The following is a 57,671-nucleotide window of genomic DNA, read 5'->3' as shown; positions in this document are numbered from 1 at the left end:
TTTATTTTGCTCTAGTTCAATATCATCTGCAATTGGATTGGATGGCTGGCGAAATTTTACCGGGTAACGTTTTGCGTACTTTAAATATTTATTATATTGTTGATTAAATCTTTCGTGCAATTCAGCAGTACCGTTAGAATATTCTTTTCCGCCAAGGCTTCTAATGCCATCAGTTATATCATTGTGAAGACCATGCTTATCTATAGCAATTTGTAATGGTGTTTGAAAATTTCTATCCGTTGCATTGATATCACATCGACATTGGGTAGTTAAAGGTTCTACTAAATATGATTTGTTTTGATTAAGGGCGACATGTAAGAGAGAAAAGCCTGTACCTTTTTCTTTTGCCCGGAAATCAGCGTTAGCTAAATATAATACTTTTAAAGTTTCTTCAAGTTCTGAGCCATCTAATTCTCTTACAGCTAAGTGAATAGGATTAAAGCCTGTGCTTTCACAAGGCTCATCAAGCTTTGGTTTTTTTACTAAAATTTGTTCAAGGATAATTACTGAGCCTGACTCAACTGCACAATCTATGGGTCTTCTTTTTGCTGTTAAACCTGTACCATCATATTCGTTGATACTCTCTTCATTAAATTCTTCCAATAAAAGTCCAACTTGCTCAAGATTCTTGGCAAGAATTGCTTTGTTTAAATCATAAACTTTTTGATTAATCATATTTACCTTTATTATTATTTTTAGATATGAAATTTTTTTATAACCAATTGGTTACGGGTTGCGTTATAGCAGATTTTGCTAGTTTGTCTATAAAATTGGCACAAAAGAGCAAAAAAATACTTTGAATTAAATTAGCAGGTAATAATTATTTTTGATTTAAGACTAATTAAAAACTTAATATTGCTGAAATGAACCTATTGATCACTACAAATTATTCTCAATATTAAGATCTAAGGCAGGACTTTACGCTCAGCGTACAATAAGGAAGCAACCTCTATGCTTTGGTTAAAAACAAAGGCTAGACGTTACTTCTAAAGATCTAAGTTTATTTCTACATCTTTATGATTTTGAATCATACTATAGATAATATTACTTTACGTACTCTAACTTAGAATTAGAGCTAACAGAAAAAGGAAAGTAACGAAGGCTGAAGAAAACCATCTGCTCATTAGTTTTTCCACCAATGAGTTTACCTCTAATAACTGGACCTACGTGGGCTCCTGTACCACTAAATAAGATCTTTTCGGTATAAGAATATTGTAAACCTACTTTTAACTGGCCATAAGCGCCATCATAGGCTTTGTCCCAAAATCCACCGCTAATTTGCCATAACTCTCTGATATGTCCATTACAAATTCCTGTCTCAAAATTACAACCGATATTATTGGCATTTGGAATACCTAGACCAAAGAAATTATTTGGAATGGCTGCATAAAAGAATTTCGCTTGCTGCACTTCTTTGCCGCCAAATATATAAAGGTCTAGAGCAGGCGTTATATGGAGAGTTCCCCCTACCATAAAACCTGTTTCCTGTATTGGCGCAAGCCCGCCATCACTTCGAAAAGTTACGTCAGGCAATAATCCGGCTAAATAACTGCCAATACCTTTGCCAGAAAGGAAATTACCTTGAATATCAAACAACTGAGGGAATACCTCGATGACACCACCAAAACCGCCACCATAACTATTTGTGGTAATATTGTGTCGTATAGTATTATGATTTAAATATACTCTATCATAAAACTGACGATAGAGCCCAAAACTCTCGAGATGAAGTTTAATTCCCCCTAATTGAGAATCAAAAGCAAGCTTACCAATGACATCGGGTACTTGATTAAAGGAGAAATTATTAACAGAAGGCAGCGTAGCTATACCGGGGGCACTACAGAATATATTGCTAATTGCACCGAAAACTGCGCCTGTGCCAAGAGGCGTACAAATAGGAGTTCCGCCAAAAGTCGTTTGAGGGTTTTCAGCAGAAATAGCTAACCAAATTTTTTCACCAAAATTTTTAGTTAGACGTAATTGGGGCTGTCGCTTCCAGGCAAAGCCAACCACGTATTGGGCATCGATAGTCGGTGGCGTAGCCTCACTGCGTGCTTTAATACCTTGAGTAAAGGTTGTAATTAATGACCAAGCTTGACCACCTAAAATATGCCAGCCTGAAGTTTTCCAATCAATATTGGCATAAAATTGTCTAATACGTAAATCGAAAGAGTTACTCTCATTTGAATTGCCCGAGCCATTACCTAAAAAGTCTGTTTCCACATAACCTGACAGGAGTGTTTCCGAATTGACGCTGCCCTCAGCGAGCAAAGATAGCCGACTTTGTCGTGCTGATAGGCGAAATTCATGAAGATAGGCTTGTGGAAGATTTAACGTAGGAATTGCAGCAAAATTTGAACCAATATCACTTGTAATATTACGAGAGCGCCAGACACCCTCTAACGCAAAAAACCCACCAGGCGTGAGTGTTATACCACCTAGATAAATTTTTTTGTTAGTAAGGACTGTAGGCTTAGATGTTAGAGTCTGTTTTGGATGATAAAATTTAGTATCTAGATTTGGAGATACCTCGCCATAGGTTAACGAAGATAGGCCTATTGATACTACTACGAATTTAATTTTGCAAAACCGGTTTTTTTTATCAATAAGAGCAGAACCACAAATACGACTAACATCCGTAAACATACAAATATCCTTCTAAACTACTAGGTTTCCAAAGCTAAAAGTTCTGTATGGTAGCTATTGAATAACCTTAAAACAATACATTATTAAATTTGTCACTTGATTAAAAATAATGATCGACTTATATATTTTTTAATGCGAGAAAATCACAAAGCATTAGGTAGGCTAATTAACGCAGTCTGCAAGGTTATGCCAGCGTTCGTACTCTACCTAATTACAGTAGAATGCTGCCAATTCTACGTTTAAGCAAAGTCATTGGTATGATTGGTTTTATGGTTAAAACAGGAACCTGGAACACAAGCCATAAAAAATTATATCAATATAATTACCAGCTTCTTAGAGAAATAATCGCTTTTAATAAGAAGGGTTAACATTTCTATTTCTATCTAACAAAGCTTAAATACTTATAGGCTAATTAACATTAAGAATCATTATCACTAAATAATTTCAACATTGGCGTTATCTAATAATACCATTAATAAAAAATGATAGTAGGAACAGTATTACTTTTCATTAGTGGAACTAATTATTAGGAGATGAAATATAATTTCATAAAACCTTCTTCATATAGTAACGCTTATGACCCTTTGGACAGTCATCTAGAGTGCCAAACACTTCGTATCCATGTTTGAGATAAAAATATCTTGCCTGAAAATCAAAGGTATCGAGATGAGCTAAAGTTACGCCTAATTGCTTTGCTTTTTCTTCAACTTTGTTAATTAACATTGTACCAAGACCCTGATTACGGTAGCTTTCTTCAACAAAAAAGACACTGATATAAAGGATCTTCCATATATAAACTTCCGAACAAATACCTGCTATAGTCTTATCACCATTTTTGATCGTAAAATTTATATCAATGACTTCTGGCTTTTGTGTGGCAGGGGTACACGATTTATTAAACTCAAACAGTTTTTGATCCACAATCTTAAATGAATCTTTGGCATTAAGTTCTAATTTATAGTTTGTATTTGGTACATACACCTCGCAGTTAGCTGTTTCTTTGCTCTTTATCCAATCTACTAATTTCCAAGCAACTTCTTTTAAAGCGAGATCAGTTGTATCAAGAATCAAAATATTAGCTAAATCATTATAATTTGTTAGCTGGTCAAATCGCCTAAAATCCATAATACTTGCTGCAGATTCTTGAATAACATGTATAGCCCATTTTGGATCTTGATGATGCATACGAAGCCACGCAGACCAGTTAAGCATATTCTGATCTGTGCCATAGGTATTGCGCTGCTTAAGACGTTGGATACGCTCAAAATCATTAACATCTAAAAGACAAAAGTTAATTTTATCAATCTGGCTGGCAGAAGGGCTACTTAGGATTTCACCTAAAACAATTTGTCCCAACAAACAAGCATCTTTGCCGTCGCTTAGTAATTTTTTGATCCATTTTTCAGTTGATTCCTGACGCCATTTTTTATCAGCGTCCTCAGGAACACCAATATCATCAAAATCATAAACGGCAATATTATCGCCTAAAAGTTCCTTTAAATCTGGTATTACGGCTGTTTTACCACTGCCACTAGCCCCACCTATAAAATATAATTGTGTCATGGGTCAATCCTGTTTGATTGAAAAAAGGTATGCTTATTAGGTTGATAAGATTTATAAGGAACCTTGTATATATTTTCAAGTAAACACTTTGATTAAATCTTCTGTGATTGTTTGACACATGACTTGAGCCACTTCACCCTTTATTTTTTCAATTTGAATCATAATATCTTCCCTACCGCAATATCTCGAGCATCTCCTTCATAGCCATCCGGATCACCAAACGGCATTTTGATATAACCCTTATTTCTATAAAATTTTAACGCAGCTGGTGAGGACTCAACATGCAAGCTATGATAGCTCTGGTTCTTAAGCCACTTTGGCTATAAATTTGCTACTAACTTAGAGCTTCTCTTAACAAAAAGCCCATGTAAAAATAATACAAATTAAATTTTTAATCTCAATTACTAAAGAGCGAAGCTTTGGTTTCTTTGTTACCTATTAAACCAGCCGTGTTAACGATTACATCAGACAATGGTTGTAAGTTTACTCAACATGAATTTATAACTAAAAGTTTGGAGGCGAACATGTATTTTGCTCATCTATATCATTCATGGGAACATGGCCTAAATCAAAATACTAACGGTTTAATTCGCCAGTATATTCCAAAGGGTAGCTCATTTTCTAATTTGACTCAGAGAAAATCCAAAAAATAACTACTCGATTAAATTCACACCCTTGGAAGTCATTGGGTTTTGTTACGCCAGATGAAAAACTCAATACACTAATGAATGTTCGAAGATGTAGCCAATTTTTATAAGTTCATTTGCATTTCTTGATTTAGAGCACTATCAAATTGTTGCATCGCGACAGCAGCCATCAAATGCCAAGCAACATGCAACCAAGGCCCTACTAATTCAGGGTATCTTCGCGTAACGTTAGTGTCTACAAGGTTTACAGCCATTGCAAAAGCACCTACTAGGAGTAATTGGGGATTATTTAAGATAAGTCTGCTATTTCCAATTGCCTTAATACCAATTAGGGCAACACCCATCATATCAAGATCATGTAATCCCTGGTTAAGAATAGCATGGCTTAGAGCTGAAGCAGTTGCTGCAAACATCAGTGTAGGGTCATTATAATAAAAAGCTACTGCAAGCATGGGTATATTTGAAATAGTGCATGCAGGTTCCGCGATTGGCCCTAAAGATGTAAATTCCCGTCTACTGGTTAAACTAGTAGGAGCACTAATTCGCTTAAAAAAATTTGATAGAAATTGCATTTTTAACTATTCCTTTATAGAAAGTGACTGGCAACATGCTGAAAAATAACATAATATAGTAAATGAAGAAACGATATTTTTACTTTATGCTTATTTAAACAACATTGCTCGATTGAAAAATTAAAGAGATATTAATTATATAAAATTTAAATTAATATCAGAGTGATTTGTTGAAAGCTAACAATTGCACTTACAAATTGAATCTGCGTAGTTTTAATATGTCAGCTGTATTAATAGCCATCGCTGCCTCCCATTCTTTAATCTAATTATATGAGCCGCAGATTTTAGCTTAATTTTGCCTCATTATAATAGCGCAATAATTTAGTTATATTTAATATCTTAAAAAATTTTGCGATTGAGTAATGTAATACGAAAGCTTGGAAAAATGCTTTAAAGCGAGCTGGTATAGATAATTTTCGCTGGCATGATTTAAGGCATACTTGGGCAAGTTGGCATGTTCAAAATGGAATAAGCTTACAAGAGTTACAGCAGCTAGGCGGATGGTCAAATTTTGAAATGGTGTTGCGATATGCACATCTTTCAAGTGCTCATTTACAAATAGCTGCAAATAGAATTAGTTCATTAGCATGTGGTAAAAATGGTTACTTGTAACCAGTGTAGAAAAGGAAGTGTTACAATTTTGCTACACCACTATTTTGATGAGCATATCTGTAATTTGCAACTCATGTCTTTGGAATAGACCAGCCAAAAATGGCGCGCCCGGAAGGATTCGAACCTCCGACCCCCTGGTTCGTAGCCAGATACTCTATCCAACTGAGCTACGGGCGCGTATGACTGGCGGAGAGAGAGGGATTCGAACCCTCGATGGGATTTCTCCCATACTCCCTTAGCAGGGGAGCGCCTTCGACCACTCGGCCATCTCTCCAAGTAATGCGGCGAAGTATAACAGTTATTTTCGTCACGTCAATCTCATGCATGAAATTCGTATTAAAAAATATTGATTTAAGTTATCTAATATAATTTACGAAATGGTTCATTAACTGCTATCTTTTATATAAATGGTGATAAATTTATAAGGCTTATTCAGAATTCACGTTAGTAATTATCTTTGCTGTCCATTTCATTCTGATTTATACAAATTTAGTGTAAACTTCTGATATTTAAATAGTTCAGGGTAGACCCTTATAGCGCCATCCACTAAGTTTTAGATTAGGCGCAAGTGAGTGAGGCTAAGGTATGTAATGGCGTTGGCTGAGCTTTGCAATCTTGTAGCAGTATAAAACTTAGTGGATAGCGCTATATAATTGCAGTGACTACTAAGCGCATGATGAATGATAGGAGGAGTAATGAAACACAAGTCGAATCTAGGTGGTAGGGATGTGTATGTAGTAGATGGCAATCGTACCCCTTTTCTTAAAGCTAAAAATGTAGGACCTTTTAGTGGTTCTGATTTAGCAGTAGCTGCGGGCATGTCTTTATTAAGTCGTCAACCTTTTTCACCTACTGATCTAGATGAGGTTATTATTGGTGCAGCTATGCCTGGCCCTGATGAAGCAAATATTGCGCGTGTAATATCATTACGATTAGGGTGTGGTCACCGGATGCCGGCTTTTACGGTTATGCGTAATTGTGCTTCAGGTCTACAAGCCTTAGATAATGCTGCCTTACAAATTTCTTCTGGTCGAAGCGACTTAATTCTAGCGGGTGGCACTGAGGCAATGAGCCATGCTCCTTTACTGTTTAATCAAAAAATGGCTTCATGGTTAGGAAGTTGGATGGCTGCGAAAAGTGTAGGCCAGCGGGCACGTCTAGCTATGCAATTTAAGCCAGGCTATTTAGCACCTGTTATTGCCTTATTACGTGGTTTGACTGACCCTATTGTGGGTTTAAACATGGGGCAGACTGCTGAAAAAGTTGCTTATCGCTTTAATATTACTCGTGAACAAATGGATACTTTTGCGTATGAGAGTCATCAACGTTTAGCACGAGCTTATGCTGAAGGACGTATGACAGAAGTAACGCCTATTATTGATAATAAAGGGCAAGTTTATACCCGAGATACAGGCTTAAGAGAAGATACTACAATTGAAAAATTAGGTACGCTTAAACCGTTCTTTGATAAGAAATATGGGATGGTTACTGCAGGGAATAGCTCCCAAGTTACCGATGGGGCTTGTTTGTTACTTTTAGCCAGTGCTGATGCTGTTAAAAAATATAATTTGCCCGTATTAGGTCGAATTGTAGATGTTCAATGGGCAGCACTAGATCCAGCTCATATGGGTCTTGGACCCGTACATGCAGCTACGCCTATTTTAGAACGCCATCATTTAAAGCCAAGCGATTTAGATTGCTGGGAAATTAATGAAGCGTTTGCTGCCCAAGTTTTAGGTTGTTTAGCTGCCTGGGATGATACAGAGTATTGTCGTGAGCAATTAGGATTAAAACAGGCGCTTGGAGCACCTTCTTTGGATAAAGTAAATAAAGATGGCGGAGCAGTTGCAGTTGGACATCCAATTGGAGCAAGTGGCGCAAGAATTGTTCTCCATACCTTACAATCATTAAAACAAACAAATGGTACTCATGGTATGGCTGCAATTTGTATTGGTGGTGGCCAAGGTGGGGCAATGTATTTAGAAAGAGTGACTGAGGTAAAAGGATAATGAACAACTATAAACACTGGAAAATTGAAACAGATGCTCAAAACATTATTTGGTTAGCTATAGATCGTGCAGGTAGTGTATTAAATTCTATTAATGCAGAAGTGTTAGATGAATTAAATAGTATTTTACAAGAAATTGCTAAACAATCCTCAGTACAAGGTTTAGTGATTTACTCTGCTAAAAATAAAGGCTTTATTGCAGGTGCTGATGTTAATGCTTTTTCAAAATTTCAAACGCCCGATGAAGCGGTAGAATTTTTAAGGAAAGGGCAAACAGTTTTTTCTCGATTAGAAGCTCTAACTATACCTACAGTTGCTATGATTGATGGTTTTTGTATGGGCGGCGGCTTAGAGTTAGCTTTAGCTTGTGATTATCGTGTTGCTTCAGATGAGCCAGATACACGTTTAGGCTTACCAGAAATTATGTTAGGTATTCATCCAGGTTGGGGTGGAACAGTTCGATTAGTACAATTAATTGGTGGCTTTAACGCTTTAACTAAAGTCATTTTAACAGGTGCACCGATTGCGGCTTATAAAGCAAAGGCGATGGGATTTGTTGATGATGTTGTGCCAGTACGGCAATTAAAGCGAGCTGCTGTTTATTTTATTAAAAATAAACCTAAAAAACATCAACCAACTTTTATGGAATCTTTAACTAATTATGCTTGGGTACGACCTATATTGGCACCAATCATTCGTTATAACGTCGCAAAACGAGTACGAAAGCAACATTATCCTGCGCCTTTTGCCGCCATTGATTTATGGGAAAAGGAAGGGGGTAAAGGGGAACGTGCTTATTTAAAAGAGATAGATTCAGTTGAGCAGTTAGTTACACGCGGTGAAACTGCTAAAAATCTTATTCGAGCATTCTTACTACGTGAGCGAATGAAAGGATTTGCTAAAGCAAGTGATTTTAAGGCAGAACATGTTCACGTTATTGGTGCTGGAGTGATGGGTGGTGATATTGCTGCATGGTGTGCATTGCGTGGACTAAGAGTTACTTTACAAGATAAATCTTATGCGCAAATTGGACCCGCTATCGCACGTGCATATACTTTATTTAAAAAGAAACTAAAAAAACCTCGCTTAATTCAAGCAGCCATGGATAGGTTAATTGCTGACCCAAATGGTTTTGGTATCGCAAATGCTGATGTAATTATTGAGGCGGTATTTGAAAATTTAGAAGTTAAACAAGCCATTATGAAAGAGGTAGAAGAAAAAGCAAAAGCTGATGCAATTATTGCAACTAACACCTCCAGTATTCCATTAGATGAAATAAGTGCGGTAATGGCTAATCCAAGTCGACTAGTTGGTATCCACTATTTTAATCCAGTGGCAAAAATGGAGTTAGTAGAAGTTGTCAGCAGTAATAAAACAACAACTGAAGTTAAAGATAAGGCTTGTGCGTTTGTAAATCAAATTAGTCGTTTGCCTCTACCTGTAAAATCAAGCCCAGGTTTCTTAGTTAATCGTGTATTAATGCCTTATTTAATGGAATGCGTGCAATTACTTGAGGAAGGTTATACTGGTGAAACGATTGATGAAGCTGCGAAAGAGTTTGGGATGTTTATGGGGCCTGTAGAATTGGCAGATACAGTTGGTATGGATGTTTGTTTAGCTGTGGCTGAAAATTTAACTAAACATTATGGTGGTACTGTTCCGCAGAAATTACGCGATATGGTTAAAGCCGGTAAGCTTGGCCGTAAAACTGGTGAAGGTTTTTATCGCTATAAAAACGGCAAACCTATTAAGAAAAAACCCCAAACGGATAAGCCTTATCAAGAGATTGCAGATAGGTTAATTTTAAGAATGGTTAATGAATCTGCTGCTTGCTTACGAGAAGGGGTTGTCGCAGATAGTGATCTTTTAGATGGTGCAATGATTTTTGCAGCAGGTTTTGCTCCATTTCGGGGTGGACCAATGAATTATGCTAAACATTTTGGTCATGATAAGTTAAATGCGTTATTTGCTAAGCTAGAAAACCAATACGGTCAACGTTTTAAGCTTGACGAACAATTTAGTAAAAGTGTTAATTAATAAAAACAGCTTAAGTTTAGCATTAGCTTAAGCTGTTCTTGAAACTAAGGTAAGATGCATTGTTACCGTCAAGTTTTAAGAAAACATATATAAATTTACTGTATATATGATAAAAAATCTTTCATGCCCGCGCAGTCGGGCAAATTATTTCTGCCTTGGCACTAAAGTAAGATAATATAACCTGCAAAACACACAACACGAAATACAACATTCATCGCTAAGATTATTATGAAATTCATGCGGACGTCTATGAAGCAATTACTAGAGAGAAACGCATAAAAAATAGAATAGGTAATGAAAATAAATCTTATAGAACAAAAAATCCTCAGTAGCTTGATTTAATCATTGGATAATTTTTGATAGATAGATACCCGCCTACGCGGGTATGACAGCACTGTTTTTAAGTTAGTATAGCTGATGTGTTTAAACGTTTTTTGCATAAGCCATACCACTCTTGCTCAAAGATTTTGTCATTTCCGCGCAGGCGGAAATCCATCCTCAGACTGGCACTGAACCTTCATAGAAATAGATACCCGCCTGCGCGGGTATGACAGGGTTTTTCTTAAGTCAGTTTACTTAATTGTTCACATAAACTACTATAAGACAGCTTAAACATGCTGTCATTTCCGCGCAGGCGGAAACCCATCTTCGTACTTAAATTGGATCTACATAAAAATAGATATCTTGCTTGCAAGGATATGAATGGTAATGGTTATCTAACAAGAGAATTTATGTAATTTGTTTACTCTGCATTCTTAAAATAAATCTAATAAATAAGAAATAAAGTATATCTAGTATAAAAGGCTACTTTTATTGTTAATCATCAGTTAAATTATATTTAACAAATTAAAAAAGCTTAACTATGAAAATTAACTACTTAATACTGCCAAGTTGTTATTTTATTAGTTGTTTATTTTTCTTCTTCATCTTCTTTACATTAACTTCTCATGCAACAACATGGGTTATTTCAGAACACAGTGATTTAATTGGTAAAATACAGTATGCAACAGTAAAAACGGGAGAAACACTAAGCGATGTAGGAATACGTTATGATATTGGTTATCATGAAATGGTGCAAGCCAATCCGAAGTTAGATCCCTTGCGGCCATTATATCCGCAAACTAAAGTTCTAATTCCTTCACAACATATTTTGCCGCCTGGGCCACGCCAAGGGTTAGTTATTAATTTAGCAGAATTTAGACTTTACTATTATGTGCCCGGTGATAACGTTGTAGTCACGATGCCTGTTGGTATTGGTCGAGAAGGGTGGAAAACACCTATTGGAGTAACAAAAGTTGTAACTAAGGAGCGCGATCCCATTTGGCGTCCAACGGCCAATGTTAGAGCGGAAGCTGCACGTCATGGTACACCAATTCCAGAAGCATTTCCGCCAGGCGAGGGAAATCCCTTAGGTAGACATGTATTAAGGTTAGGTTGGCCAACTTACTTAATTCATGGTACAAACCGGCGCGATATTGTAGGCTCACGAGTAAGTGCCGGTTGTATTCGTATGATGCCAGAAGATATTGAAGTATTATTTGATTATGTCAAGGTGGGTACTACAGTAAGAGTTATTAATGAGCCTGTTAAATTAGGTTATGACTATGGCGCTATCTTTCTCGAGGCACATCCACTTTTAGCTGAATATCAGGGTATGAATTTAAAAAAGCTAGTAACAAATTTATTAGAAAAATATAAAAACTTACAAGCTAAAAATGATAAATTAATTCAGGGAGAAATTAATTATCCTTCAGGTATTCCTGTTAAAATTGGCTAAACAATTTTGTAAGCATTCACTCAAATGCAATCAAGCAAGGCGTATGCGGTTAAAAAACTTTTTTTTCTTAAGGGTATAATAAATAAAATAGGTAACTAACAATATTATTGCGCTACCAACTATATCAAGTAAATAATGCCAGCCTAGTAAGACACAAGCTAACGTTAGAAAAAATGTAACAGGGGTTAATAATATAAACAGAGGCTTTATACTCCGAACTAAATAAAGACATAACCAAGCCCAGATGGCATGATAAGAAGGGAGAGCAATTAAGCCGCCTTCTAATGAGCTTGGTATTTGATGATTATGGATTTGAAAAAATTTTATACCAGTAATGTATTGATCAGGTAAAAAGTAAGGGCTTTTTAAAATACTTGCCGGCGCGGTCGTCGGAAAAAAATAGTAAAAAGTAAAGCCAATTAAAGCAGAAATTAATAACAAGCAAAAATATTCCCAAACTTTAGGAAATTGCGCAAGTAAAGTGACTAATAAAGGTAAAAAACCCATTTGCCAAGCCAGGCTATCATAAGACAGCCCAAGTATTAATTTAAAATTAGGATAGTTAGCTGTCCAGGCCATCATTGCTGGTAAATCAATTCCCAATTTTGATTCTAAAGCAAGGATATAGTTATCAATAGGTGGGAAAGGACTATATTGAATTGCATTAGTCGCCAGAGCAATAAAGAACATAGTAAAGTAAATACCAGCAAATGCCTGTGTAAGTTCAATAAAATAATTATTATTGGCAAATTGTAAACGCAGACCAATTAAAATAAGGCATAAGCAAAAACCAGCTTCTAAAGCAAAAGGTGGGAAATAATTATTGCCCATATAGTGATAATAGTGAGCGTTAATATATAAAACTATACTTGAAAGTATACATATTAATAATCCCGTTATTACAGAGCAGAACAGTGCTGGTCGTTCTACAGAGTTAAAGCTAAGTAACTTCACCCAACTTCTCTTTTAATTGAATAGCTTGATAAATTTCTTCTCGGTGAACCTTTACAGAACGGGGAGCTTCAATACCAAATTTAATATTGCCATACTCTAGAGTTTTAAAAGCTACAAGTAAAACACTTTTATTATCTATTGTTATTTTTAAAGTTTCTTCAAAGTTAACATTAATGATATCCATATAAACTCTCATATTAAAAAAGCTTTATAGCTTATAGAATGTTTAAAAGCAATATTTTTGCAAGAACCAAAGAGTTATAGCAAAGGGCTTGAGATAAACCTAGGAAATTAGCATATTAAGTACATTAATCTAGCTTTATAATTGATAACAATTACGGAGACAAAGCAGATCGCGGACTATTATCAAGATATTTCATTATTATTTCGGAAATTTCATTATCATTCTTATCTAAAGCAATATCTAATGCATCATCTTTTGTTTCTGGTAGAAAGAGGTTATGGTCTTCCGATTCATCTAGTTCTAACAAAAACTCTATAACCTCTTTACCACCTAACTCAGCTGCTTTAACTAATGCATCTTCTGGAAAAGAAAATCGCTTATCTTCGTAGAAAAGTTTTATACCTTCAATCGACCCTGAAAGTAGACAGCGATAGAATGCATCTTTATTGTTTGCATTGGGATTAAAACGGCCATCTTTAAGCAGTAATTTTAAAACAGCAGGATGTGGCACAGCTTCATAAAGTAAGCTATGAACCACCGTTGGATTGTAACCATCGGCATCAGGGTAACCTATGTCCTCCAGTACGTCACTTAATGGACAATCTGGTTGAGCTAAATAAAAGGCTACAAAAGAAGCATTGCCAGACTGCACTGCCGCTTTTAATTGAGAAAAATTAAGGTGTTTATTGAAGTCTATATTTGTTAGAGGAATCTCATTACTCATTTATAATTCCTAACATGGTTAAAACTATTAATATAGGGTTTCTTTAATATAGTAACCTGGCCATTTAAAGAAACACAATCCATTCTAGCAGAAAAAAATGCTTTATTAACATATTCTTTGGAAAAAAATTTAACTTCAAGTTGTTTTCCTAAAAGCATGGTGAATTTCTTATATTATTTTCTTGTATTAAAATTTCTGTGGCAGTAATACTACATGAAGAAATAATCTTTAGTCTCTTTGAGAGCTTAGCATCATAAAGATATTGCTGAAGTCTCTGACGGGAAATGCCTGCTCCGCTCATATCCGCAATACGCTGCTTCAATAAAAATTCTATAAATTTGTCTGCCTCGTTTTTATTAAGCCCTGCAGCTTCTAAAAATTGCTGAAACTCGGTTGGCTGCTCCCTTAAATCACCACGAGTAAGAAAGCAAGTGTTAACATTGAAACTTACTCGACGAGGATGATTATTACGAGCAGAGAAGAATGAAAATAGCTTTCCTAAAACGCAAGGCATAATATTTTGATCATTGCCATTACGAGGAAGGTTGCTTTTACGTAAGCTATCTGCTAAATCTTCAGTAAATTTTCGACTTATATTGCCTGCCATAGCACCATGGAAGCGAACACTTTCACAGTTAGTGGCTAAGCAGACAAAATGACCATCGTAACCGCGTTCAATCTTTAATTCATCTTCAGTTATTTCATTAAGAATTAACGATCTGATTTTACTAGCATCTTGGCCCATGCCCGAAATAAGCTGATCACAGCGTTCTTCATGTAAGTTTAAATAATAAAATTCACCATTATCTTCTACTATTTCAGTTTCATATTGTTTTCCCTGCTCTTTAATATTTAATGCTACCTGTCTGTCTATGGCTACGGCACCAACTCGCTTATGAAAACGCAATACAATTTCATCTTGCTCAACTCGAATACCTATAAGAAAATATCCTTCATATAATGCGCTTTTTGCTTTGGCATATTCAAAAGATTCGGTTGCTTGTTTAGCTAAATTGCGGTAACTAACTGTACCTCGAGCAAAGATTTTTACATGATGATTAAGTGATATTCCTTTTCCATCTTCTAAAAATTCACCGCGATCATTTTGTAATCTATAACCACTTTTGTCTGTACCAAGTACCGAGATTCGATAAGCTGTTGCAGCGCCCCCAGCGCCGCCTATAATAACTACTCGTTTAGTTTTACTCTCAGCAGTCGTTTGTCTTTCCCGATCACTTAAATCAAAATTGTTACCATGAATGATTGGGGTAAATCCTTTCCTGCTATTATAAGTAGAATGTTGGGCTAGTAAGCTTTTTCCTGTAGTTTGCGGTACATGACTTGTAGAAGTAGTATGATTAATCCGTTTTCTTTCATACTCAAGTGCATCTTCAAAAGAGATATTTTGTCCTTCGCCCATCCCAAGCGCAAATTCCATGAGTTGTGCATAAATATAGACAGTATTACTACCTTTAAGAGAGAAAATAGTAGCTTTAACACGAACATTATAACTAGAAGCCTCTTTACTCCAGTCATCCTGGTGATTGGCTTTCTTTTCCACTGTTTCAACTCTTACGCCAAATAAGGGGGGTGGCGTATCTTTTAAAGCCATATTAACAGTATTGTTATAAAATAGGTGGCGAGTATTAGTTCGTTTATTACGCTCTATACTTTGTTCTTTGGGAATAAAATCACCTGCATTAGCGTTACCTGCTATTTCAAGTAGAGGATGTTCTTGCTCAGCTCTATGGTCTGCACTTGTCCAATGACCTGTTTCATATTCAGAAATAAGTAATGTATCAAGAAAAAGTGGCTTATGATTAGTTAGGCCTTCATAATCTTTCAGCTTTTGGAAGGAAGCTCGAGCTTTTTCTGGAACGGTAGGGTCTGTGCTCATTAAAGTCATTCCAGCGAAGCCGCAGCCGATAAACAATCTACCTACAAAAATGCTAGGAATGGTATCATGCGCCAAATTTATTGATACCTCTAGATATTTAGTAATAGCATTTTTAGTAAATGTTTTTTTATCATAATTTACATGGATAGCTTTATTAAGTACATCAAAAGAATCTGTAATTCGGTCTAGATCATCAGAAGGCACTCGTTTTAAGGGCTTCATTAGTTTGGTAGCTGATGTATCAGCAGTACTAGTAGCGCCTTCACTAGTTTTTAAAACTTCAGAATTATTTTTATTCAGTGAGGTCTTAAACATAATTAAATGTAATTGCTCAAGTTTCTTACCGCTTAAATCAAGACTCTCAAAAGAAAATCCCTCGATTTCCGCATATTTTTTTATCGCTTTTTTAAGAAGAGGCCAATAAAAATCATAATAAGAACTTTCACGAGTATACTTGGAGTTTTTATTTAATCCGGGTGGAAAAGGAAGGTTAGCTACCTGCCAGATTTTGCGAATATCTTTAAGAATATCATCTATTTTAATATAGTCACTTTTATTGTTATGTTCAGCAACGTGCTTAATTGCAATAACAAGACGATTTAATTGATTAGTATGTCCATCATCCTGCCATTTTATAAGCTGGGTAGTTTCAAATAAAGGTACTTCATGTAGTGCAATCTCAGAATTCCCGCCTTCTAGATTATCATCATTCTGCTTAGTCTGCTCTGTTAAACTAATCTCATCAGCATTTAAACAGCTTTTTAACATTGTTAACGTCTTAAGATACCCTTTAGGCATAGCCCCTTTATATAAAAGTTTTGCGGGTAAACAATCAACTAATGGAATTATGACGCGAGCTGAGTAATGCAGATCAGCTTCTAAAATATTAATAGCGTTGTAGAGTCCTTCTTTTGTATCCAGATTAAAAGCCGATAAATTCTTTAGACGATTTTGTAAGGTAATTCTGATGAATCTAATTTTATCATTTAATATTTTTTTTTGACGACTTTTTTTAGACATAACTGATTAATCAATTAAAGAATAAACTTGTCGCCATTCTAAGTTAAATAACTTAATAAAATATTAACAAAGTGATCTTTTTTTATTATGAATGAATTAATAGTTAAATTTATAATCATATTGAATAAAATTTATCTATTTTTGCTTATAATTTATTTACAAAAAAAAGGTAAATTACATAAGAGCTAGAAAACTAATATATAAAATTTGCTAGAATTAACTAAAGATAATCTAAATAAAAGTTAATTAAGTTGGTTAGCCAATCAGGAAGTTTGCTCCCTGCACAAAAATAATATAAAATCGCCCCTTTTAATCCCTTGCCTTACTTGCCCGCAAGAAGGCTTTAATCCATAAGGAGAATACATGAGACATTATGAAGTTGTCTTTCTAGTACACCCTGATCAAAGTGAACAGGTACCTGGTATGATTGAGCGTTATGAAGGTATCATCACAAAGCATGACGGTATAATTCATCGCCGTGAAGATTGGGGTCGACGTCAATTGGCTTATTCAATTAAAGATGTTCATAAAGCACACTATATTCTTATGAATATTGAGTGTAATCAAGCTGCTCTTGATGAACTTAAGAATGCCTTTAAATTTAATGATGCCATCCTCCGTAATTTAATCATCCTTAAGAAGCATGCTATAACTGGTGAATCTGCATTGATGAAAAAAGATAAAGATAAAGAAAAAGATTCTAGAGCAGCTTAAGAGGAGGAGAACCAAAGATGTCAACTTATTTTCGTCGTAAAAAAATGTGTCGATTCGGGGCTGAAGGCGCTAGTGAAATCGATTATAAAGATATTAATTTATTGAAAAATTATATTACTGAAACTGGTAAAATTGTACCTAGTAGAATTACGGGTGTGCCTACTCGCTTCCAACGACAATTAGCGCTAGCCATCAAGCAAGCTCGTTTTCTAGGGTTATTACCTTATTGTGATAGTCATCGATAAATAAATTTATGAATACCTTTTTGCGTAATCAAGGCCAACATCTACTAAAAAATGAATACTATGCTTTTTTTGTAGCTACAATACTAGCCTTGACGTCACTAACTACTTGGCTAGCTTTAACAGTAATCACTTTAATTACTTTAAGAAATGGCGGAGTTAAGAGCTTTAAGGTATTCATGGGTGGCATTATTGCAACCTACATTTCTTACCAATTTAACATTGCTTTAGAACATACACTGTCTATAACATTAATAACATTTGTACTTGGTTATAGCGCGGCTGTATTATTAAGAGCAACGGCAAATTGGAAAATAGTGGTATTTTGTATACTCATTGCTGCAATATTAGGTATAAGTTTAATACATCAGTTTTTACCAAATTATGCCGAGGAGCAATATACTTTATTACTTGGTGCAGTAAAAGAAGTAGACTCAAATCATACTATGGCACAAATACTTGAAAATCAGTATCGTGCCAATCCTAGTTTGATTATTAATTCTTTATTGGGTATTAAAGTATTAAGTTTGGTTTTTTCTGCATTAACCTCGCTCATGCTAGCAAGAGAAATTCAGTCGCTGCTATTTTACCCAGGTGGGTTTAGAAAAGAAATGCTTGCCTTTCGGGCAAATCGTATTGGCGTTTTACTATTAATCATTGCGGCTTTCGGGGTATATCAAAATAATCCAGTTGCCATTAGTTGTTTACCGCTTTTAGTTGTTTATCTAATGTTAGCTGGGATTAGTTTGTTTTTTAATATAATGGCCAGAAAAAGAGATCTAGTTACTATTTTTCTTTTATTTGTACCACTTATAATCGTACCCTATATTATGTTGCCAGTATATGTATTTTTCGGTTCATTAGATAGCTTAATTGATCTAAGGTTACGCTTATCTTTAGATCAAAAATTCAAGAATTAAGGGGTAAATGATGGAAGTTATTTTATTAGAAAAAGTAAGAAATTTAGGAAATTTAGGTGATAAAGTTGAAGTCAAAGCAGGTTATGGTCGGAATTATTTAATTCCCCAGAACAAGGCTGTTTTTGCGACAGAGAAAAATATTGAATATTTTGAGAAACGTCGTGCAGAATTAGAAAAGAAAGCTCAGCAAGATCAAGCACGAGCTGAACAACGTGCAGCTAAGTTAAATGATACTTCAGTAGTCATTTCTGCGCTAGCTAGTGATGAAGGTAAGCTTTATGGCTCAATTGGTGCAAATGAAATTAAAGATGCTTTAGTTGCTAAATCAATTGAAGTAAGTAAACGTGAAATTTCTTTGCCTAATGGACCAATTCACTCAGTAGGCGATTACGTTGTGGATATTCAGGTGCACAGTGATATTGTTGCTCAAGTTCAAGTGCAAATTGTTTCTGCAAAATAAGTAAGCTGGGCTTTGACTTGATGGTAATTACTTAAGAATAGTTTTGTCATTCCCGCGTAGTAGGCGGGAATCTATTTATTTCTATACAGGCACGCTGCAAGTATTAAGTTAGATTTCCGCAAATGACAGAGCCATTTAAGTAGGACCATTAAGTCTGGCCCAAGTTTTATCATTTTACTCAAAAAATCAAATAATCTTTAGCTAATCTTTCCATTTTATATTACATCCTAAACTTGGTTTTTGAATTTCAGGAATAGGCTTATCATTTAAAATACAATCAATTACTTGACGTAAAGAATCACCCGTAACAGGAATTTGATTGCCAGGGCGAGAATCATCAAATTGACCTCGATAAACTAAATTTAAATTAGTGTCGTAGACGAAGAAATCAGGTGTACAGGCTGCTTGATAAACTTTTGCAATTTCTTGTGTTTCATCAAAAAGATAAGGAAAAGAATAACCTTCTTTTAAAGCAGTTGCCTTCATATGTTCTGGTGAATCATCAGGATAACTTTCAATATCGTTAGAGTTAATTGCAATAAAGCGTACATTATCTCGATAGCTGTTTGTTAACTGCACTAACCCCTGATTAATATGCTTAACATAAGGGCAATGATTGCAAATAAACATAATTACCGTACATTTAACTGCCTCTTCTTTCTTTAAACTAATAGTCTTTCCACTAATAACATCAGGTAAGCAAAACGCTGGTGCTTGACTACCTAGTGGTACCATTTTAGAAGCTGTTTTAGCCATTTATTCACCCTAATTAACTATAAAAAATAATTTTAAAAAGTGCCGTTAATGCAAAAATTGTATTCATAACTGCCCATATTAATACGGGCGGTTTTTTATAAAAATAAGAATAAGCAAAAATGGCTATTGCTAAACTACCGAAAAAAAATATCCATTGATCCTCATAAGAGAGACCAATAGATAAAGCTGCAATACCTGCAATCCCTATAATTAAGAAAATATTATATAATTTACCACTTAAAAGATAAAAAACTAATAATTGTACGCAAAGTAATATAGGAATAGCCATTTGTAAAACTGGGCCTATATTCAATAATTTTGCACCATGGCCTGCCATTAAAATAATTTCAAGCGCTATAAAAAAAATTAATTTAAAATGACTTGCTGTAATAAATAATAATGATGAACCCACGACATAGAATAAAGGAGCTCTCGCTTGTGTTAAGCCAATGATAGAAATTGATGCACCTAAAATACCTATTATCAGAAAAACAATGTCCTTTTTTAGCATTGTATCCCTTTGTACTTAGTTTCTGGCAATAAATAAGCTACACTAAATAATTTAGTTAGTATTGATAGTGTAGCTTAACTGCAGCTTACCAACGAAGGTAAATACCTTTAGCAGTTGCTTCGTTAATAACAGTACGTTGTGAGTTGTTAACAGCAACCCAGTAATTTCCCATATTACTTAATGCAAATTTTACACGAGGATACTGACAGACATCTAAAACATCGCGACAATCAACAGGACTAGTAGCATTATCTTTTACAGAAAAACATTGAAAATTCAAATTTTGTACATCAGACGCAAAAGCGGCCCAATACTTAGCATCAATTTTAGCCGTTAGCGACGGGCTCATAAAAACGTCTTCTGTTTCAACTCGCCTTAATTCAATAGCATGATCACTGCGATTTTGTATTAAATAAAATGTTTGCCCGCCTTTATCATTGACTACAAGATTAGTACCGTAATAACCAAAGCCTGTCACTTCACAACCACGCGGAAAACTAGCGTAAGTTATAGTATGTACTGTAAGCAACGCAACCCATAAAATTGATTTATTTATTAGCATGAGACTCTTTCACTTTTAGTAATAATGTTATTTTAATGGGATTGTAAGTATTTTCAATGGCTATTTGCAGGGTAGGTAGTTTTAGTGATTAAAATTATTAATTTTAGATAATTTAATCTTTATAAGCCGCAATCTTAGAAAGTAGCATAGGCGAATAAGTTCTATAAATACTTAAAGCTAAATACATTATAATATACCCTAAGGATAGAACTAGACAAAGTCTATTAATCGTAGGATATGACCACAACACCACGGCTGAGCATATGCCATATAATAGTGAAAAACAGTGCATCAATATTTTTAATACTTTTGATTCAGTAAGATAATCTAGGCGAGAAGGATAGACATATTTTATGGGGACAAAGATTAAAATACAAAGAATTAGTAAAATTAAGGCATTAGTATTCATGGTTGTATTTAAAATGAACATATAGAAAACAGCAATATTCCAATAGCAAGGAAACCCTTTAAAAAAGTGATCTGGTGTCTTTGCATCAGATTGGCAGAACTGGTAAGAAGAAGTAATAATAATTGCGATAATAATTAAAATTGCTAAATCATGGGGTAGCATATCTGCTTTAGCGAAAAGAAAAAAACAAGGTGTAATTACATAATTTAAATAATCAACTAAATTATCAAGTAGCGCACCATCGATATTTGGTAATACTTTCTTAACACCCACTAGTCTAGCTAGTGTTCCATCAACTGCGTCAATAACAACAGCAATGGCCATAAACCAAAGAGCATGTACATATTCGTGTTGGTAAATTTTGACAAGGGTAAAAAGGCCAGCGCAGGCAGCGCTTGCTGTAAAGGCATGCACCGCCCAAGCAAATAGGTAATGGGCAGGATGATAGGCTAGCGTTTTATTCGTCATTATTTATCTTAAGCCTTTTTAAATAATTCTAATAACCTAATAGTTAGGCAAAATTTTATAATTTCTCAATAAGCCTGAGCGTACACGTTCATACCCCATGCACCGAAAAGCTGTATTTGGCGCTTTTTGAACAGAAATAATGCTTCAAAATACTCATGTAGAAAACTACACTGCGTTTTTTTTAGCAAGATTTTAGTTCAAACTGCCCTCAAATCCAACCTTCCACCAAGAATCAAGCATACGCTGTGAACACTACGCCTGAATGCCTCACTGTTTTCTGAAGCTTACGGCTTGCTTACCAGATTCAGTAAAGCAAAAACAGCTTAAAAATTCTTGATTCTTAAGGCAAGCTAAAGAATATAAATTACCGTTTTTGTCAGGTGAAATAAAGTCATAAAAATTTTTATTTATCAACTTCTTATTAAAAATTTATTATTAAACAAACTGCTTAAATTAATTTCTCTATATATAAAATAAGTTTAGTTTTTCTAAATTTAAAACTAAATAAAGATCAAATAATTCAGCACGCAAAATAGTAACAACAATTAAATCGAATACGCAAGAATTTACAGAAACTTGAGCTAGTTTATTACTCAAATTAATTAATTTAAGTTACTTAGTACTAGAATTTTTGAATTTATTTATATTGTTGACTGCTTTATTACCTTTTATTTGCTTCAGCTAGGCATTAGTCTAAACTGTAAAATAATTCATTAAGGATCAATTATGGCTATTCAAACTATTAATCCTGTCACCGAAGAGGTGTTAAAAAGTTATGCTGAACATGATGAAGCAGCAATGAATCAATTAATTGAACAAGGTTATATGGCTTTTAAAGAATGGCGACGTGTGCCATTTGCTGAGCGGCGCTTATTAATGTCTAATCTTGTTAATCTGCTTCAGGCAAAGAAAGAGGCATTAAGTAAAATTATTACCCAGGAAATGGGTAAGCCTATAAGGCAAAGTGAAGCTGAAATCGAAAAATGTACTTGGGTTTGCCAATATTATGCTGAGCATGCAGAAGAATTCCTTAAGCCAAGAACCGTACAGACTGAAATGTCGAAAACATTTGTGGCGCATGAACCTATTGGTGTTATTTTAGCTATAATGCCTTGGAATTTCCCATTTTGGCAAGTTTTTCGCTTTGCTGCGCCAACCATAATGGCAGGTAATGCAGCTATCTTAAAGCATGCGCCTAATTCGATTGGCGCAGGAGATGCGATTGCTCAGTTATTTAGTGAGGCCGGGTTTTTACCGCATTTATTCCAGCACGCCATTTTAGATAATGAAACGACAGCTAAGGCAATTGCTCATCCTAAAATTGCTGCTTTAAGTTTTACAGGCAGTGAAAAAACAGGTCGATTGGTTGCAGGACTTGCTGCTAGTAATTTAAAAAAATCAGTTCTTGAACTAGGTGGTAATGACCCATACCTTATTCTTGCTGATGCTGATATTGAACTTGCTGCTCAAAATATTCTTGCCTCACGACTTAATAATTGTGGACAGGTTTGTATTGCGGCTAAGAGAATCATCGTTGAAGAAGCTATTGAAGATGAATTAGTGGCAAAAATTTTAGAGTTATTACCTAATTACATAACAGGCGATCCAGCTAATCCTGCTACTAAACTCGGGCCTATGGCTCGCAAAGACTTACGCGATACGTTACATAAGCAAGTAATAGAAAGTATCAATAAAGGAGCTGTATTAATTACAGGAGGCAAAATTCCTTCTGGAAAGGGTTATTATTATCCACCTACAGTTCTTACAAATGTAACACCAGGCATGCCTGCTTTTGATGAGGAGTTATTTGGGCCTGTTATTGCTATTATTCGCTGTAAGGGTCAAGAAGAAGGTATTGCCTTAGCTAATAATAGTCGTTATGGCTTAGCGGCTGCAGTTTTTACCAGTGATTTAGAACAGGGCGAAAAAATTGCTAAAAATGATATTAATACAGGTGTTTGTTTTGTAAATGCTTTTGTTGCCTCTGATCCAAGGGTACCATTTGGAGGAGTGAAATTTTCTGGTTATGGCAGAGAATTATCAAGAGAGGGAATTCTTGAATTTGTTAATACAAAAACAATTTCAATCAAATAGGCTCTCTTCCTCGTACTAACCTATTTGAGCTTATGAGTAAAGCAAATAAGCTTAATTATTAAACAGATAAATCGTTGGACGTCACTCTGAATAAATATTAATTATATGGGGCAGGTAAATGACTCAGCAGTTTGTTTTCATTTCAGTGAAAAAACAACAATTATATTGTTATGATAATGATAAACTGGTAATGCGTTATCCTGTTTCGACAGCAAAAAATGGTTTAGGTGAGTTAGAGGGTAGCGAATGCACCCCTAGAGGCTGGCATCGTGTGTACTCACACATTGGTATGGATGCAGATATAAATAGTATATTTATCGGTCGAAAGTGGACAGGGGAAATTTATTCACCCGAGCTTTATATCAATTCTACTCGAGATTGGATTTTAACACGTATTGTTCAGTTAGAAGGATTAGAAGAGGGGCGTAATAAGGGCGGTAGTGTTGATACTTTGAAACGTTATATCTATATTCATGGAATACCAGATGAAATTGATATGACTACACCAAGCTCTCATGGCTGTATACGAATGCTTAGTAAAGATGTGATAAGTTTTGCTCAATGGGTAAAGTATCATGCACCTGTTTGTATTGAATAATTGCTATACCTGTTGGCAAAGTAATAGCATAGCTTTACTATAGAAGAAGCTTGTTAATAAGAAATCATAATAAGCTACAATAATTAAATAGTTACTTTTAATAGTTTGCTTGAAAGTAGAAAATCATCTGTTTAAAAATTAATAATTTATAAGAGCTTTATATATACCACTTTGCAGCGACGATATATAATTCGCACAATTTATTTTCATGCCTAATGAGGTGAATGAATGTCTTACAAATTTGAAGAAGGTAAAGTTTTAATTATTGAGGCAGTACTAGCTAAAATAAAGCAAAAAATGAATGCAGAGCAAGCTGAGCTATGCGCTGCTTTTGTTCAGCAATTTTTAGGTACCGTAGCATTAGACGACCTTCAAGAGTGGGATATTGATGACTTATATGGTGCTACTATTAATTTTTGGGCTTTCATGCAGCACCGAGCGCCTCATGAAACCAAGGTTAGAATTTATAATCCTGAATTTGAGCGCCATGGTTGGCAAACGACACACACAGTAGTTGAAATTTTAACAGAAGATATTCCTTTTTTAGTTGATTCCTTGCGTATGGTGATTACGCGTTTAGGGCTTGTTTCTCATTTAGTGATTTATTTAGGTGGACTATGCGTTAAAAGAGATAAAAGCAATCAACTTATCGCTGTTTTACCTCATGATAGTGAAAAGAAGACAGGTGTCTTAGTAGAAGCTTCTATCTTTATGGAAATTGATAGGCAAACAAATCCTGCAATTCTTGAAGAATTACATCGCAATATTGAACGCGTTTTAGATGATAATAAAGCAGTGGTTGAAGACTGGCCAGAAATGCGTAAAAAGGTCTGTGAGGCTATCGAAGAAATTGATCAACTCAAGGGCGTACTTGATCCTGCCGAAGCTGAAGAAACGAAAGCTTTCTTGCAGTGGATTGAAGATCATCACTTTACATTTTTAGGGGTGCGAGATTATGAGCTTGCTAAAAAAGGTGATGAGGTGGTTCTTCAACCTTTACCAGAAACTGGTTTAGGTGTTCTAAGACCTAGCTTAAGCAAATCGAACGCGCGTAGTATTTCTTCCATGACCCCTGAAGCACGTGAATTAACGCTATCGCCGCGGATATTGGTAATGTTTAAAACTAATACAGAAGCAACAGTACATAGGCGCACCTACACCGACTATATTGGGGTTAAGCGGTTTAACAAAAAAGGCGAGGTAATAGGTGAGCGGCGGATAATTGGCCTCTACACGTCAGCTGCTTATAACACTAATCCTAAGCATATTCCTTTCTTACGCCATAAAGTGGCGCAAGTTATGAAAAATTCTAACTTAGAACCCCGTAGTCATGCCGGTAAAATATTATTAAATATTTTAGAAACATTACCGCGTGATGAGTTAATACAAGCCTCGGAAGATGAGTTGTTAGAAATTGCTATGGGCATTTATTATATGCAAGAACGGCGGCGTATTCGCCTATTTGTGCGTGTAGACCCTTATCGACGTTTTGTATCGTGTTTAGTTTATGTACCTAAAGAGCGCTTTACTTCTGAGTTGCGTCATGCCATGCAAAAAATATTAGAAGAAAGCTTTCATGCTATTGACATTAATTTTTCTACAACCTTTACGGAATCTATTTTAGCTCGTATTCATTTTATAATTAGAACTAATCCAGAAGATAGTACGCAATGGGATGTCAAAGAAATTGAGCGAAAGTTAATTGAAATAGGCCGTTCTTGGCCTGACGATCTACTTCATTTCCTTGCAGAAGCATTTGGCGAGGAAGTGGCAAATCGACTTTATTCACGTTACAAAAATGCATTTCCAAGTAATTATCGCGATAATTTTACTGCTCGCACTGCTGTTTATGATATTAAACATATCGAAGCACTTTCAGAAGATAATCCATTAGTTATGAATTTCTATCGGCCAATGGATGAGTTGGCTGATAATTTCCGTTTAAAAATTTATCAGCATGATATTACCATTCCTTTATCTGATGTATTACCAATTGTCGAACATTTAGGCATGCGTGCTATCAGTGAAAGGCCGTATGTTTTAAAATTTGAAGACGGTAGAATAACTTGGATTAATGATTTTGCTCTACAATATACCAAACATATGACTTTTGATATTGATGAGATAAAAGATCTTTTTCAAAATGCATTTGCACGTGTATGGACTGGTGAAGCGGATAATGATGGATTTAACCAGTTAGTACTTGGGGCAGGGCTAAATTGGCGGCAAGTCGCTGTTTTACGTACGTATGCTAAATATTTTAAACAAATTGGTTTTACCTTCAGTCAGGAATATATAGAGACTGCTCTTAACAATAATGCTGCTATCGCTAGAAAATTAGTGCAATTATTTGAAATTCGCTTTAATCCACAAGAATCAACTACTCGCGATATCCAATTTACAGATCAATTAAACCAAATCCTTAAAGCACTAGATGATGTATCAAATTTAGACGAAGATAAAATTATTAGACAATATATTCAGGCTATTACAGCCACGGTAAGAACTAACTTCTACCAAGTCGATAATCAAGGTAAGTATAAAGTCTGTATCGCTATTAAGCTCAATAGTAAATTAATTCCAAGGTTACCTAAACCTTATCCTATGTTTGAAATCTTTGTCTATTCGCCACGTTTTGAAGGGGTTCATTTACGTGGAGGAAAAGTCGCTCGTGGAGGTTTACGCTGGTCTGATCGCCGTGAAGATTTTCGTACAGAAATCTTAGGGCTTATGAAAGCTCAACAAGTTAAAAACGCTGTGATTGTACCTTCTGGCGCTAAAGGTGGCTTTGTCCCTAAACGTCTACCAGCTACAGGGAATAGAGAGGAAATACAAGCTGAAGCTATTGCCTGCTATCAATTATTTATACGCAGCTTACTTGATGTCACGGATAATTATAAAGATGGTGTTATTGTTAAACCACCTCACGTTATCTGTTTTGATGAAGATGATCCCTACTTGGTTGTTGCTGCTGATAAGGGTACAGCAACTTTTTCTGATATCGCTAACGCTATTTCTTTAGAATATGATTTCTGGCTAGGTGATGCGTTTGCCTCTGGTGGCTCTGTGGGTTATGACCATAAAAAAATGGGTATTACAGCGAGAGGTGCTTGGGAGTCAGTAAAACGTCATTTCTACGAAATGAATGTAGATATTAGCAAGACTGATTTTACTGTTGTTGGAATTGGTGATATGTCGGGAGATGTGTTCGGAAACGGTATGTTGCTTTCTAAACGTATTAAATTAGTAGCAGCTTTTAATCATGTTCATATCTTTATTGATCCCCAACCAGATCCTGAAATCAGCTTTAAAGAGCGCGAGCGTTTATTCTACTTGCCTCGCTCAACTTGGATGGATTATCAAAAGAAATTCATTTCTAAAGGTGGTGGTGTATTTAATCGCAACGCAAAATCAATTCCTGTTAGCAAAGAAATGAAACAGTTATTGGATATTAAAGTAAACGAAATTGAGCCAAATGAGTTGATTAAAGTCATTTTACGGGCACGAGTTGATTTACTCTGGAGTGCTGGAATTGGTACTTTTGTTAAAGCTCAATCTGAAAGTCATATTGATGTTGGCGATCGCACTAATGATGCTACTCGTGTTAATGCAAATCAATTACGTTGTAAAGTAGTTACTGAAGGAGGTAATTTAGGCCTAACTCAGATGGCAAGGATTGAATATGCTTTAAATGGCGGGCTTATTTATACCGATTTTATTGATAATTCAGCGGGCGTAAGTTGTTCAGATAAAGAAGTCAATATTAAAATTTTACTTAATAGTATTGTTGCTGCGGGTGATTTAACCGTTAAACAACGTAATGAGTTATTAAGTGAAATGACTGATGAGGTTGCAGCGCTAGTGCTTACTGATAATTTTGTGCAAACACGTGCAATTAGTCTTACGGCATCGCAAGGTTTACGGGCGCTTGAAATGCATAATCGTTATATTAACGAATTAGAGCGTACAGGTAAAATTGATAGATCAGTTGAGTTTATTCCTACTGAAAAATTATTGATGGAAGGTAAACTCTTAGGGAAAGGCTTAACGCCTCCCACTATAGCAGTGCTCCTTTGTTACAGTAAAACTATTTTAAAAGAGCAAATTTTAGCTTCAGATGTGCCAGAAGATTCTTATCTTAAAGGCTTATTAGTTAATTACTTCCCTAAACCTTTGCAAGAACGTTTTAGTAAAGAAATGCAAGCGCATCCATTAAAGCGAGAAATTATTGCAACGAAATTAAGTAATATCATTCTTAATGAGATGAGTTTTATTTTTATCTATAGAATGCAAGATGAGACGGGTGCTCCTATTTCTGCTGTGGTACGTGCGTATATGATTGCTCGCCGCGTACTTGAAGTAGATAATGCTTGGAAGCAAATTGAAAATATTGAATCTATTGTAACTGCTGAAAAGCAAATGGAACTGGTCATGCTTTATGTTCGTTTATTAAGACGAGTTACCCGCTGGTTCTTACGTAATCAGCGTATGCGTCTAAATATTGGTAAAGCAGTTAAAAATTATTCCCCTGGAGTAATTGAATTAAAAAGCGCAATTCCTACTATTTTTAGTGAAAATAATCGTGCTCAATATGAAGAATCTCTAAATCAATATTTAGAATTAGGTATTTCACCCAGTCTCGCCCATGAGCTTTCTTTAACTAAACCATTATTTTCTGCAATGGATATCATTGAAGTTTCGCAAGAGCTTGATATCAGCGTTACCAGTATTGCTGAAGTTTATTTTGGAATCGGTGAATTCTTAGATTTAGCATGGATTCGTAATCAGGTTATTGCCCATCCTGCTGAAAATAATTGGGAATCGTTATCAAGAGAAGCGCTACGAGATGATTTAGATTGGCAACAACGGCAATTGACTGCCGGTATCATCAAATTAGGCGCTGAAAAACGAGATTATATGGCGTGCTTTAGAGAATGGACTGAGCAACATGGAAGCCTTATTAATAGATGGCGACATATATTAACTGATTTGCGTTCAGCAACGACGCTTAACTACACTATGTTTTTTGTGGCAATTCGCGAATTACTCGCGCTTACTCAAACTACCATACAAATGTCTGAGAAAGATACAGTAGTAAATTAATATAGATTGATTTTAGTAGGTTGGGCCTTGGCCCAACAAATTATTTGGCCAAGCCATTAGCTCGAGGCAGGCAGAGCTACCCTTGCTCCCTTTTGGGAAACGCCGAAACCATTTCTCCGGCTCGATGTTGGATATCCATGTCCAACAACGTTCTAAAAGGGCGCAAATGCACCTCCGCTTTGAGCATAAAAGACTTAAAAATTTGTAAATATATCCTAATCTAAATTAGTTCTTAAGGATATAATTGTCGGTACGCCCTCTATATTTACTTCACTAGGATGGTCAATCAAAATGCTTGTAACGATTATAAATTCGTTAGCGTCTAAAGGGCAATAATCAATGATTTCACCAACTTCGCGCTGATTTAAATCAAAAAGTTTATTTCCAGCATTTATTGGTGTATGTATCTGAATTCTGAAAACCGCTAAACGATGTTTTAATTTAGCTCGATAATGAGTACGAGCAATAATCTCTTGTCCTTTATAACAGCCTTTGTCAAAACTAATATAACCTTGTTGGTGAAGTTCAATTCTATGAGGTAAAAATAGACCGCGTGTGTCAGGGTAAATTTCAATTTTGCCTATACCAGTTTGTAGCCTATGCCAAGCTAAAGAGCCTTGAAATCGTTGAGTGCTTATAAAAGGCGCTACTAAAGAGTCATGGTTGGCTACAGGACTTAGAATTATAAAATAGCTCTCTTCAATACAATAATAATAATTATCATTATGAACAGTTAAGGCATTTTTTTCTTTAGGTAGATTAAGAATAATGGGTGATTGTTCTTCTGAATTACCTAAATAAAAGCCATAAACTCTGTAATTAGTGTTAACCTCTAGCTTAACCCGCGATAACATGGCCGCTTTATTTAAACTGATTAACGTAGCAGCAATTAAGTCTTTAGGTAAAATCAACTGATAGTTTGCTATCTTAATGACATCTAACAAGGCCTGGATACGTCCTTTCAGATTACACAAAGCCCCCTGACGCATAGTATGAAGATTAACTTTTCGAACATCACAGGTAAGTTGCCCTTGTAAAAAAGTTTCAGCTTGATTGCCTTCAACGTTAAGCACAGCTAAATAAGCTAAATCAAATAGATAATTTTTGTCTTTTTTTAATAATAACTCATGCTTATATTCAGAGAAAATTGTATAAGGGCGGGTATTGATAACATAATTCATTTGATTCATAAGTAAGCTAATTCTTAATTGCGATAGTTACAAAGTTTAGTGTAAGATAACTGCTTTTGACAATGAAAAGACAATGATTGATGAGGTGCGTAAAGCTAAAATTAAGTGGCAATGTCGGCGAGGAATGCTTGAGCTTGATATATTGCTAAATCGTTTTATTGAACAATCATTAGAGAAGTTATCAGCTAGTCAAATCACAGCTTTTGAGCACTTACTTACTACTGCTGATCCCGAATTATACTGTTGGTTAATGGGCAGTGAAAAACCAGCTAATAAGGAGTTATTAGCCCTTGTCGAACTTATCCAGATGTATCATTGAATTAAATAAATCAACTATTTATTTACGTCTAAGTGTTATTGTTTACTCCTTTTCTGCTTATATGGTACTTAATAGTCAATTGTGGTGGTTTATTAAAAGCAGTTTAGTTTTTTATTTAATAATTACCCTTATCTCTATATATGCTAATCCTATCCCATACTCCTATGTTATAAAGTTATTTTTTTCAAATAATGAGTGGTTTTTGAATAATCAATTTAGTGATGAAATTAGATATCAGAAACACAAAATAATTTTAGATTGTGGCCTTTTTTTTCTCTTAAAGCTAATAAGTTATGAAAAAAATAAAGTTCTAATTATTTTTTCAGATCAGCTAACTAATAATGATTATCGAGCATTAAAATTAATTGAGAAAATATACTAAGATAGGTATAATAATTTTATTAAATTTATCAATAAGTTATCTAAATAAATCTAGTGATTTAAGGGACAATTATGGCTTTACCAGATGAAAATCAGTATATAATTTCTACTCTTTTTAAGGCAGGCAGTGTTAGAGATCATAATATGATTGATACCTTATTAAAAATAAAAGGTATAAGCTTAAATATGGTAAATGAACAAGGTAAAACTTTTATTGCTACTTGGTGTGAAGCTGAAAAAGAGTTTTGTTTCTTCTCGGAAAGAATAAGGGATTTAAAAAAAATTGAATTCTGGCTTACTTCTGGTCAAATTGACCTTTCTTTTAAATCTCAAGGAGTAGATATCCTTAAATGGTGTATAAAAATCATAACTAGATTTGGTTCTACAAGTTCTGAGGATTTACATTTAGATTTTGCTAGAAAAGTCATCTTATTTTTACCCACTAATCGAGAATTATCACAAAGCTATAGTATCTTGCTACCTGAAACTGTAAAAAGTAGTTATACGCTTAGCTTAACAGACGCGTTATTATCTCTTCCTGATATAGATATTCACCAAAAAGGGGATGACAATAAAGATGCTTTCCAAATTGCTCTAGAAAATAAAAATATCAAAGCAATTAATATTTTATCTAAAGCACTAAATCTTTCTAAGGATACTCATTCTCAATTAAAGTTAAGTACTAAACCAAATTTTACATTAGAAGCATTAAAGTTAATGATTTTAGAAGCTTATGCTCTTCTTTTTAACAATAAAACTAACGAATTTAATGAATTATTAGTAAAATTAAATATTTGTGCATTACATTTATTTGAAGAATCAGCAGCATACCCCAACAATTTTCCTGAATTATTATTTGAATTATCAAATAATTTATCTACCATAAAAAATGGTGAATTTGACAATACAGCTTACGCTTTAAAAAAAGTAGCTGCAGAGCTAGGATATAATCGAGCGCAAAATATAATTAATAATTTTTCTGAACAAAAGAAACCTGAACACATAAAAAAACTAACTTTACAACCAAACTATCAAGATGAGGCAAAATCAATTATAAAACCTGCGTCTCAAGGAAAATCAATACATAGATTTTTTCAACACTTTGTTTCTAAATCAAAAGGAAAGGTCTTGGGTGATTCGCAAACAACTATAAAACAAGTCCTTAATACGATGAATAAATAAAGTCTAGGACCCAATTTATTGCCGTGATTAATGTGTCTGATATTGTATGAAATTCAAAATTATTTGAATTCTCAATAGAGGACATGAAACTTATACATTGGGGCTACTAAGTTACAAGCGCTAGTATTTAATCTGCAGCTGAACAGTTAATATAAGAAAAAAAGTTTATTTGGTCTCCAATTTTTCCAATATAAGTTTACTTCTAAATCAGTTATAGAAACTTTAATATTTAGATTTTATTCATTATCAAGCTTAGTCAGTCCTTAGCAAAAGAAATACAAAAAGACCATCAACCTTACTAAAGAAGTATGCTAGAATGCAGCCAAATAAATTTCTAAAGATTTAAAAAACTATGCTGCAAAGTGATCGCTTAATAAGTGCTAACGCTGCGCCAACAGAGGATGCAATTGAACGCGCTATTCGTCCTTTATGCCTTGAAGATTACATTGGGCAGGAGGCTGTTCGCCAGCAAATGCGTATTTTTATTGATGCAGCAAAAAATAGACGTGATGCACTTGATCACGTTTTAATTTTTGGTCCACCGGGGTTAGGAAAAACAACACTGGCTGGAATTATTGCCCATGAACTTGGTGTTAATCTAAAACAAACCTCAGGTCCTGTTCTTGAAAGGGCGGGCGATATTGCAGCACTGTTGACTAACCTTGAAGAAAATGATGTATTGTTTATTGATGAAATACACCGCTTAAATCCAGTCATTGAAGAAATACTTTATCCAGCTATGGAAGACTATAAGCTTGATATTATGATTGGCGAAGGTCCTGCTGCGCGCTCAATAAAATTAGAACTTCCACCGTTTACTTTAATTGGCGCAACAACCCGAGCAGGGTCATTGACCTCGCCTTTACGCGACCGTTTTGGTATTGTACAGCGATTAGAGTTTTACTCTATTGACTCATTAACACAGATTGTATCGCGTTCAGCACGCTTATTGAAAGTTACCACGGATGATAAGGGTGCACAAGAAATTGCTATGCGTTCACGTGGTACTCCACGTATTGCTAATCGACTCTTAAGACGAGTTCGTGATTATGCTGAAGTATGTGGAAAAGGGATAATAACTTTAGAAATAGCCAAGCTTGCTTTAAAAATGTTGGATGTAGATCAGCATGGTTTTGACGTGATGGATAGAAAGCTATTGCTTGCTGTTATAGAGCGATTTGCGGGCGGGCCGGTTGGCGTTGAAAGTATTGCTGCGGCGATTGGTGAGGAGAAAGGAACTATTGAAGATGTTATTGAGCCTTATTTGATTCAGCAAGGCTTTTTAATGCGTACTGCTCGAGGCCGAGTAGCAACTCAATTAGCTTACCAACATTTTGGAATAATTACGCCTGCTAGCGAGTCGCCAGTTAATGAGTCTTAAATAGATTTATAAACTGATTTACTAAAGGCTACAGACTTAAATTGAAGACTTTTATTTAATTAGTCACTTAAATGACTAAATGGGTAATTTAAATATTTTTAACGAAGCTATTGGGCTTTGTAAGTCCGTAAACATATCGTATATAGTTGGAGGAATAAAACATGGGTAGTCATGCCAGTGTTTTGGGATATTTTTTACAAGCAGGGATTGTAGTAAAAGTGGTAATGCTTCTCTTACTAATAGCATCTATTTTTTCTTGGACGCTTATTCTGCAGCGAGCCTGGTATTTTAAGCGTAAAAAATATGAATCTAAAGCGTTTACTAAACGTTTTTGGGAAAGCAATGATTTAAGTAAGCTATACACAGATATTGATAGCAATCCTAGGCAGAAAAAAGGGCTGGCCGCAATTTTTCATGCAGGCTTTAAAGAGTATATTCGGGTAAGAAAAAATGGCATTGTAGCACTTGAGCCTATTCAACGGGTAATGCAAATTACTTATGCTAAAGAAGCAACTAAATTAGAGCGTCATCTACCTTATTTCGCTTCAGTGGGCTCTATTGCACCTTATATTGGGTTATTTGGTACTGTATGGGGAATTATGACCTCGTTTCAAGCATTAGGTCAGGTACAGCAAGCGACCATTGCAATGGTGGCGCCTGGAATTTCTGAAGCCTTGATTGCAACTGCATTAGGTCTATTTACCGCTATTCCTGCTGTTATTGCTTATAATCGTTACTCAACGCGAGCAAATAGTTTGTTAAATGAATATGATTTATTTCAAGATGAATTAGTTGCCTTAATAGAACAACAAACGGCCGCTAGAGGGTAATATGTTAAGAAAAAAGAGAACTAGTATTCGGCCAGTAGCTGAAATTAATGTCGTTCCATATATTGATGTTATGCTTGTTTTATTAGTTATTTTCATGATAACAGCACCTATGTTAACGCAAGGTGTCACGGTTGAGCTGCCTAAGGCTGCTAGTGAGTCGTTATCTTCTAGCGAGCGTGAGCCAGTTATTGTCTCGGTTAATCAGCAAGGGGAATATTTCTTAAATATTCATAGCCAACCTAACATGCCTATTGAACCACATACTTTAATGGTACGAGTAGCTGCAGAATTAGAATTAGCCAAACAAACCCATCAAGCCATACATGTTCTTGTTAAGGGCGATCAAGGGGTTAGTTATGGTAAAGTGGTGATGGCCATGGGCCTATTAAAACAAGCAGGTGCTGAACAAGTTGGCTTATTAACCGATTCTATAGGCCAAATACAGGAGAGCCAAGGATGAGCGACAATAGTTATCGTAAATCATTTTTTGCAGCTCTTAGTCTGCATCTTGCTTTAGGCTTCGTATTATTAATAGAGTCAATGAGTTCTAGGCCAGTTTTAGTAAAAGAAACTGAAAATAAACCTGGGCAAATTATGCCGGCAGAAGTAATTAACCAGCCAAAACAGGAAATCGTGAAAGCAGTTAGTGTTGATAGTCAAGAAGTCATGGCTGCTGTTAATCAATTAAAAGAAGACCGCGCGCGCGAAAAAAAAGCAGAGCAAGCGCATCAATTAGCGCTTAAAAAACAGGCTGAAGCAGCCCGTAAAGCTCGCATACAAGAGCAGCAGCGCTTAGCTAAATTAAAGGAAGAGGCTGCTAAATTAGTACTTGCTAAAAAGAAAGAGCTTGAAGAGGAGCAAAAAAGATTAAAACAATTAGCATTGCAAAAAGAGCAAGAAGCTAAGCATTTAGAAGAGCTTAAAAATAAACAAAAACAATTAGAACAAAAACAGCAGCTTGAGTCAGAAAAGTTAGCTAGGCTTGAGAAAAAAAATATTGAAGAGCAACTTAGACTGGCAAAAGTAGAACAAGAAAAAAAAGAAAAAGAAGAGCTTGAAAAAGAAGCAAAAATAGAAGCAGAAAAACAACGAGCTCTTCTTGCAGCGCAGGATGCAGCGCAAAAAGCCAAAATTGCTGGAGAAGTTGATAAATATAAAGCTATGATAGTTAATGCCATTAGTCGCCAATGGATTTTACCTGACAATGTAGATAGTAGCTTATCTAGTCAATTTCGCATCCGCTTAGCGCCGAATGGTGAAGTATTAGAAGCAAGCCTTATGCGTAGCAGCGGCGATCCGGTGCTAGATCGCTCAGCGCAAACCGCTATTTACAAAGCCTCACCATTGCCTGTGCCAACTGATCCAACAACATTTAATTTATTTCGTGATATCAGTTTAACCGTAAGACCAGAAAACGTTAGGGGGTAGGTAATGGTTAACCGCATTGCAGCATTACTGTTTTTAGTTTTTGCTAAGTCTTTATTTGCACTTGATTTAGAATTGACACAAGGTGTTAATTCAGCGTTACCCATTGCGATAAATTCTTTTGGTAACGATAATGCAAGTCAAGAGTTTACAAAGGTAGTTAATAACGATTTACATTTTTCAGGCCGCTTTAAATTAGTAAATTTGCCCGCTGATTTAACAGAGGAAGTTCCTTTTAATGTATGGCGCCAAGCAGGTGCTGATAGTTTGTTAACAGGTCATGTTGCTAAAACAGGTTTTAATCACTATGAAGTAAGCTTTAGATTAGTCGATGCGGTAGCACAAGGTCGGGTATTGTTAAGTCATACCTTTCAAGTCAGTAGCAACCAACTCCGTCCTTTAGCGCATCATATTAGTGATTTAGTATATGAAAAATTAACTGGTGAGCGCGGTGTTTTTTCAACTCGTATTGCTTATGTATTAGTACAACGGCAGGGTGGGCGGTCAAGATATGCACTTGAAATTGCAGATGTTGATGGCTATAACCCGCAAAGTCTACTTATTTCCTCAGCGCCAATTATGTCACCCTCATGGTCCCCTGATGGTAAACAAATTGCTTATGTTTCTTTTGAAAAGAAAAAAGCGCAAGTTTTTATTGTTAACGTTGCAACTGGGCGAAGAACATTAGTGACTGATTTTGCTGGTATAAATGGTGCTCCAGCTTGGTCGCCTGATGGGCGTCAGCTTGCCGTAGTTCTTTCTAAAGGTGGAAATCCAAAAATATATAGTGTTGATTTAACCAATGGTAGTTTAAAGCAGCTTACCTTTGGTGAAGCGATTGATACAGAACCGCGATTTGCTCCTGACGGCCGTTCGTTACTATTTACCTCTGGCCGTGGTGGCTCGCCTCAAATTTATAGATTATCACTTGCCGATGGCAGTATTAACCGGGTAACCTATGAAGGTAATTACAATGCTCGTGCATCTTATACACCTGATCAAAAATATATTGTTATGCTTCATCGGGATGAAAGTAATCGCTTTAATATTGCTACGCAAGAAGCTGATAAAAGTTATGTAAATCAGTTAACCTCCGCACCGTTAGCTGAATCACCTTCAGTTTCACCGAATGGGCGCTTAATTTTATATGCAACGCAATTTCAAGACAAAGGTGTATTAGGAATGGTGTCAATTGATGGTCGAGTTAAAGTGCGCCTTCCTATACGCGATGGAGATGTACAAGAGCCAGCTTGGTCACCTTATTTAGGATAGAAAATGAGAAAAAGAATTTCACTAGTTGCAGCTTTAAGTTTAGGATTAAGTCTTAGTGCTCATGCTTGGAATAGTTTAGGTCATCGTTTAGTAGCTCAAATTGCCTATGATCAGTTAACACCGCAAGCAAAGCAACTTTATGATTCTTATAACCACGAACTTGATCAAGTTTATGGGAGAAGATCACTTGTTAGCTCGGCACCTTGGTTAGATAGGTTACGCTATCGTAATGAATTATGGTTACAGGCGCTGCACTTCATAGATATTCCCTATTCAATTGATAATACTCCTACTGTCGAACCTGATAAAGTTAATGCGGTTTATGCTATTAACGAAGCTATTTCTATTTTAAAAAGCAAAACAACATCTACTTATGATAAAGGTTTTAGCTTACGTGTTCTTTTACATGTTATTGGTGATATTCATCAACCCATGCATGCTGTCAGTTTATACAGTAAGAATTATCCTAATGGGGATAAAGGCGGAAATTTAGTTAAATTAGCAGCTAATTCAGTGGGTGATAACTTACATGCTTATTGGGATAATGGCGGTGGCTATTTAAAAAAGCGCTATTCACCTAAAACTATCGCAAAACAAGCCCAGCTTCTGCAAAAGCGCTGGCCGTGCAGTGCGAATACTGAATTATTAAGTCCAGAGCAGTGGGCTGAAGAATCGCATCAATTAGCAGTTGAATTAGCTTATTTAATAAAAGAAGGTGAACAACCCTCTAAAGCCTATGAACATACTGTTAAGGCAACCGTTAAGCAGCGCTTGGCAACAGCAGGATGTCGCCTTGGAAATTTATTAAATCAGGTTGCTAAAAATTAATCATTGTATTTATTGATTTTTGCAAAAATAATGCTCACAATTGGCAAATTTTAATTTTTCTTGAGCTAAAGAAACCAATTAATCTTGTGAGCATTGCAATGACTTATACCACTGTAGCTGATAGTCCTCTAGGCCAATTACTTTTATTAATAGAATCTAAATTACAATTAGCTTATAACGATGCTGCTTCAAAAGCTAAAAGAAATGAATCTTCAAGCGAAACTGCTAGTCAAGTTGAAAAATTATTGGACTTAGTCAAGCAAGGCCGAGAAATCTTAAATGTTTATAATAATGGTAAAGCGCCTAACTTTACTGATGTACTCCTTCTACCAAAATTATGGAGCTTTAGAAGTAAGATTCAAAGTTTAGAGAGCGCTGCTTATAAGAATCGCCATGTTAGTATTGAACCACTGGTAGAGTTATGTATGAAGGGATTCGTCAAAACTCTGCAGCAGCAAGATCTTTCTTCTTTGGAGCAAACCGTTGCACAATTGCCAGCAAAATTAAATTCCTCGCTTTCCGGTTTTAATAATGGCTTAATTTCCAAAGTTATCATTGTTGATATTTTTAAAGAGTTAGATTTTAATCCATTTAACTTAGATTACTTTAAAAATAAAGCCAATGATTTTCCAAAAGAGTTTGCTAAACTTTTTGCCGAAAAATATCATCAAAAATTAGCGTCAAAATCACCTCTTTATCGTTACGATTTTCCCATTAATAATCCTATTTTATTAGAAATAGGGCTTGATTTAGCTAATACCTTATTGCATTTACCAAAAGATAAATTACAAGATATTATTTCTTTTTTAAGTCCTGAAGCGATTGAACAGACAGCTAAACTTGCAAAAAAAACGTTAGTTCATCAAGGTAATTTTATTTTTAAAGATAATGATACTAAAAAAGAATATGACGTTAATGCGCTTTATAATCAATATATCACTTTAATTCCCGGGCTAATTAATACCGCAATTTTCAATTATATTAATGATTTTGCTGACACGCCGAAAGTAAAAAGTGAAAAAGCTAAAGCAGAATTAATTTGTAAAACTATAGAGAGCTTAAACCAAGAATTATTTACAGCAATTCAAGCCCTTTTGCAACAAAGTGATGAGTTAGCACAACCTGAAGAATCGATGTCAAAGTCAGAGACTTTATTACATCAATTAATACAACGATTAGATCAACTAAATAAGATGACTTCTGAAAGCTTAGAAAAGCTAGCAAAGTGTAAAGAGGATCTTTTAACTAAATTTAAAACAACTAATCTTGATACTGAAATACATGCTAATTCAGCGCCAACTGAACTAAAATCTTTGTTAGAAGACTTTGCTAGAGAAAAACTTGATCTTAATTTTGTTAAACAGCCCCTCCTTAATATGCAATTTATTAAAATTTCAGATAAAGATGCGGTATTAATGACCGTTAGGGAATACATTAATAACGTTTTTGATAAATTTAAAAAAGAAATTGAACAGTCACTTAATAGAACCAAAACTACTACAACCCAAAGACTTAATCAAACGTGGCAAGCGTGGGTTCAGCAACAAAAGGAAAAACATTCCCAAACAATAGAAAGTATTACTAGAGCTTGTGATGAAATTCAAGCTAAGGCTAGTCAAATTAAATTTGAGCTAGGTGCTCTTCCAGAGGATTTAGATCGTAAAGAAGAATATTTCAATCTAAAAGTTGCAGAGTTAGAAAATAAAAACAAAGAGCTACAGGTACTACAACAAGATTTGAATTTAGAAGAAAAGAAATTAATAGAACTTAGTGAAAATGTTAATGTTCCAGAAGAGTTCGTTTCACAATTTGGTAATCGATTCCAAAAAGAAATTCATAATTTATATGATACAAAGATAAATTATTTAGAAGAAATAAAATCGGTTATTAAAATTATTGAAATTAATTTACTGGAACATGATAAAAATTTGAAAAAAATTAATGAAAAAATTCAATTTGAAAAAACAGTAAATGAAGGAAATACTGACGAGCTTAAGAGCATTTTAAATGATAAATTACAAATACTTCATGATTTACATAAAGACTTTAATTCACAACAATTACAGATTAAACAAGATGAATTAAAAACATTTCAAACACCCAAACCAAAAGAAAATTTAGAAAATTTACAAAAAAAATTCAATGATAAATTGTTGTCTTTTAAAGAAGAATTAGAAAATTTCTATAAGCCCTTAACTATTCTTAATATCAATGTACCAGCAAGCCAAAGGCAAGATATTGTAGAAATTTTAGAAAGTTTGGCTGTATCCGATCAGCGTGAGGTTATAAAATGTATTAAGAATTTTGGATTATTACATGAAGAAAATACCGCAAGCCAAGGTTTAGTTGAGCTTTACAAAATTTACAAATGGATAGAGGATGAATTAAAACCAGCAGCAAAACAAAATTTATCTACGCAACAAGTTGAAAATTTATTAGTGAAAACTAAAGAATTTAATAATCCTCATGTGGTGAAATTATTTTTTGAGATTATTTGCCCAGACATCAAAGTAACTAATGCTAATCATTGGCAAGAATTTTACTTAAGCTTAAGAAAAATTTATCATCCCTCTATTCTTACCAGTGAAGCGACTAAAGCGCAAAATAAATTAAAATTAGAAAAATTAACTGATTTAGCAGACGCTACTTATAAAACTTTATTAGCGAAAGAACCTTTAGAGAAAATTATAAACACTTTAACTAATATTGAAGAAGAGCTTTCCCAAATAAAAGTAGACATTACCAATTTAGAACGAGAAACACAATTAGAAGAGGAAATTAGTATTTTATTAAAAAAAGAAAAGCAGCTATTTAATTTAAATCAGACTAGCATCATTTTAGGTAAACTAATTATCGCCTCTGAAGAAATTCAAGTTTTAAACCAAGAAATTAACTCTTTAAAGGAAAAATTAAATACTTCTTCTGAATTTTTAACTCAATTTACAGAAATTAATGTAACCATTGAAGCATTATTAAAAAGCTTAAAAACTATTGCAAATGAATTACAAGACTTAAATTCTTTGTTACATTTTAATGATACAAAGGACTATGAAAGTAAATGTATGAAGCTTAGCAATGTATGTTTAACATTGCAAAGTGAGTTAACTAAACTAGCTAATAGTTATCAGGAAAGGGTTACAGAAGAATTTAACTTAAAGCTTAAAAATTTACAGCATTTTGAAGAAGAATTTAAAGAGGCTAGCCAGAATTATTTAATAAGCAAAACTCCTACGACAGATAAACTAAATGTATTACTTAAACAGCTTAGCGAATTGTCTCAAGAAATTAATAAATTTAAAGTACAAACAAAGGTAATAACAGAAAAACATCAATCTGCTTTTGATCTTTCATCTGATACATATATTGCAATTAATGAATTTTCAGAATCAAACAAAGCAGAGCTTTTAACTAAAAAGATGCTTGATTATATAGACGAATTAATTCAGCAAGCTCAAGATAAAAGTGATCAATTAATTATTAATATTAATAATGTTCATAAGAAAGATTGTAATAAATCCTATAGACAATTAATAAATGACGCAGGTTATTTAATCAATAAAGCTAGCTATGAGATGGCTAATCTAAAAAATAGCTTATCTAATAATTATTTAACAGAAAATTTAAATTTAGCTAAAATTATTAAGCCATTAGAAGGGCGGATTAAAAAAATTCAAATTGAAGTCGATGCCAAAAGTGGCTGTATAACAAGTGCTTATATTCGTATTCAAAAACGCAAGGAATTAGCTAATTTCTTTAAACAAGAATTAGATAATTATTTAATTAATCGTGCCAAACGTTTTAATGTTAAAGACAACTTGACTGCTAAGGATAGCAAGGCGCGTAGATTATTTATAAAGGGATCAGAAAAAACCAAGGGACTTGAGCAACTTTTAGATGATTTTATATTAAAAGGAGATTCTAGAGCGCTCTTAGAGTTTATTAATATTAATAAAACTAGTCTTCCAGGCTACCATTTACAGCCTCTAGTAAATCGCTTAACTATAGCTATTAAGAATTATGAAAAAATAATACCTATCAATTATAGTAGTGATTTAACAGCTGAAGTTTATATACCTTCGCTAAATGTTGCTGATGCAAAAAATGTTTTAGAACATTTACAACAAAATATAGAAACTAAAGCTTTAGCTGTAGAAATAGAAAAGTTATATCAAGCAATTGAAACAATGTATGATTATGGTGTTAGATTAAAAGATGAGGCAGTTATAGCTAAGAATATAAAAGAGAGTTCAGCGCAAACTGTTATTAATTTAGCAAATGACTTGAAAGAAAATTTAGATGAATTTTTAGTGAAAAACGAAACGACTCTTCAAGAAGGAGGTCCAGCGCGTAAGCAGTTATTGCAATCCTTTCAACAAGATTTTAAGACGCTGCTCCATAGTGAAGATGATCATTTAAGTGAGCATCATGGTGAGGCTTGGAAGCGCATTGTCGCTAATATAGCTTTAAGTGTATTTACACTTATAAAGCTTACAGTAAGCAAATTAACTACCAATCAAGCAAGCTTTTTCTTCCAGCAAACAGAGCGCTTGAAGAAAGTAGATGCGGTAGAACATTCATTAGATGCAGTAGTTGCCAGCGCAGCTTTAATATAACAATGGTAGCCTGGGTGCAACGAAGTGAAACCCGGGTTTCGGCCTAGGCCTTCACCCAGGCTACAATTGCCACAGTGCATTAGAGTAGGTTGGACCTTGGCCCAACAACTTATGTAATTATTTATCAGTATTGTAGCCTGGGTGTAACGAAGTGAAACTCAGGTTTCGGCCCATGGCCTTCACCCAGGTTACATTTGTTGCAGTGCAAGTGCTTTAGCTATTATGTAAATTAGACTGGAGAATTTTGTGCTAGATCAGTTACAACCACTTACAATATTATTTTTTATTATTCTCTACTTAACGATACTTGTTTGCTTATACATTTTGCAAAAATTTATTCAAATACAACCAGAATACTTAAGAAAATTTATACATGCCGTTTGTGGTTTAACTTGCCTTACTTACCCTCTACTTTTTAATAACATTTTATCAGTCATCATTATTATGGGAGCGGCGATTGGATTTTTTTTATTTGTACGATTACCTTATCTTAAATCTATGTTTAATCCTGTTTTAAACTTAAGAGCATTTTCTTTAGGTGAAATCTACTTTCCAATTAGTATAATTCTTCTCTTTGGTTTGGCGAGAGAAAACTATTTAGAATTTGTAATACCTGTTTTAGTTCTTTCTTTAGCAGATGCGGCAGCAAGTATAGTGGGTATTAAATATCATTTTATTGAATATAAAATTTTTAATAATAAAAAATCTTTATCTGGTTCACTGGCTTTTTTTATAGTATGCCTTTTTTGCATGGCTATTCCAATTTATTTTTCTAATACTTCCATTCCTTTTATTTATTTACTTTTATTCGCGATTATTTTAACCCTCTTAGAAGGTATCTCTAGCAGAGGAATTGATAATTTAATCTTACCCGTTGTTACTTATTTAATGCTGCATTATTTTAGTTAAGCTGACAGCGCTATTTCTTAATGCATACATATGTCAAATTATTTAAGAGAAAATTTTACTACCCCTTAACGACTGGGGTAATAAAATTAATTTAAGCCTTAAGCTTGCTGCAATGATTTAATTACAGCGCCTAAAAAGCGTGTAGCTTCACCACCAGTAACTGCGCGATGATCAAAGCTTAGAGAAAGAGGTAGCATCTTATGAGCTTCAATTTTTCCATTAACTACTATTGGTGCTTCATATAGACGACCAACAGCAAGAATAGCAACGGTAGGAGGTACAATAATAGGGCTTGCAAAGCGGCCTGCAAATTTACCAAAATTTGAAAGTGTAATGGTAGCACCTTTTAAATCATCGGCAGGTACGGAGCGCTCACGTACTGTTTTTTTATAATCATTGATCTTTTGCCGTAATTCGTCTGGCGACAAGGTATCTGCATTATGAATAACAGGTACAAAAAGTCCGTCTTCAGTATCCATAGCTAAACCTAAATGTAGCTCTTTATGACACTTTCTGGCATTATGTAACGTATCAAACCAGGCATTTAAAGAAGGCTCTAATTGACAGGCTTCTTTTAATGCTTGAATAAGGCGTACAGTTATATCACTTTCGTTAGTCCAAGCTTGAATATCTGCTTCATCAAAAATAGTAACAGGTACCACATCACGATGAGATTGAATCATACTAGTTAGCATGGTTCTTCTAACACCTCGTAAAGCTTCAAAGCCTTCAGGTAACTGCGTTTGATTAAAAGCGGCTTTCTCAACGTCCTCACGAGTTATCATGCCATGTTCGCCACTACCTAGTAAGGTAGCTAAATTAACTCCTAATTTTTTAGCGAGCATTCGTACTGCAGGCGTTGCCTTATTGCGAGTAGTTGTATTATTGGAACCAATAGTAAAATTATCTTCACTAATATCATGGCTTTCTTCAAGGTTACCGACTACTGTTCCCTTATCTGCTTTAGCAGTGGTACTCGCTTCAAAAGCTACTAATGGAGTGCCAGTTTTTAGTACATCACCAGGCTTGCCATAAAGCTTAGCAATAACACCATCCTGTGGGCAGGGGACATCCACCACCGCTTTAGCTGTTTCCATGGATACTAGTGGTTGATCAGCTTTAACGGTATCACCTTCTTTTACAAACCATTCATGAATTTCTGCATCGGGTAACCCTTCACCTAAATCAGGTAAATTAAAAATATTCATTATTACTCCATTATGCTGATAATACTGTCTTTAATTCGTTTAATACTAGGAATGTAGTATTTTTCTAATTGAAAATAAGGCATTACTGTATCATAACCGGTTACCCGTTGTACGGGAGCAAGTAAGCTTTCTAAGCAGTTTTCCATTATTTGGGTTGCAATTTCTGCACCAACACCCCCTGTTTTTGCCCCTTCATGAACGATAACACAGCGGCCAGTTTTCTCTACAGAATTTAAAATAGTTTCTATATCTAGGGGTTTAATAGTAGCTACATCAATAACTTCGCAAGAAATTCCTTCTTCAGTTAATTGCTTTGCGGTTTGCATTGTTTCATGAATACTAGCACCCCAACTTACTAACGTTACATCTTCACCTTGCTGTAGGGTGAAACATTTACCAATGGGTAATGCTTCGCCATTATCTTCAACCGGTTGTTTAACTAAGCGATAAATACGTTTAGGCTCTAAAAAAACGACTGGATCAGGGTTTCTAATTGCGGCAAGCAATAAACCATAAGCGCGTCTAGGTGAAGAAGGAATGACAACTTGTAATCCAGGAATATGTGCAAATAAGGCTTCTGTACTTTCAGAATGATGCTCGGGCGCTCTAATGCCTCCGCCGAAAGGCGCACGAAAAACTAAAGGGCAATGCAATCGTCCGCGCGTACGATTACGCATTCTAGCGGCATGGGAGATTATTTGATTCATGGCTGGATAAATAAATCCCATAAACTGAAATTCAGCGACAGGTTTTAGACCTTGTATTGACATACCTATAGCAAGCCCTGCAATCATTGATTCAGCTAGTGGTGAATCAAATACGCGACGCTCGCCAAATTGCTCTTGTAAACCAAGAGTAGCCCGAAAGACACCACCGTTTTTACCAACATCCTCACCAAATACAATGACATCTTCATCATGAGCTAATTCATAAGCTAGCGCTTGGGTAACTGCCTCAACGAGCGTTATATCAGGCATGACCGGCTTCCTCCATTGCGATTGCGCGCTGTTCAATTAAATAATCAGGTAATTGAGCGTAATGATAATCAAAAGCGGTATTAACGGTTTGTGGTGGCCTACTTAAGTATTCATCAACTTGTTGCTGAACTATTTCATTACATTCAGTTAATAATTTTTCTTCTCGGCTTTCATCCCAAAGATTTTGCTCAAGTAAGAAATATTTTAATCGACAAACAGGCTCTTTTAATTGCGCCTCTTCTACTTCACATGCAGGTTGATACCGAGTTGCATCATCGGCTGTAGTATGATCACATAATCGATAAGTAACTGCCTCAATTAATGTTGGCCCTTCACCACGACGTGCTTTTTCTATGGCTTCAATCATTACATCACGGCAGGCAATAACGTCATTACCGTCAATTTGAATGCCTGTAAAACCCGCAGCAATCGCCTTTTGAGCAATAGTTTGACAAGCAGTTTGTTTAGATAAAGGTACAGAGATGGCCCAACGGTTATTATTTACAACAAAAACAACCGGTAATTTCCAAGCGCCTGCCACATTAATGGCTTCATAAAAATCGCCTTCTGAAGTACCACCTTCACCAATACATGTCACCGCAACTCTTGCTTGTTGACGATATTTAAAGGCAAAAGCCACACCAGTTGCATGCAGACACTGTGAAGCAATAGGTACACAAATAGGTAAATCTTCAGAATTACAACTAAACTGGCTACCACGCTCATCACCGCCCCAATAAGCTAAAATCTCTGCCATTTTAACGCCACGCTGTAATTGCGCCGCATAGTCACGGTAATAAGGAATTAAAACATCTTCTTTTTTCATGACATGGCCAATAGCAGTAGAAATAGCTTCTTGACCGTTAATAGGAGCATAGGTACCCATTCTACCTGTACGTTGCAATGCAATTGCTTTTTTATCAAATACTCGGGTTAAAACCATAATTCGATAAAGTTCTTGTAAGATAGATTGTTCTTTCGCCCAAGCTGGTAAGGGATGACATAACTTTCCATGTTCATCAATAAATTGCTTAAATGCTATTTCAAAACGTGCGATGACCGTCACACTAAGTCTCCTTTTCTAAGCATAGAGACATAGAATACTCATAAATTTTAATAAAAACCATCTTTAGAATTAAAAGGTAAATGAAATTAGGTGCAACGGAGAACTATGAATGTCGATAATAATATTTAGCTATAAGTCCGGTAATAATTTAGTTTTAATGTCTTACTTATTATATAAAGGAATAGTTTAGTTAGCAGAGAAAATTAATTAATTGCCTAAATTAGCTTAAAATTAAATAATTTTTTTTACTTTTGTGAAAAATAAGTGCAACATTATGTGGCTTATTAACTATTACTTAGTCTTTGTAGAAAAATATGCAAAAGTTTTCATTAATTGAGCTGCCTTATATTGATAAATTAAATAGCTATTATCAAAAATTAGCCCATCTTCCAGGATTTGTTCTGCTTGAAAGCGCCGATTCTGCTCGAGGTCGTTATGATATTTTAAGTGCTTATCCTTATAATATTTTATCTAGTGAAACCTTTACAGCAAACACTTTTTTAGATGCTCTACAACGTAATATACCGCCAGTTGATTATCAGCTAGATTTACCTTTTCAAGGTGGAGCAATTGGTTTTTTTTCTTATGATTTTGGCTGCGAACTAGCTGATATTAATTTAAAAGAGCAGCAGGCACTGGTTAATTTACCTAGTGCGCAAGTAGGTTTATATGATTGGGCTATTATCACAGATCATCACCTAAAGAAGATTGTGCTGTTTGCTGCTAATACTCAAGTTGAGACTGCCTCCATCGTAAAAGAAATTCTACTTAAGTGGTATGGGCAGGAAGAAACGATAGCAGCAGACTATGTTTTGCAAAAAAATTTCATGCCTTTAATTAATAAAATTCAATACCAAGAAGCGTTTAAAGCTATTCATGAGTCTTTAAAACAAGGCCGCTGTTATCAGGTAAATTATACTCAACCATTTAAAACAAGTTATCAAGGTGATCCATGGGCAATTTATAGTAAGATAAGAGCTTATAATCCGGTTCCTTTTGGCGCATTTATGAAAATGGGCGAAGCTTATATTTTAAGTTTTTCTCCTGAACGTTTTATTAAGCTAGAAAAAGGGCGCTTATTAACTTCTCCTATTAAAGGTACAAAGTCACGCGGGCAATCAGAAGAAATAGATCTTCTTTTAAAACAGCAGTTAGAAGCTTGTCCTAAAAATCGTGCTGAGAACATCATGATAGTGGATTTAATGCGCAATGATTTAGGAAAAATCGCTAAGGTGGGAACAGTCAATGTATCTACTTTATGCGCAGTTGAAAGTTATCAGGCTGTTCATCATTTAGTTAGTCACATTACAGCAGACTGCGTAGATATTATTTCTCCAGTTGCCGCTTTTGCAAATTGTTTTCCTGGCGGTTCTATTACAGGCGCACCAAAACGCGAAGCGATGCAAATTATTGCAGAACAAGAGCGTTACAGGCGCGGTGTTTACTGTGGAAGCATTGGTTATTTTTCAGCACATGGGCAGTTTGATACGAATATTGCTATACGAACTATGTTTGCTGCTGACAATGAACTTTATCTTGCTGCCGGAGGAGGTATTGTAATTGATTCTATCTATGACGAAGAATATGAAGAATGCTTTACTAAAATTGCTGGGATTTTACAAGGGCTATAATTAATGAAGAATTTAATTATAACGTGGGGAGAAAGAATAAAGCATGCTACGTCGTAACGCTGCAGTGCTTGTTTTACATGAACAAGCAACCAATTCAATTATTCTAACTGAGCGTAGTAATCAATTACAAATGCATCCAGGTGAAATATGTTTTCCGGGCGGACTTTGGGAGGAACAAGATGAATCCCTTTTTGCAACAGCACTACGAGAGCTCAATGAAGAATTAGGCATAGAATCTCATCGCGTTACTCTTATAAAACCTTTAAAGCCAGAGCAAACGTTAACCGGATACTTAATTTATCCATGGCTTGCTACTATTAAAACTATTAATCCGTATAGTCTTAGTGAAGAAGTTGTAGATGTTTTTCCCATAACTGTTACAAAAGCCTGTAAGATAGCCAATTATCAACTAATTGAAGTAGAAAGGCGTGGTTTTAAGTTTAAATCTTATCAATTTATGCCAGAACGACGATTTGTATGGGGCGCTACAGCGCGCATTATGAGGCAATTATGTGAATTTGAGAATAAAGATTATTTTTCTAAGTAACTTGCTATAGTTTAATAAATAAGGGATTTTTATTTTAACTTTATGAAAGCAGCTGATTCAATTCATTTAATCACGCACAATAGTTGCCTTTTGCATGACATGGGAGAGATGCATCCTGAATCTCCTCTGCGTTTGCAGGTCTTAATCGATGAGCTTAAATCATCTGATTTACCATTAAGCTGGCATGAATCTCAAGCAATATCTTATCAATTATTAGAGCATATCCATGCCGCTCATTATATTAATACTTTAAGATTATCTGCACCTAAAGAAGGTTATACTTCAGTTGGGCCTGATGCGCTTATGAATAAGGAAACTCTATCAGCTGCGCTACATGCCGCTGGAAGTGTTATAGAAGCAGTGGATAAAATTTATCAAGGGCAGGCGAGAAAAGTATTTTGTTTAGTTAGGCCGCCAGGTCATCATGCGCTTTACGGGCAAGCTATGGGCTTTTGTTTTTTTAATAACCTTGTATGTGGCGTTTTATATGCTATAGAGCAATATCAAGTACAGCGAGTTGGTATAATTGATTTTGATGTTCATCATGGCAATGGTACACAAAATATATTACAGAACAATTCACATGTACTATTTTGTTCTTCCTTTCAATATCCGTTTTATCCTTTTGACCCAGTTATTACGAATCATCCTACGGTAATACATTTACCTCTGGCGGCAGCATCGGCAGGCAAAGAATATCGTAAACAATTTGAGAAATTATTTTTACCTCGTTTAGAGCAGTTTCGGCCCGAAATTTTATTTGTTTCTGCTGGGTTTGATGCGCATTATCTTGACCTTATTGGTGGATTAAATTTGGCTGAAGAAGATTACTATTGGCTAGGGAATAGAATAAGAGACCTTGCTAATACTTATGCCAATGATAACATTATTTCTGTTCTTGAAGGTGGCTATCATCTACAGGCATTAGCAAAGTCGACTTGTGCTTATTTAAAAGGCCTAATGTAGTGCACGTCTTAGAATTTTACCAACATTGGTTTTAGGCAATTCACTATAAAATTCGACTTCTTTAGGTACTTTGTAAGAGGTTAAATGTTCTCGACAGTAAGTGATAATATCTTCAGGCGTTAATTTAGGATCTCGTTTTACAACACACGCTTTAACCCGCTCGCCAACCTTATCATTTTTTATGCCAATAACACCTACCTCAAGTACACCAGGATGATGACTTATCACTTGTTCTACTTCATTAGGATAAACATTAAATCCAGAAACAATGATTAAATCTTTCTTTCTATCGACTAAATAAATATAGCCATTCTCATCTATCCTAGCGATATCACCAGTTTTCAAATAACCATCTTTAGTCATCACCAAGGCAGTTTCATCTGGACGCTGCCAGTAACCAGCCATAACTTGCGGACCTCTTACACAAAGTTCTCCGACTTCATTTATACCTAATTCCTTACCAGTTTCATCACGAATTGATACCTCGGTAGAAGGTAAGGGTAGGCCAATGCTACCGTTATAATCTTCAAGATACATAGGATTTATAGTTACAGCCGGACAAGTCTCTGTCAGGCCATAAGCTTCTAAAATTCGAGTTTTTGTCTCTTGATGCCATTTAATAGCAACACTTTTTTGTAAGGCCATACCGCCAGATAAAGTAAGTTTAACATGCGAGAAATCAATTTCTTTAAATTTAGGGTGATTTAATAAGGCATTAAATAAAGTATTTACGCCAGTTAAAGCAGTAAATTTACTATTTTTAATTTCATCAATGAAATGGGAAACATCACGAGGATTAGTTACTAAGATATTTTTAGCGCCAGCTTTTATAAAAGTTAGACAATTCGCTGTTAATGAAAAAATATGATAGAGGGGTAAGGCAGTTACAATGATATCTTGCTTGGAAAGACCAAGGGGAATAATCCAATTATAAGCCTGTAATACATTAGCAATCATATTGCCATGCGTTAAAATAGCCCCTTTAGCAATACCAGTTGTACCGCCCGTATACTGCAGAAAAGCAATGTCTTTGTGGACTAACGGAGGAGTATTTAGCGGTTTAGTGATTTTATGTTTAAAGGCTTTATTAAATTTAATAGCTTGCGGTAGTTTATAGGCAGGGACCATTTTTTTTATATATTTCACTACCAAATTAACTATGGTTCTTTTGAAAGGAGAAAGTGCATCGCCAATTTCAGTAACAATAACATGCTTAACGGTGGTATGAGGTAGCGCTTTTTCTACGGTTTTAGCAAAATTTGCTACAACAATAAGAATTTCTGCACCAGCATCATTCATTTGATGAATAACTTCATCAGCTGTATAGAGGGGATTAGTATTTACAACAATATAGCCTGCTCTAAGTATACCAAATAAAGCAATTGGATATTGCAAGAGGTTAGGCATCATAATAGCCACACGAGCCCCTTTTTTTAAACCAAAGCCTTGTAGGAAATGAGCAAATTGCCTACTTCTTTTTTCTAACTCAGCATAGGTCAAATCATAACCTAAATTGGTGTAGGCAACCCGGTCAGCAAATTTTTGGCAAGCTTTTTCAAATAAATCTACTAATGATGAATATTGATTGGGATCAATTTCATGGGGTACGCCTTGCTGATAATTTTTAAACCAAATTTTCTCCACGTTGATGTCCTTCTGTTATGAATCCCCACGTGTTAGTATAAACAAAAAAGGAGGCCATGGATATTGTAAGCATGATAGATAATTCATTGAAAACACAAGTATTTAAGCTTAAAGGTAGATTATACACGTTTACAGTAATTCAATTACTGAGTACCGATAAGCATTTATTTACCCAGCAATTAGAAGAGGTTGTTTCTAAAGCACCCAAATTATTTAATAATATACCAGTTGTAATTGATTGTAGCGCTTTGCAAGAAGACATTGATTTAGATGCCTTTTGTCAATATTTGCGTTTGAATAGTATTTTTCCAGTAGGCGTTCAAGGTGCAAATTCCTATATTGCAACGTTGGCTCGCTCAAAAGGTCTTGCTGTTTTACATGCATCGTCTGCTCATGATAAACCCCTCACCGATACCTCTAGTGAGGAAACTGGTAATAATGAAACGCAGGTTATAAGCGGTGATATTATAAAAAACAAATTATTGACAAGTCCTGTTCGATCAGGCCAGCAAGTCGTAAGTAAGGGCGGCGATTTAGTAATTACGGCTTCTGTCAGTCATGGCGCAGAGTTATTAGCTGATGGCAATATTCATGTCTATGGAGCCTTGCGTGGACGAGCATTAGCAGGTATTTCTGGTGATAAAAATGCGCGTATTTTTTGTCAATCTTTAGAGGCAGAATTAGTATCGATTGCTGGATTTTATCGCTTAAGCGATGCGATTCAACCGCAAGCAGGACCCTGCCAAATCTACCTTCAGGATGAGCATATTTTAATTGAACCGTTATGTTAGATGCTGTATTTATTTCTGATTTACATCTTCATCCTGATGAGGATGTAATTAATGAACGTTTTGCTAAGTTTATTGACTGGGCAGCAACGAACACACGCACGCTTTATATATTAGGTGATTTTTTTCATGCCTGGGCCGGAGATGATACCATGGATAGCTGGAGCTTATCAGTAGCTAACGCGCTTAAAGCACTAGTTCATCAAGGCGTTACAGTTTTCTTTATGCCAGGAAATCGTGATTTTTTAGTTGGTAGTCATTTTTTAAAATTAGCTGGCCTTAAATTATTAAAAGAGCCTACTATTATACACTTAGCAGGTAAGCCAGCCTTGCTTGTACATGGCGATCGCTACTGTATACATGATAAATCGCATCAGCGGTTTCGCAAATTAACCCGTAATACTTTATTTATGACTCTTTTCTTACAGCTACCTAAAGTAATTCGTAAAAAGTTAGTGAACAAGGTTAGGCAACATAGCCAAAATAATTACACCAAGCCTCCTAACTCAATGGTTGTTGAACCTAAAGCGTTGTTAGCTCATATGCAACAATGTCAGGTTAAAACTTTAATTCATGGCCACACTCATCAACCAGGCTTAACCACTCACTTATTTCAGCATCAAAAGCATGAGCAGTATGTATTAAGTGACTGGGATGACAACCCCCAAATATTGTGTTATCATATATCAAAAGGTCTATATTTTAGTCAAATTTATTTGTAGAGGATTTATTTATGCCTACTGTTGAAGAGCAAAAACAAATAAAAAAAGAGCTTAAAGAGATGAAATCATTACTTAATGTTGGCCACTCAGCTCAAAAGTATGCTAATGAACTTGATGCTAGTCGTATAGAAGAGGAAGCACGGGTTGCCGATGACGAATGTCTAGATGAGAGAGGTGAGAAATCTACTTACTGGGCAGAAGTTAAGAAAAAAATACATAGTTTTACCCAAACTTCTGGCCAAAATTCTTTCGTGGAATGGCAGACAGGAATTATGGATATAATGGGTGCTATGTGCCTTTTAAGTAAAGCATTATATCATTCTCCTTCTATTACTTTATCAACAGAAAATAGTGTAATTCTTAGTGGCCTTAAAAAGGCTAAGGATGATTTGGCCTTAGCACTCAATACTACTGTTGCAGGTGAACTTAAGAATATATTTAAAAATCGGGGAGAAGGGATTTCAGGTACGTTCGGTTTTAATTACCACAATCAAGCACAAGACATGTCTTATGGCTTAGATGTTGATGATAAAGGCAACTTAACAACTAAACTTTATCTAAATAATCAATTAGTCACCACAGATAAACCAACGGGACAACCACTAGTTGATGCTAAACTTATGGAGATAAATCAAAAAGTAAAGCAAATATTTGACTCAGGTGTAGCAATATGGCTAAAAGACCGCGGACTTAATGTCACAACTGATCCGAAAGGTAATATGACAGTCACTGAGAAAGATGCACAAGGTCAAGATGTACCCGTTACAGTTGCCAGATTAAAAGAACTTGATAAAGATGATGATGAAGGATTAAAAGCCTTTTTCGTAGGTAATTATAAATTAGATATTGAAAAAACCGCCACTTCTTCAATGACCCCTTAAATTAGCAGAAATTCGGTATTCCGCTATGAAAGCGAAATACCGTATCAGCTCCTGTAATCAATTCATTTTCAATAGTAAGTAGATAATCCAAACGCTTTTCAATGTCTTGACCATATAAGTGAGCTAATTTTAAATAATCTTCGAAATGTCTGGCTTCTGCTTTTACAAGAGTCGCGTAAAAACGCGCTAAGCTAGAATCAGTAAGTTTAGGTACCAAGGCGTGAAAACGTTCACAGGAACGAGCTTCAATAATAGCGCCGATTAATAATAAATCACGCAAACGTTCAGGTGTATTTTGTTTAACGGCTAATCCATGTAGTGTTTGAGCATAATTAGAAGGTGGTAGTGGCCCAAATTTAATCCCTCGTAAGGCCATAATATCAAGCACTTTTTCAAAATGAAGCAATTCCTCGCGTGCTAAAGGTGACATCATATTGACTAATTCACAATAGCCAGGATACTTACTCATAAAATTAATGGCATTGGCTGCTGCTTTGCGCTCGCAATGAGCATGATCTAGCAAGAGAAGTGGCAAATTAGCACAAGCTATCTCAAGCCAAGCTAAAGGGGTAGAGACACGTAAAAAAGTAGAAAAATCAGGTATACTTTGAATAGGCATGCTTAGCATAGAAATTACATATAATAAATAATGCAAGCGTTATATCATACAAAATTGTAAAATCAAGTTGGATTGCTAATGAATCAACAAGCAGAAAATGAGTTATCAGGATGGTTTTCAACCTATGGATTAATCACTGCCCAACGGATCCTTGAGCGTTATAAGATAAATTTACAGCAAGAGGATTTGCTGAGTGCATTAAAAACACCACAGACCTTTTATCATCAACTATTGCGCTTACCGTTTAGGCATGTCTTTAATGGTATTATTTTACAACAAGTTCAGGATTATCAACTTTATGCACAGAAATTGATAATTGATTATTTATTATCTGGTGAAAGTGGTAGAGAAGAGGGATCTCCAGGCACACTTGCTAGAAATGATTTAGAAAAAGAGCGTAAACTGTTAGTTAGTTTAAATACTGATTTTCATGAACTAGAGTTAGAGCATGAGAAGTTAATCGCTCATAGTCAAGCTAAGTTAATTGAGCGTGCAGAAAATTGGCATAATAAATTAATAACGCTCGTTAAAGAAATAAAAAAAGACTTAAAAGACCATGATTTAACTAAAAATGAAGCTACAATAACTCAAGCGCTAACAGCTTTGTTATGTAACTATAACTCGAAAGATAATATCTTAACTAAGCAACATGCTTGGCAGCGAGCTGAGAAAATTTTTGCGACCCCTCTTGATGAGAATATAAGAACTAAAATTGCTACTAAACTTGATGAGCTTGCTCATTATACTGAAGATTGGGACAGTAAACTTGCTGAATTTGCCGAAGAAGTTGATTATATTAGTAAACGATTGCGCGAGTTTCGCAATGATTTCTATCAATTAATTTTACGCGCTAAAGATATTATTCAATTACTACCAGAGTATCGCCTCAATTCATCTTTAGATGAAGAAAATAAAGAATCCCTCTTTTTTAACTCAGATTTAGGTGATTAAGGTAGGTATTAAATAATCATCTTTAAAGTACCATGCTAGATTCCGCGCATAAAGCACGGAACGTAGGCGATGAGGATTAGCTGAATTTTTAAAGAGAAATTGCCTCTAATTATTAAATTAAAGCTTGCACTTATTATAACGCTTACTTTGCATTGATATAACCTTGTTAGATTCTTTGCATAATGAGCGGAAGACAGGTTGTTAGATTAAATAAATAGTAGAATATAAGCTTTAAGCCTAAGTATTGGTAATAATATTCCATTTTATGTTATTTCCTACGTTCCGCGACTTGTTCGGCGTTGTTGCATATATTATGAGGTTTAGTTAAAACAAAGAATAGATAAAAAAAGGTGGCGTTACGAACCTAAAGGGTAAACTTCAGCAATTGATATAATTTCATCCACCTACATAGAATTTTGGTGCACTCCTTAAGTAAATTGTCTACGTCCCGCGACTTGTTCGCGGGATCCAGTAAGTTGTTAATTAGAGGGATGTTATAGATAAATTATAGTATGTAGGTTGCTTGAAATTTATCTTATATTCAGTTTGTATTAGCTAGTAACGAATTAATATTATCCATATTGCTAATTCTTCATGTATAATAATGCCTTTTAATTAATTATGGAGTACAGGAATGGCTGCTGAAATGACTTTGTCTATCATTAAACCTGATGCGGTTAAAAAATCAGTAATTGGTGAAATTTATACTCGTTTTGAAAAAGCGGGATTAGATATTGTCGCTGCTAAAATGCAACAGTTAACACGTGAGCAAGCAGAAGGATTTTATGCTGTGCATAAGGCGCGTCCTTTTTTTAATGATTTAGTTAGTTTTATGATTTCAGGGCCTGTTATGATTCAAGTACTGCATGGTGAAAATGCTATTGCAAAGAATCGAGAAATTATGGGTGCTACTAATCCGAAAGAAGCAGCTCCTGGTACTATACGAGCAGATTTTGCCGATAGCATTGATGCAAATGCTGTTCATGGTTCAGATGGTGCTGAAACCGCAGCTCAAGAAATTGCTTTCTTTTTTGAGCCTCATGAAATTTGTGCTAGACAATAAAAACTAAAGTTAGCTTAACTATAACCTACCTTTCTACACTTAGGTGCCATTTAGCGCATTAAAATAATTGCATTATAGGTGTTAGAAAGGGACTATAGTTTGTGCTTTTGATGCCATGTTGCAGTTTAAGTTGCTAAACTTTAGTTAAGTAGTAGATGTTGAGGATTATCATGGTTGATAAAATTAATTTGTTGAATTTTAACTATCAACAAATGCAAGCGTTTTTTCAGCAGCTAGGTGAAAAGCCCTTTCGTGCTCAGCAGGTAATACAGTGGATTCATCAATTTGGTTTTCACGATTTTTCACAAATGACTAATCTTAGCAAATCACTACGTGAAAAATTATCAGAAGCTGCTGAAATTCGTTTACCGGAAATTGTATCTTGGCAAAAATCCACCGACGGTACTTACAAATGGTTATTAAAGCTTGATTGCAATAATTGTATTGAAACTGTTTTTATACCTGAAAAAAATCGAGGTACACTATGTGTGTCTTCCCAAGTAGGATGTGCTTTAAATTGCAGCTTCTGTTCTACAGCTAAACAAGGGTTTAATCGTAATTTAACGACAGCTGAGATTATTGGTCAGGTATGGCTTGCGGCACGTGAGCTTTCTAAAAACAATGGGATTCATGATAAGCATGTGACTAATGTCGTAATGATGGGTATGGGTGAGCCTTTGCTAAATTTCGATAATGTAGTGACGGCTATGGATATTATGATGGATGACTTTGCTTATGGCTTATCTAAACGACGAGTTACACTCAGTACTTCCGGGGTTTTACCTGATTTAGAACGCTTG

At 35.1% G+C, this 57,671-nt stretch carries 49 protein-coding genes, 2 tRNA genes and 1 pseudogene (2 of these 52 running past the window's edge); 32 read left to right on the top strand and 20 right to left on the bottom strand.

Going from position 1 to position 57,671, the window contains the following annotated elements; translation table 11 throughout:
• The 3 genes from ACNVED_RS09230 to ACNVED_RS09220 form a co-directional block, all read right to left on the bottom strand.
• Positions 1–675: the 5' portion of a hypothetical protein gene (locus ACNVED_RS09230; protein ID WP_419418731.1), read on the bottom strand. 342 nt of this gene lie to the left of the window's left edge; 675 of the gene's 1,017 nt are visible here — the first part of the coding sequence; it begins with the start codon at positions 673–675; its stop codon lies beyond the left edge, outside the window.
• 369 nt (positions 676–1,044) lie between these two features.
• Positions 1,045–2,646: a hypothetical protein gene (locus tag ACNVED_RS09225; protein WP_419418730.1), complete on the bottom strand. Its 1,602-nt coding sequence runs from the start codon at positions 2,644–2,646 to the stop codon at positions 1,045–1,047.
• 546 nt (positions 2,647–3,192) lie between these two features.
• Entirely contained in the window at positions 3,193–4,209 is a 1,017-nt protein-coding gene (locus ACNVED_RS09220) for a GNAT family N-acetyltransferase (RefSeq protein WP_419418729.1), read from the bottom strand.
• Positions 4,210–4,658: 449 nt separating this feature from the next.
• On the opposite strand from ACNVED_RS09220, the gene ACNVED_RS09215 reads away from it, so the two are divergent.
• Positions 4,659–4,862: an IS30 family transposase gene (locus tag ACNVED_RS09215; RefSeq protein WP_419421167.1), complete on the top strand. Its 204-nt coding sequence runs from the start codon at positions 4,659–4,661 to the stop codon at positions 4,860–4,862.
• 98 nt (positions 4,863–4,960) lie between these two features.
• On the opposite strand, the gene ACNVED_RS09210 is transcribed toward ACNVED_RS09215, so the two are convergent.
• Positions 4,961–5,428: a hypothetical protein gene (locus tag ACNVED_RS09210; protein ID WP_419418728.1), complete on the bottom strand. Its 468-nt coding sequence runs from the start codon at positions 5,426–5,428 to the stop codon at positions 4,961–4,963.
• 363 nt (positions 5,429–5,791) lie between these two features.
• Here ACNVED_RS09210 and ACNVED_RS09205 point away from each other — a divergent pair.
• Positions 5,792–6,040, top strand: a pseudogene (locus tag ACNVED_RS09205) (tyrosine-type recombinase/integrase); the annotation flags it as partial.
• A 100-nt stretch (positions 6,041–6,140) separates the two neighbouring features.
• Here ACNVED_RS09205 and ACNVED_RS09200 read toward each other — a convergent pair.
• Positions 6,141–6,217, bottom strand: a tRNA-Arg gene (locus tag ACNVED_RS09200).
• A gap of 7 nt (positions 6,218–6,224) precedes the next feature.
• Positions 6,225–6,314: transfer RNA gene (locus tag ACNVED_RS09195), tRNA-Ser, on the bottom strand.
• Positions 6,315–6,735: 421 nt separating this feature from the next.
• Between ACNVED_RS09195 and ACNVED_RS09190 the strand changes: the two genes are divergently transcribed.
• The 3 genes from ACNVED_RS09190 (at position 6,736) to ACNVED_RS09180 (ending at position 11,862) form a co-directional block, all read left to right on the top strand.
• Positions 6,736–8,049 (top strand): acetyl-CoA C-acetyltransferase, encoded by a 1,314-nt coding sequence (locus ACNVED_RS09190; protein ID WP_419418727.1) that lies wholly within the window; start codon positions 6,736–6,738, stop codon positions 8,047–8,049.
• The gene (locus ACNVED_RS09185) at positions 8,049–10,085 is read left to right on the top strand and encodes a 3-hydroxyacyl-CoA dehydrogenase NAD-binding domain-containing protein (protein WP_419418726.1); all 2,037 of its coding nucleotides are present in this window, start codon (positions 8,049–8,051) and stop codon (positions 10,083–10,085) included. The genes ACNVED_RS09190 and ACNVED_RS09185 overlap by 1 nt, the downstream gene beginning before the upstream one ends.
• A gap of 862 nt (positions 10,086–10,947) precedes the next feature.
• On the top strand, positions 10,948–11,862 hold the full coding sequence (locus ACNVED_RS09180; RefSeq protein ID WP_419418725.1) for a L,D-transpeptidase family protein: 915 nt from the start codon (positions 10,948–10,950) through the stop codon (positions 11,860–11,862).
• 30 nt (positions 11,863–11,892) lie between these two features.
• Here the strand turns inward: ACNVED_RS09180 and ACNVED_RS09175 are convergent, their stop codons facing one another.
• The 4 genes from ACNVED_RS09175 to ACNVED_RS09160 all read right to left on the bottom strand — a co-directional run bounded on the left by ACNVED_RS09175 (position 11,893) and on the right by ACNVED_RS09160 (position 16,641).
• On the bottom strand, positions 11,893–12,816 hold the full coding sequence (locus ACNVED_RS09175) for a phosphatase PAP2 family protein (RefSeq protein ID WP_419418724.1): 924 nt from the start codon (positions 12,814–12,816) through the stop codon (positions 11,893–11,895).
• A complete protein-coding gene (locus ACNVED_RS09170) occupies positions 12,803–13,000 on the bottom strand; it encodes a carbon storage regulator (protein ID WP_419418723.1) in 198 nt (65 codons plus the stop codon). The genes ACNVED_RS09175 and ACNVED_RS09170 overlap by 14 nt, the downstream gene beginning before the upstream one ends.
• A gap of 151 nt (positions 13,001–13,151) precedes the next feature.
• Positions 13,152–13,724 (bottom strand): hypothetical protein, encoded by a 573-nt coding sequence (locus ACNVED_RS09165; RefSeq protein ID WP_419418722.1) that lies wholly within the window; start codon positions 13,722–13,724, stop codon positions 13,152–13,154.
• 148 nt (positions 13,725–13,872) lie between these two features.
• Positions 13,873–16,641, bottom strand: coding sequence for a hypothetical protein (locus tag ACNVED_RS09160; RefSeq protein WP_419418721.1), 2,769 nt, complete (start codon positions 16,639–16,641; stop codon positions 13,873–13,875).
• Between the two features lie 363 nt (positions 16,642–17,004).
• Between ACNVED_RS09160 and rpsF the strand changes: the two genes are divergently transcribed.
• Genes rpsF through rplI form a run of 4 tightly spaced genes read left to right on the top strand, consistent with a single transcriptional unit; the run spans position 17,005 to position 18,977 of the window.
• Complete coding sequence (gene rpsF / locus ACNVED_RS09155; RefSeq protein ID WP_419418720.1) at positions 17,005–17,355, top strand: 30S ribosomal protein S6; 351 nt, start codon at positions 17,005–17,007, stop codon at positions 17,353–17,355.
• Positions 17,356–17,372: 17 nt separating this feature from the next.
• On the top strand, positions 17,373–17,600 hold the full coding sequence (rpsR, locus tag ACNVED_RS09150; RefSeq protein ID WP_419418719.1) for a 30S ribosomal protein S18: 228 nt from the start codon (positions 17,373–17,375) through the stop codon (positions 17,598–17,600).
• Between the two features lie 8 nt (positions 17,601–17,608).
• Positions 17,609–18,517, top strand: coding sequence for a hypothetical protein (locus tag ACNVED_RS09145; protein ID WP_419418718.1), 909 nt, complete (start codon positions 17,609–17,611; stop codon positions 18,515–18,517).
• A 10-nt stretch (positions 18,518–18,527) separates the two neighbouring features.
• Positions 18,528–18,977: a 50S ribosomal protein L9 gene (gene rplI, locus ACNVED_RS09140; protein WP_419421166.1), complete on the top strand. Its 450-nt coding sequence runs from the start codon at positions 18,528–18,530 to the stop codon at positions 18,975–18,977.
• Positions 18,978–19,178: 201 nt separating this feature from the next.
• Here the strand turns inward: rplI and ACNVED_RS09135 are convergent, their stop codons facing one another.
• The 4 genes from ACNVED_RS09135 to pcsA all read right to left on the bottom strand — a co-directional run bounded on the left by ACNVED_RS09135 (position 19,179) and on the right by pcsA (position 21,683).
• Entirely contained in the window at positions 19,179–19,733 is a 555-nt protein-coding gene (locus ACNVED_RS09135) for a thioredoxin family protein (protein WP_419418717.1), read from the bottom strand.
• 13 nt (positions 19,734–19,746) lie between these two features.
• Complete coding sequence (locus tag ACNVED_RS09130) at positions 19,747–20,244, bottom strand: hypothetical protein (RefSeq protein WP_419418716.1); 498 nt, start codon at positions 20,242–20,244, stop codon at positions 19,747–19,749.
• An 85-nt stretch (positions 20,245–20,329) separates the two neighbouring features.
• Entirely contained in the window at positions 20,330–20,806 is a 477-nt protein-coding gene (locus ACNVED_RS09125) for an enhanced entry protein EnhB (protein WP_419418715.1), read from the bottom strand.
• A 112-nt stretch (positions 20,807–20,918) separates the two neighbouring features.
• The gene (gene pcsA, locus ACNVED_RS09120; RefSeq protein ID WP_419418714.1) at positions 20,919–21,683 is read right to left on the bottom strand and encodes a phosphatidylcholine synthase; all 765 of its coding nucleotides are present in this window, start codon (positions 21,681–21,683) and stop codon (positions 20,919–20,921) included.
• 726 nt (positions 21,684–22,409) lie between these two features.
• Between pcsA and ACNVED_RS09115 the strand changes: the two genes are divergently transcribed.
• From ACNVED_RS09115 to ACNVED_RS09105, 3 genes are all read left to right on the top strand, one after another.
• A complete protein-coding gene (locus tag ACNVED_RS09115; RefSeq protein WP_419418713.1) occupies positions 22,410–23,777 on the top strand; it encodes an NAD-dependent succinate-semialdehyde dehydrogenase in 1,368 nt (455 codons plus the stop codon).
• 118 nt (positions 23,778–23,895) lie between these two features.
• On the top strand, positions 23,896–24,375 hold the full coding sequence (locus ACNVED_RS09110) for a L,D-transpeptidase family protein (protein WP_419418712.1): 480 nt from the start codon (positions 23,896–23,898) through the stop codon (positions 24,373–24,375).
• Positions 24,376–24,603: 228 nt separating this feature from the next.
• A complete protein-coding gene (locus ACNVED_RS09105) occupies positions 24,604–29,478 on the top strand; it encodes an NAD-glutamate dehydrogenase (protein ID WP_419418711.1) in 4,875 nt (1,624 codons plus the stop codon).
• A gap of 215 nt (positions 29,479–29,693) precedes the next feature.
• On the opposite strand, the gene ACNVED_RS09100 is transcribed toward ACNVED_RS09105, so the two are convergent.
• Positions 29,694–30,659 (bottom strand): YgfZ/GcvT domain-containing protein, encoded by a 966-nt coding sequence (locus ACNVED_RS09100; RefSeq protein WP_419418710.1) that lies wholly within the window; start codon positions 30,657–30,659, stop codon positions 29,694–29,696.
• Positions 30,660–30,744: 85 nt separating this feature from the next.
• Here ACNVED_RS09100 and ACNVED_RS09095 point away from each other — a divergent pair, with 85 nt between their 5' ends.
• From ACNVED_RS09095 to ACNVED_RS09045, 11 genes are all read left to right on the top strand, one after another.
• Entirely contained in the window at positions 30,745–30,987 is a 243-nt protein-coding gene (locus tag ACNVED_RS09095; RefSeq protein WP_419421165.1) for a succinate dehydrogenase assembly factor 2, read from the top strand.
• Positions 30,959–31,369 carry a protein YgfX gene (locus tag ACNVED_RS09090; RefSeq protein WP_419418709.1) on the top strand — a complete coding sequence of 137 codons (411 nt, stop codon included), beginning with the start codon at positions 30,959–30,961 and terminating at the stop codon, positions 31,367–31,369. Before ACNVED_RS09095 ends, ACNVED_RS09090 begins: the two co-directional genes overlap by 29 nt.
• Before the next feature lie 71 nt (positions 31,370–31,440).
• Positions 31,441–32,550: a hypothetical protein gene (locus tag ACNVED_RS09085; protein ID WP_419418708.1), complete on the top strand. Its 1,110-nt coding sequence runs from the start codon at positions 31,441–31,443 to the stop codon at positions 32,548–32,550.
• Positions 32,551–32,902: 352 nt separating this feature from the next.
• The gene (ruvB, locus tag ACNVED_RS09080; protein ID WP_419418707.1) at positions 32,903–33,931 is read left to right on the top strand and encodes a Holliday junction branch migration DNA helicase RuvB; all 1,029 of its coding nucleotides are present in this window, start codon (positions 32,903–32,905) and stop codon (positions 33,929–33,931) included.
• A gap of 161 nt (positions 33,932–34,092) precedes the next feature.
• Positions 34,093–34,761 (top strand): protein TolQ, encoded by a 669-nt coding sequence (gene tolQ, locus ACNVED_RS09075; protein WP_419418706.1) that lies wholly within the window; start codon positions 34,093–34,095, stop codon positions 34,759–34,761.
• Position 34,762: 1 nt separating this feature from the next.
• Positions 34,763–35,221, top strand: a complete 459-nt coding sequence (tolR, locus tag ACNVED_RS09070; RefSeq protein WP_419418705.1) for a protein TolR — start codon at positions 34,763–34,765, stop codon at positions 35,219–35,221.
• A complete protein-coding gene (gene tolA, locus ACNVED_RS09065) occupies positions 35,218–36,189 on the top strand; it encodes a cell envelope integrity protein TolA (RefSeq protein ID WP_419418704.1) in 972 nt (323 codons plus the stop codon). The genes tolR and tolA overlap by 4 nt, the downstream gene beginning before the upstream one ends.
• A 3-nt stretch (positions 36,190–36,192) precedes the next feature.
• Positions 36,193–37,458 carry a Tol-Pal system beta propeller repeat protein TolB gene (gene tolB, locus ACNVED_RS09060; RefSeq protein WP_419418703.1) on the top strand — a complete coding sequence of 422 codons (1,266 nt, stop codon included), beginning with the start codon at positions 36,193–36,195 and terminating at the stop codon, positions 37,456–37,458.
• 3 nt (positions 37,459–37,461) lie between these two features.
• The gene (locus tag ACNVED_RS09055) at positions 37,462–38,286 is read left to right on the top strand and encodes a S1/P1 nuclease (RefSeq protein WP_419418702.1); all 825 of its coding nucleotides are present in this window, start codon (positions 37,462–37,464) and stop codon (positions 38,284–38,286) included.
• Between the two features lie 98 nt (positions 38,287–38,384).
• Positions 38,385–42,899 carry a hypothetical protein gene (locus tag ACNVED_RS09050; RefSeq protein ID WP_419418701.1) on the top strand — a complete coding sequence of 1,505 codons (4,515 nt, stop codon included), beginning with the start codon at positions 38,385–38,387 and terminating at the stop codon, positions 42,897–42,899.
• Between the two features lie 246 nt (positions 42,900–43,145).
• Positions 43,146–43,808, top strand: coding sequence for a diacylglycerol/polyprenol kinase family protein (locus tag ACNVED_RS09045; protein WP_419418700.1), 663 nt, complete (start codon positions 43,146–43,148; stop codon positions 43,806–43,808).
• A gap of 98 nt (positions 43,809–43,906) precedes the next feature.
• Here ACNVED_RS09045 and ACNVED_RS09040 read toward each other — a convergent pair whose 3' ends face one another.
• From ACNVED_RS09040 to pdhA, 3 genes are read right to left on the bottom strand one after another with little or no spacing between them, the layout of a single operon-like run.
• The gene (locus ACNVED_RS09040) at positions 43,907–45,016 is read right to left on the bottom strand and encodes a dihydrolipoamide acetyltransferase family protein (protein WP_419418699.1); all 1,110 of its coding nucleotides are present in this window, start codon (positions 45,014–45,016) and stop codon (positions 43,907–43,909) included.
• A 2-nt stretch (positions 45,017–45,018) separates the two neighbouring features.
• Positions 45,019–45,993, bottom strand: coding sequence for an alpha-ketoacid dehydrogenase subunit beta (locus ACNVED_RS09035; protein ID WP_419418698.1), 975 nt, complete (start codon positions 45,991–45,993; stop codon positions 45,019–45,021).
• Positions 45,986–47,059, bottom strand: a complete 1,074-nt coding sequence (pdhA, locus tag ACNVED_RS09030; protein ID WP_419418697.1) for a pyruvate dehydrogenase (acetyl-transferring) E1 component subunit alpha — start codon at positions 47,057–47,059, stop codon at positions 45,986–45,988. Before pdhA ends, ACNVED_RS09035 begins: the two co-directional genes overlap by 8 nt.
• Positions 47,060–47,373: 314 nt before the next feature.
• On the opposite strand from pdhA, the gene pabB reads away from it, so the two are divergent.
• From pabB to ACNVED_RS09015, 3 genes are read left to right on the top strand one after another with little or no spacing between them, the layout of a single operon-like run.
• Complete coding sequence (gene pabB, locus ACNVED_RS09025; protein WP_419418696.1) at positions 47,374–48,690, top strand: aminodeoxychorismate synthase component I; 1,317 nt, start codon at positions 47,374–47,376, stop codon at positions 48,688–48,690.
• 43 nt (positions 48,691–48,733) lie between these two features.
• Positions 48,734–49,237 (top strand): NUDIX hydrolase, encoded by a 504-nt coding sequence (locus tag ACNVED_RS09020; RefSeq protein WP_419418695.1) that lies wholly within the window; start codon positions 48,734–48,736, stop codon positions 49,235–49,237.
• Between the two features lie 42 nt (positions 49,238–49,279).
• Positions 49,280–50,203: a histone deacetylase family protein gene (locus ACNVED_RS09015; RefSeq protein WP_419418694.1), complete on the top strand. Its 924-nt coding sequence runs from the start codon at positions 49,280–49,282 to the stop codon at positions 50,201–50,203.
• Here the strand turns inward: ACNVED_RS09015 and ACNVED_RS09010 are convergent.
• On the bottom strand, positions 50,195–51,847 hold the full coding sequence (locus ACNVED_RS09010) for an AMP-binding protein (protein ID WP_419418693.1): 1,653 nt from the start codon (positions 51,845–51,847) through the stop codon (positions 50,195–50,197). The two genes, ACNVED_RS09015 and ACNVED_RS09010, sit on opposite strands and share 9 nt — an antisense overlap.
• A 71-nt stretch (positions 51,848–51,918) precedes the next feature.
• Here ACNVED_RS09010 and minC point away from each other — a divergent pair, with 71 nt between their 5' ends.
• The 3 genes from minC to ACNVED_RS08995 are packed head-to-tail and all read left to right on the top strand — an operon-like array spanning position 51,919 to position 54,238.
• Positions 51,919–52,638, top strand: a complete 720-nt coding sequence (minC, locus tag ACNVED_RS09005; protein ID WP_419421164.1) for a septum site-determining protein MinC — start codon at positions 51,919–51,921, stop codon at positions 52,636–52,638.
• The gene (locus ACNVED_RS09000) at positions 52,632–53,357 is read left to right on the top strand and encodes a UDP-2,3-diacylglucosamine diphosphatase (RefSeq protein WP_419418692.1); all 726 of its coding nucleotides are present in this window, start codon (positions 52,632–52,634) and stop codon (positions 53,355–53,357) included. Before minC ends, ACNVED_RS09000 begins: the two co-directional genes overlap by 7 nt.
• A gap of 11 nt (positions 53,358–53,368) precedes the next feature.
• A complete protein-coding gene (locus ACNVED_RS08995) occupies positions 53,369–54,238 on the top strand; it encodes a hypothetical protein (RefSeq protein WP_419418691.1) in 870 nt (289 codons plus the stop codon).
• 1 nt (position 54,239) lies between these two features.
• Here the strand turns inward: ACNVED_RS08995 and ACNVED_RS08990 are convergent, their stop codons facing one another.
• Positions 54,240–54,866, bottom strand: coding sequence for a tRNA-(ms[2]io[6]A)-hydroxylase (locus ACNVED_RS08990; protein ID WP_419418690.1), 627 nt, complete (start codon positions 54,864–54,866; stop codon positions 54,240–54,242).
• A gap of 69 nt (positions 54,867–54,935) precedes the next feature.
• Between ACNVED_RS08990 and ACNVED_RS08985 the strand changes: the two genes are divergently transcribed.
• The 3 genes from ACNVED_RS08985 to rlmN all read left to right on the top strand — a co-directional run.
• Complete coding sequence (locus tag ACNVED_RS08985) at positions 54,936–55,808, top strand: hypothetical protein (protein WP_419418689.1); 873 nt, start codon at positions 54,936–54,938, stop codon at positions 55,806–55,808.
• A gap of 634 nt (positions 55,809–56,442) precedes the next feature.
• The gene (gene ndk, locus ACNVED_RS08980) at positions 56,443–56,871 is read left to right on the top strand and encodes a nucleoside-diphosphate kinase (protein ID WP_419418688.1); all 429 of its coding nucleotides are present in this window, start codon (positions 56,443–56,445) and stop codon (positions 56,869–56,871) included.
• A 170-nt stretch (positions 56,872–57,041) separates the two neighbouring features.
• On the top strand, positions 57,042–57,671 hold the 5' portion of the coding sequence (gene rlmN / locus ACNVED_RS08975; protein WP_419418687.1) for a 23S rRNA (adenine(2503)-C(2))-methyltransferase RlmN. The gene runs 504 nt beyond the window's last position; only the first 630 of its 1,134 coding nucleotides appear in the window; its start codon is at positions 57,042–57,044; the stop codon falls past the right edge of the window.

It is taken from the genome of Legionella sp. D16C41 (assembly GCF_048541585.1).
GTDB lineage: Bacteria > Pseudomonadota > Gammaproteobacteria > Legionellales > Legionellaceae > Legionella_C.
This window is presented reverse-complemented; position numbering and strand designations above follow the sequence as displayed.

Coding starts and splice junctions, on each gene's coding strand:
- pcsA (WP_419418714.1), bottom strand. CDS start 21,683: ATGACGAATAAAACGCTAGCCTATCATCCTGCCCATTACCTATTTGCT.
- ACNVED_RS08990 (WP_419418690.1), bottom strand. CDS start 54,866: ATGCTAAGCATGCCTATTCAAAGTATACCTGATTTTTCTACTTTTTTA.
- tolQ (WP_419418706.1), top strand. CDS start 34,093: ATGGGTAGTCATGCCAGTGTTTTGGGATATTTTTTACAAGCAGGGATT.
- ACNVED_RS09115 (WP_419418713.1), top strand. CDS start 22,410: ATGGCTATTCAAACTATTAATCCTGTCACCGAAGAGGTGTTAAAAAGT.
- ACNVED_RS09110 (WP_419418712.1), top strand. CDS start 23,896: ATGACTCAGCAGTTTGTTTTCATTTCAGTGAAAAAACAACAATTATAT.
- tolR (WP_419418705.1), top strand. CDS start 34,763: ATGTTAAGAAAAAAGAGAACTAGTATTCGGCCAGTAGCTGAAATTAAT.
- ACNVED_RS09145 (WP_419418718.1), top strand. CDS start 17,609: ATGAATACCTTTTTGCGTAATCAAGGCCAACATCTACTAAAAAATGAA.
- ACNVED_RS09220 (WP_419418729.1), bottom strand. CDS start 4,209: ATGACACAATTATATTTTATAGGTGGGGCTAGTGGCAGTGGTAAAACA.
- ACNVED_RS09100 (WP_419418710.1), bottom strand. CDS start 30,659: ATGAATTATGTTATCAATACCCGCCCTTATACAATTTTCTCTGAATAT.
- rpsF (WP_419418720.1), top strand. CDS start 17,005: ATGAGACATTATGAAGTTGTCTTTCTAGTACACCCTGATCAAAGTGAA.
- ACNVED_RS09055 (WP_419418702.1), top strand. CDS start 37,462: ATGAGAAAAAGAATTTCACTAGTTGCAGCTTTAAGTTTAGGATTAAGT.
- ruvB (WP_419418707.1), top strand. CDS start 32,903: ATGCTGCAAAGTGATCGCTTAATAAGTGCTAACGCTGCGCCAACAGAG.
- ACNVED_RS09210 (WP_419418728.1), bottom strand. CDS start 5,428: ATGCAATTTCTATCAAATTTTTTTAAGCGAATTAGTGCTCCTACTAGT.
- rplI (WP_419421166.1), top strand. CDS start 18,528: ATGGAAGTTATTTTATTAGAAAAAGTAAGAAATTTAGGAAATTTAGGT.
- ACNVED_RS09190 (WP_419418727.1), top strand. CDS start 6,736: ATGAAACACAAGTCGAATCTAGGTGGTAGGGATGTGTATGTAGTAGAT.
- ACNVED_RS09135 (WP_419418717.1), bottom strand. CDS start 19,733: ATGGCTAAAACAGCTTCTAAAATGGTACCACTAGGTAGTCAAGCACCA.
- minC (WP_419421164.1), top strand. CDS start 51,919: ATGATAGATAATTCATTGAAAACACAAGTATTTAAGCTTAAAGGTAGA.
- ACNVED_RS09170 (WP_419418723.1), bottom strand. CDS start 13,000: ATGGATATCATTAATGTTAACTTTGAAGAAACTTTAAAAATAACAATA.
- ACNVED_RS09185 (WP_419418726.1), top strand. CDS start 8,049: ATGAACAACTATAAACACTGGAAAATTGAAACAGATGCTCAAAACATT.
- ACNVED_RS08985 (WP_419418689.1), top strand. CDS start 54,936: ATGAATCAACAAGCAGAAAATGAGTTATCAGGATGGTTTTCAACCTAT.
- ACNVED_RS09040 (WP_419418699.1), bottom strand. CDS start 45,016: ATGAATATTTTTAATTTACCTGATTTAGGTGAAGGGTTACCCGATGCA.
- ndk (WP_419418688.1), top strand. CDS start 56,443: ATGGCTGCTGAAATGACTTTGTCTATCATTAAACCTGATGCGGTTAAA.
- ACNVED_RS09050 (WP_419418701.1), top strand. CDS start 38,385: ATGACTTATACCACTGTAGCTGATAGTCCTCTAGGCCAATTACTTTTA.
- ACNVED_RS09125 (WP_419418715.1), bottom strand. CDS start 20,806: ATGCTAATAAATAAATCAATTTTATGGGTTGCGTTGCTTACAGTACAT.
- ACNVED_RS09085 (WP_419418708.1), top strand. CDS start 31,441: ATGGCTTTACCAGATGAAAATCAGTATATAATTTCTACTCTTTTTAAG.
- pabB (WP_419418696.1), top strand. CDS start 47,374: ATGCAAAAGTTTTCATTAATTGAGCTGCCTTATATTGATAAATTAAAT.
- ACNVED_RS09180 (WP_419418725.1), top strand. CDS start 10,948: ATGAAAATTAACTACTTAATACTGCCAAGTTGTTATTTTATTAGTTGT.
- ACNVED_RS09105 (WP_419418711.1), top strand. CDS start 24,604: ATGTCTTACAAATTTGAAGAAGGTAAAGTTTTAATTATTGAGGCAGTA.
- ACNVED_RS09165 (WP_419418722.1), bottom strand. CDS start 13,724: ATGAGTAATGAGATTCCTCTAACAAATATAGACTTCAATAAACACCTT.
- tolA (WP_419418704.1), top strand. CDS start 35,218: ATGAGCGACAATAGTTATCGTAAATCATTTTTTGCAGCTCTTAGTCTG.
- ACNVED_RS09000 (WP_419418692.1), top strand. CDS start 52,632: ATGTTAGATGCTGTATTTATTTCTGATTTACATCTTCATCCTGATGAG.
- ACNVED_RS08995 (WP_419418691.1), top strand. CDS start 53,369: ATGCCTACTGTTGAAGAGCAAAAACAAATAAAAAAAGAGCTTAAAGAG.
- ACNVED_RS09160 (WP_419418721.1), bottom strand. CDS start 16,641: ATGTCTAAAAAAAGTCGTCAAAAAAAAATATTAAATGATAAAATTAGA.
- ACNVED_RS09035 (WP_419418698.1), bottom strand. CDS start 45,993: ATGCCTGATATAACGCTCGTTGAGGCAGTTACCCAAGCGCTAGCTTAT.
- rpsR (WP_419418719.1), top strand. CDS start 17,373: ATGTCAACTTATTTTCGTCGTAAAAAAATGTGTCGATTCGGGGCTGAA.
- ACNVED_RS09020 (WP_419418695.1), top strand. CDS start 48,734: ATGCTACGTCGTAACGCTGCAGTGCTTGTTTTACATGAACAAGCAACC.
- ACNVED_RS09130 (WP_419418716.1), bottom strand. CDS start 20,244: ATGCTAAAAAAGGACATTGTTTTTCTGATAATAGGTATTTTAGGTGCA.
- tolB (WP_419418703.1), top strand. CDS start 36,193: ATGGTTAACCGCATTGCAGCATTACTGTTTTTAGTTTTTGCTAAGTCT.
- ACNVED_RS09225 (WP_419418730.1), bottom strand. CDS start 2,646: ATGTTTACGGATGTTAGTCGTATTTGTGGTTCTGCTCTTATTGATAAA.
- ACNVED_RS09015 (WP_419418694.1), top strand. CDS start 49,280: ATGAAAGCAGCTGATTCAATTCATTTAATCACGCACAATAGTTGCCTT.